Annotated in this window: 45 protein-coding genes, 1 rRNA gene and 1 other RNA gene (1 of these 47 running past the window's edge); 26 read left to right on the forward strand and 21 right to left on the reverse strand. The window is 71.5% G+C overall.

Going from position 1 to position 57,671, the window contains the following annotated elements:
- Positions 1-91, forward strand: a 5S ribosomal RNA gene (gene rrf / locus ACFUO4_RS10640); the annotation flags it as partial.
- A gap of 74 nt (positions 92-165) precedes the next feature.
- Here the strand turns inward: rrf and ACFUO4_RS10645 are convergent.
- From ACFUO4_RS10645 to ACFUO4_RS10665, 5 genes are read right to left on the reverse strand one after another with little or no spacing between them, the layout of a single operon-like run.
- On the reverse strand, positions 166-1,479 hold the full coding sequence (locus tag ACFUO4_RS10645; protein ID WP_383482441.1) for a DUF58 domain-containing protein: 1,314 nt from the start codon (positions 1,477-1,479) through the stop codon (positions 166-168).
- Positions 1,479-2,471, reverse strand: a complete 993-nt coding sequence (locus ACFUO4_RS10650; RefSeq protein WP_383482444.1) for an AAA family ATPase — start codon at positions 2,469-2,471, stop codon at positions 1,479-1,481. The genes ACFUO4_RS10645 and ACFUO4_RS10650 overlap by 1 nt, the downstream gene beginning before the upstream one ends.
- Positions 2,468-3,661, reverse strand: coding sequence for a DUF4350 domain-containing protein (locus ACFUO4_RS10655; RefSeq protein ID WP_383482446.1), 1,194 nt, complete (start codon positions 3,659-3,661; stop codon positions 2,468-2,470). Before ACFUO4_RS10655 ends, ACFUO4_RS10650 begins: the two co-directional genes overlap by 4 nt.
- Positions 3,658-4,419 (reverse strand): DUF4129 domain-containing protein, encoded by a 762-nt coding sequence (locus tag ACFUO4_RS10660; RefSeq protein ID WP_383482449.1) that lies wholly within the window; start codon positions 4,417-4,419, stop codon positions 3,658-3,660. The genes ACFUO4_RS10655 and ACFUO4_RS10660 overlap by 4 nt, the downstream gene beginning before the upstream one ends.
- Before the next feature lie 4 nt (positions 4,420-4,423).
- Complete coding sequence (locus ACFUO4_RS10665; protein ID WP_383482452.1) at positions 4,424-5,734, reverse strand: hypothetical protein; 1,311 nt, start codon at positions 5,732-5,734, stop codon at positions 4,424-4,426.
- 140 nt (positions 5,735-5,874) lie between these two features.
- On the opposite strand from ACFUO4_RS10665, the gene mtnA reads away from it, so the two are divergent.
- The 8 genes from mtnA (at position 5,875) to ACFUO4_RS10705 (ending at position 15,200) form a co-directional block, all read left to right on the forward strand.
- On the forward strand, positions 5,875-7,017 hold the full coding sequence (mtnA, locus tag ACFUO4_RS10670; RefSeq protein ID WP_383482455.1) for an S-methyl-5-thioribose-1-phosphate isomerase: 1,143 nt from the start codon (positions 5,875-5,877) through the stop codon (positions 7,015-7,017).
- Positions 7,018-7,060: 43 nt separating this feature from the next.
- Positions 7,061-7,246: a hypothetical protein gene (locus ACFUO4_RS10675; protein ID WP_128112403.1), complete on the forward strand. Its 186-nt coding sequence runs from the start codon at positions 7,061-7,063 to the stop codon at positions 7,244-7,246.
- Positions 7,247-7,354: 108 nt separating this feature from the next.
- Positions 7,355-8,044 carry a two-component system response regulator MtrA gene (gene mtrA / locus ACFUO4_RS10680; protein ID WP_187284748.1) on the forward strand — a complete coding sequence of 230 codons (690 nt, stop codon included), beginning with the start codon at positions 7,355-7,357 and terminating at the stop codon, positions 8,042-8,044.
- 1 nt (position 8,045) lies between these two features.
- Positions 8,046-10,136: an MtrAB system histidine kinase MtrB gene (mtrB, locus tag ACFUO4_RS10685; RefSeq protein ID WP_383482460.1), complete on the forward strand. Its 2,091-nt coding sequence runs from the start codon at positions 8,046-8,048 to the stop codon at positions 10,134-10,136.
- Positions 10,126-11,970, forward strand: a complete 1,845-nt coding sequence (locus ACFUO4_RS10690; protein ID WP_079309701.1) for an LpqB family beta-propeller domain-containing protein — start codon at positions 10,126-10,128, stop codon at positions 11,968-11,970. The genes mtrB and ACFUO4_RS10690 overlap by 11 nt, the downstream gene beginning before the upstream one ends.
- Before the next feature lie 278 nt (positions 11,971-12,248).
- Positions 12,249-13,247: a ComF family protein gene (locus ACFUO4_RS10695; RefSeq protein WP_383482463.1), complete on the forward strand. Its 999-nt coding sequence runs from the start codon at positions 12,249-12,251 to the stop codon at positions 13,245-13,247.
- 311 nt (positions 13,248-13,558) lie between these two features.
- Positions 13,559-14,251, forward strand: a complete 693-nt coding sequence (hpf, locus tag ACFUO4_RS10700) for a ribosome hibernation-promoting factor, HPF/YfiA family (protein WP_128112193.1) — start codon at positions 13,559-13,561, stop codon at positions 14,249-14,251.
- Positions 14,252-14,453: 202 nt separating this feature from the next.
- Complete coding sequence (locus ACFUO4_RS10705; RefSeq protein ID WP_079309703.1) at positions 14,454-15,200, forward strand: response regulator transcription factor; 747 nt, start codon at positions 14,454-14,456, stop codon at positions 15,198-15,200.
- Here the strand turns inward: ACFUO4_RS10705 and ACFUO4_RS10710 are convergent.
- Both ACFUO4_RS10710 and ACFUO4_RS10715 read right to left on the reverse strand, forming a co-directional pair.
- The gene (locus tag ACFUO4_RS10710) at positions 15,186-16,352 is read right to left on the reverse strand and encodes a winged helix-turn-helix domain-containing protein (protein ID WP_383482468.1); all 1,167 of its coding nucleotides are present in this window, start codon (positions 16,350-16,352) and stop codon (positions 15,186-15,188) included. The genes ACFUO4_RS10705 and ACFUO4_RS10710 overlap by 15 nt on opposite strands.
- A 52-nt stretch (positions 16,353-16,404) precedes the next feature.
- A complete protein-coding gene (locus ACFUO4_RS10715) occupies positions 16,405-16,986 on the reverse strand; it encodes a GNAT family N-acetyltransferase (protein WP_079309705.1) in 582 nt (193 codons plus the stop codon).
- Positions 16,987-17,255: 269 nt separating this feature from the next.
- Here ACFUO4_RS10715 and secA point away from each other — a divergent pair, with 269 nt between their 5' ends.
- On the forward strand, positions 17,256-20,096 hold the full coding sequence (gene secA / locus ACFUO4_RS10720) for a preprotein translocase subunit SecA (RefSeq protein ID WP_079309706.1): 2,841 nt from the start codon (positions 17,256-17,258) through the stop codon (positions 20,094-20,096).
- A gap of 175 nt (positions 20,097-20,271) precedes the next feature.
- Here the strand turns inward: secA and ACFUO4_RS10725 are convergent, their stop codons facing one another.
- Complete coding sequence (locus tag ACFUO4_RS10725; RefSeq protein ID WP_383482473.1) at positions 20,272-21,015, reverse strand: Rv3235 family protein; 744 nt, start codon at positions 21,013-21,015, stop codon at positions 20,272-20,274.
- A 368-nt stretch (positions 21,016-21,383) separates the two neighbouring features.
- Between ACFUO4_RS10725 and ACFUO4_RS10730 the strand changes: the two genes are divergently transcribed.
- Positions 21,384-21,899: a DUF6912 family protein gene (locus ACFUO4_RS10730; RefSeq protein ID WP_383482476.1), complete on the forward strand. Its 516-nt coding sequence runs from the start codon at positions 21,384-21,386 to the stop codon at positions 21,897-21,899.
- Between the two features lie 96 nt (positions 21,900-21,995).
- Complete coding sequence (locus ACFUO4_RS10735) at positions 21,996-22,661, forward strand: HAD family hydrolase (RefSeq protein WP_383482479.1); 666 nt, start codon at positions 21,996-21,998, stop codon at positions 22,659-22,661.
- Between the two features lie 364 nt (positions 22,662-23,025).
- Here ACFUO4_RS10735 and ACFUO4_RS10740 read toward each other — a convergent pair whose 3' ends face one another.
- Complete coding sequence (locus ACFUO4_RS10740; RefSeq protein WP_383482482.1) at positions 23,026-23,592, reverse strand: DJ-1/PfpI family protein; 567 nt, start codon at positions 23,590-23,592, stop codon at positions 23,026-23,028.
- 496 nt (positions 23,593-24,088) lie between these two features.
- Here ACFUO4_RS10740 and ACFUO4_RS10745 point away from each other — a divergent pair, with 496 nt between their 5' ends.
- Positions 24,089-29,029, forward strand: coding sequence for an NAD-glutamate dehydrogenase (locus ACFUO4_RS10745; RefSeq protein ID WP_383482484.1), 4,941 nt, complete (start codon positions 24,089-24,091; stop codon positions 29,027-29,029).
- Between the two features lie 134 nt (positions 29,030-29,163).
- Entirely contained in the window at positions 29,164-29,553 is a 390-nt protein-coding gene (locus ACFUO4_RS10750) for a GtrA family protein (protein WP_079311832.1), read from the forward strand.
- Here the strand turns inward: ACFUO4_RS10750 and ACFUO4_RS10755 are convergent.
- Together ACFUO4_RS10755 and ACFUO4_RS10760 are read right to left on the reverse strand one after the other, a co-directional pair.
- Positions 29,550-30,404: an ABC transporter ATP-binding protein gene (locus ACFUO4_RS10755; protein ID WP_383482487.1), complete on the reverse strand. Its 855-nt coding sequence runs from the start codon at positions 30,402-30,404 to the stop codon at positions 29,550-29,552. The two genes, ACFUO4_RS10750 and ACFUO4_RS10755, sit on opposite strands and share 4 nt — an antisense overlap.
- The gene (locus ACFUO4_RS10760; protein ID WP_059192157.1) at positions 30,397-31,317 is read right to left on the reverse strand and encodes an ABC transporter permease; all 921 of its coding nucleotides are present in this window, start codon (positions 31,315-31,317) and stop codon (positions 30,397-30,399) included. The genes ACFUO4_RS10755 and ACFUO4_RS10760 overlap by 8 nt, the downstream gene beginning before the upstream one ends.
- Positions 31,318-31,509: 192 nt before the next feature.
- On the opposite strand from ACFUO4_RS10760, the gene ACFUO4_RS10765 reads away from it, so the two are divergent.
- Positions 31,510-32,148 carry a TetR/AcrR family transcriptional regulator C-terminal ligand-binding domain-containing protein gene (locus ACFUO4_RS10765; protein ID WP_179143561.1) on the forward strand — a complete coding sequence of 213 codons (639 nt, stop codon included), beginning with the start codon at positions 31,510-31,512 and terminating at the stop codon, positions 32,146-32,148.
- On the opposite strand, the gene ACFUO4_RS10770 is transcribed toward ACFUO4_RS10765, so the two are convergent.
- The 4 genes from ACFUO4_RS10770 to ACFUO4_RS10785 form a co-directional block, all read right to left on the reverse strand.
- Positions 32,135-33,211: an ADP-ribosylglycohydrolase family protein gene (locus tag ACFUO4_RS10770; protein WP_383482492.1), complete on the reverse strand. Its 1,077-nt coding sequence runs from the start codon at positions 33,209-33,211 to the stop codon at positions 32,135-32,137. The genes ACFUO4_RS10765 and ACFUO4_RS10770 overlap by 14 nt on opposite strands.
- Before the next feature lie 285 nt (positions 33,212-33,496).
- Entirely contained in the window at positions 33,497-34,477 is a 981-nt protein-coding gene (gene galE / locus ACFUO4_RS10775; protein WP_079311835.1) for a UDP-glucose 4-epimerase GalE, read from the reverse strand.
- A gap of 43 nt (positions 34,478-34,520) precedes the next feature.
- Positions 34,521-35,780 (reverse strand): glycosyltransferase 87 family protein, encoded by a 1,260-nt coding sequence (locus ACFUO4_RS10780; RefSeq protein ID WP_383482495.1) that lies wholly within the window; start codon positions 35,778-35,780, stop codon positions 34,521-34,523.
- Between the two features lie 69 nt (positions 35,781-35,849).
- Positions 35,850-36,311, reverse strand: a complete 462-nt coding sequence (locus ACFUO4_RS10785; protein WP_079311837.1) for a MarR family winged helix-turn-helix transcriptional regulator — start codon at positions 36,309-36,311, stop codon at positions 35,850-35,852.
- 128 nt (positions 36,312-36,439) lie between these two features.
- Between ACFUO4_RS10785 and ACFUO4_RS10790 the strand changes: the two genes are divergently transcribed.
- Complete coding sequence (locus tag ACFUO4_RS10790; RefSeq protein WP_079311838.1) at positions 36,440-36,853, forward strand: organic hydroperoxide resistance protein; 414 nt, start codon at positions 36,440-36,442, stop codon at positions 36,851-36,853.
- Between the two features lie 165 nt (positions 36,854-37,018).
- Here the strand turns inward: ACFUO4_RS10790 and ACFUO4_RS10795 are convergent, their stop codons facing one another.
- From ACFUO4_RS10795 to ACFUO4_RS10815, 5 genes are all read right to left on the reverse strand, one after another.
- The gene (locus tag ACFUO4_RS10795) at positions 37,019-39,280 is read right to left on the reverse strand and encodes a CDP-glycerol glycerophosphotransferase family protein (protein WP_383482499.1); all 2,262 of its coding nucleotides are present in this window, start codon (positions 39,278-39,280) and stop codon (positions 37,019-37,021) included.
- A gap of 155 nt (positions 39,281-39,435) precedes the next feature.
- On the reverse strand, positions 39,436-40,317 hold the full coding sequence (locus ACFUO4_RS10800; protein WP_383482502.1) for a carbohydrate ABC transporter permease: 882 nt from the start codon (positions 40,315-40,317) through the stop codon (positions 39,436-39,438).
- Positions 40,314-41,666, reverse strand: coding sequence for a carbohydrate ABC transporter permease (locus ACFUO4_RS10805; protein WP_383482505.1), 1,353 nt, complete (start codon positions 41,664-41,666; stop codon positions 40,314-40,316). The genes ACFUO4_RS10800 and ACFUO4_RS10805 overlap by 4 nt, the downstream gene beginning before the upstream one ends.
- 5 nt (positions 41,667-41,671) lie before the next feature.
- Entirely contained in the window at positions 41,672-43,042 is a 1,371-nt protein-coding gene (locus tag ACFUO4_RS10810; protein WP_383482508.1) for an ABC transporter substrate-binding protein, read from the reverse strand.
- Between the two features lie 147 nt (positions 43,043-43,189).
- Entirely contained in the window at positions 43,190-46,960 is a 3,771-nt protein-coding gene (locus ACFUO4_RS10815; RefSeq protein ID WP_383485605.1) for an FHA domain-containing protein, read from the reverse strand.
- A 355-nt stretch (positions 46,961-47,315) separates the two neighbouring features.
- Here ACFUO4_RS10815 and ACFUO4_RS10820 point away from each other — a divergent pair, with 355 nt between their 5' ends.
- The 4 genes from ACFUO4_RS10820 (at position 47,316) to ACFUO4_RS10835 (ending at position 52,560) form a co-directional block, all read left to right on the forward strand.
- Entirely contained in the window at positions 47,316-48,959 is a 1,644-nt protein-coding gene (locus tag ACFUO4_RS10820) for a serine/threonine-protein kinase (protein ID WP_383482510.1), read from the forward strand.
- Positions 48,960-49,091: 132 nt separating this feature from the next.
- Positions 49,092-50,336, forward strand: a complete 1,245-nt coding sequence (locus ACFUO4_RS10825; protein WP_383482513.1) for a serine/threonine-protein kinase — start codon at positions 49,092-49,094, stop codon at positions 50,334-50,336.
- Positions 50,337-50,527: 191 nt separating this feature from the next.
- Positions 50,528-51,631 (forward strand): peptide chain release factor 2, encoded by a 1,104-nt coding sequence (prfB, locus tag ACFUO4_RS10830; RefSeq protein ID WP_079309949.1) that lies wholly within the window; start codon positions 50,528-50,530, stop codon positions 51,629-51,631.
- A 311-nt stretch (positions 51,632-51,942) separates the two neighbouring features.
- Entirely contained in the window at positions 51,943-52,560 is a 618-nt protein-coding gene (locus ACFUO4_RS10835) for a hypothetical protein (protein WP_383482516.1), read from the forward strand.
- Positions 52,561-52,668: 108 nt separating this feature from the next.
- Here ACFUO4_RS10835 and ACFUO4_RS10840 read toward each other — a convergent pair whose 3' ends face one another.
- The gene (locus ACFUO4_RS10840; protein ID WP_059192144.1) at positions 52,669-52,860 is read right to left on the reverse strand and encodes a hypothetical protein; all 192 of its coding nucleotides are present in this window, start codon (positions 52,858-52,860) and stop codon (positions 52,669-52,671) included.
- 220 nt (positions 52,861-53,080) lie between these two features.
- On the opposite strand from ACFUO4_RS10840, the gene ftsE reads away from it, so the two are divergent.
- From ftsE to ACFUO4_RS10870, 6 genes are all read left to right on the forward strand, one after another.
- A complete protein-coding gene (gene ftsE, locus ACFUO4_RS10845; protein ID WP_079309951.1) occupies positions 53,081-53,770 on the forward strand; it encodes a cell division ATP-binding protein FtsE in 690 nt (229 codons plus the stop codon).
- Between the two features lie 36 nt (positions 53,771-53,806).
- On the forward strand, positions 53,807-54,724 hold the full coding sequence (gene ftsX / locus ACFUO4_RS10850) for a permease-like cell division protein FtsX (protein WP_059192142.1): 918 nt from the start codon (positions 53,807-53,809) through the stop codon (positions 54,722-54,724).
- A gap of 67 nt (positions 54,725-54,791) precedes the next feature.
- Positions 54,792-55,958, forward strand: coding sequence for a S41 family peptidase (locus tag ACFUO4_RS10855; RefSeq protein ID WP_383482521.1), 1,167 nt, complete (start codon positions 54,792-54,794; stop codon positions 55,956-55,958).
- A 100-nt stretch (positions 55,959-56,058) separates the two neighbouring features.
- A complete protein-coding gene (gene smpB, locus ACFUO4_RS10860; RefSeq protein ID WP_079309953.1) occupies positions 56,059-56,601 on the forward strand; it encodes an SsrA-binding protein SmpB in 543 nt (180 codons plus the stop codon).
- A gap of 93 nt (positions 56,602-56,694) precedes the next feature.
- Positions 56,695-57,098: a transfer-messenger RNA gene (gene ssrA, locus ACFUO4_RS10865) on the forward strand.
- A 163-nt stretch (positions 57,099-57,261) separates the two neighbouring features.
- On the forward strand, positions 57,262-57,671 hold the 5' end (the start) of the coding sequence (locus ACFUO4_RS10870; protein ID WP_079309954.1) for a PHB depolymerase family esterase. Its footprint extends 556 nt past the window's final position; the window shows 410 of its 966 coding nt (coding positions 1-410); its start codon is at positions 57,262-57,264; its stop codon lies beyond the right edge, outside the window.

Consider the following 57,671-nt stretch of genomic DNA (forward strand, 5'->3'; position numbering starts at 1 on the left):
GCCCGGTTACATTCCGAACCCGGAAGCTAAGCCTTACAGCGCCGATGGTACTGCAGGGGGGACCCTGTGGGAGAGTAGGACGCCGCCGAACAAATTTTAGAAAAGGCCCACGCCACTAGGCGTGGGCCTTTTTGTGTTTCCGGGGACGGAAGCCCGCCCTCCCTATTACAGGCGTCCCGCCGTCTTGAGAGCCAGGTATGCGTCCGCGAGGGCCGGCGCCAGATCATCCGGTGTCGCGTCGACGACCGTCACACCGTGTCGGCGAAGTTGGTCCGCGGTGCGATGACGTTCGCCTTGCGCCTGTGCGGCGGCCGCGGCCTCGTAGACGGCGTCGGTGTTTCCGCGAGATGCCGCCATGCGGGAGACGTGAGGGTCGGCCACCGATGCCAGGAGAACCGTATGGCGTTGGGTGAGTTGGGAGAGGACGGGGAGCAGGCCCTCCTCGACAGGGGCTGCGTCGAGGGTCGTCAGTAGCACGATCAGGGAGCGGCGGGGGGCCGTCCTGAGTGCAGTGGCCGTAAGACCGCGTGCGTCTGTTTCGACCAGCTCCGGTTCGAGTGTGGCCATGGCGTTGACCAGGGACGGGAGGACGTCCTTCGCCGAGCGGCCCTGGACCAGGGCGCGGACGCGGCGGTCGTAGGCGAGGAGGTCGACGCGGTCGCCGGCTCGGGAGGCGAGTGCCGCCAGGAGCAGGGCCGCGTCCATGGAGGCGTCGAGGCGTGGGGCGTCGCCCACGCGGCCTGCGGAGGTGCGGCCGGTGTCGAGGACGACGAGGATGTGGCGGTCGCGTTCGGGACGCCAGGTGCGTACGGCGACTGTGGACTGGCGGGCTGTGGCGCGCCAGTCGATGGAGCGGGTGTCGTCGCCGGGGACGTACTCGCGCAGGCTGTCGAATTCCGTGCCTTCACCGCGGGTGAGGACGCTGGTGCGGCCGTCGAGTTCGCGGAGGCGGGCGAGTTTGGACGGGAGGTGCTTGCGGCTGGTGAAGGGGGGCAGGACGCGTACCGTCCAGGGGGCTTTGTGGGTGCCCTGGCGGGAGAAGAGGCCCAGTGGGCCGTAGGAGCGGATCGTCACTCGGTCTGCCTGGCGGTCGCCTCGGCGGGTGGGGCGCAGGCGGGTTGTGACGCGGCGGCGTTCGCCCGGGGGGACGGTGAGGCGGTGGCGGGAGGCTTCGACCTCGGTGCCGGGGAGCCAGCTGCTGGGGGGCCAGGCGTCGCGCAGGTGGGCGCGGAGGGGACGGCGGCCTGAGGGGTTGGTGACGGTGAGCGTCACGTCGGCCGTCTCGCCCAGCCTTACGGAGGTGTCGCCGGAGCGCGTCAGGCCCAGGCGTCGTACGGGGGCCGCCAGGGCGAAGTCGCAGGCGCAGGCCACCGCCAGGGGGGCGTTCACGGCGAGGAGGCCCGTGAGGCTGGGGTCCCAGATGCCTACGGGGATCGAGCCCAGGGCCGCGAGGAGTGCGGCGCGTCCGGTGAGTGCCATCAGCGGGGGACGGGGACGTGGGCGAGGATCGCGTGGATGACGGAGTCGGCTGTCACGCCTTCCATCTCGGCCTCCGGGCGCAGTTGTACGCGGTGGCGGAGGGTGGGGAGGGCGAGGGCCTTCACGTCGTCCGGGATGACGTAGTCGCGGCCGGTGAGCCAGGCCCACGCGCGTGAGGTCGCGAGGAGGGCGGTGGCGCCTCGGGGGGAGACGCCGAGGGTGAGGGAGGGGGATTCGCGGGTGGCTCGGCAGATGTCGACGACGTAGGCCGTGATCTCGGGGGAGATCGTTGTTTTGGCGACTGCTGCGCGGGCTGCTTCCAAATCTGCGGGGCCCGCTACCGGGCGTACGCCGGCGGCTTGGAGGTCGCGGGGGTTGAAGCCTTCGGCGTGGCGGGTGAGGACGTCGATCTCGTCCTGGCGGGAGGGGAGGGGGATCGTGAGCTTGAGGAGGAAACGGTCCAGCTGGGCTTCGGGGAGGGGGTACGTGCCCTCGTACTCGACCGGGTTCTGCGTCGCCGCCACCAGGAACGGGTCGGGGAGCGGGCGGGGGGTGCCGTCGACCGTGACCTGACGCTCCTCCATCGCTTCGAGGAGGGACGACTGGGTCTTGGGGGGCGTGCGGTTGATCTCGTCCGCGAGGAGGAGGTTGGTGAAGACCGGGCCGGGCTGGAACGAGAACTCGGCGCTGCGGGTGTCGTAGACGAGGGAGCCCGTCACGTCGCTCGGCATGAGGTCGGGGGTGAACTGGACGCGCTTGGTGTCGAGTTCGAGTGCGGATGCGAGGGCGCGGACGAGCAACGTTTTGGCGACTCCGGGGACTCCTTCAAGGAGAACGTGTCCGCGGCACAGGAGTGCGACGACGAGGCCCGTCACGGCGGGGTCCTGGCCGACCACGGCTTTGGCGATCTCGGCGCGCAGGGCTTCCAGGGAGGCCCGGGCGGCGCTCGGGTCCCCGGGGTACCCGGCGTTGTCAGTGGTCGGGGCCATCATGGACGGCGTACCTCTCTTTCGAGGGCGTCGAGTCGGTCGGCGAGCAAGACGAGGGCGGCGTCGTCGCTGGGCGGCGGGCCGAAGAGGAGGGCGTGCAGGGTCTGTCCGTCGCCGCGGAGGTGGGCGGACAGGGCGGGGAGCAGAGCCTCGGGCGCGTGCGCCTGGGTGACGGGGACGCCGACGAGGGGGGCGAGGCGGGTGCGGGTGGTGGAGCGAAGAGCGGTGGCCGCGCGGTCACGGGCGTTGGCCTTGCGGTAGAGGCGGGCGCGGCCTTCGACGGCTTCGGAGGCGCGGATCGCCACGGGGAGTCTTTCGGGCACCAGGGGGCCGAGTCGGCGTGCCCGCCAGAGGGCGGCCAGGGCTGCGGCGACGAAGAGTTGGAGCGTGCCCCATTTCCAGCCTGCGGGGAGCAGGTCGAGGAAGCTGCGTTCGTCGTCCGCGCCGGTGGCCGACGCGTCGGAGAGCGAGGGGAGGTACCAGACCAGATGGGGGCGGGAGCCGAGGAGTTGGAGGGCGAGGGAGGCGTTGCCCTGCTCGTCGAGGCGGTCGTTGTAGAGGATGTCGGGCGCGCCGAGGACGACGGTGTCGCCGCCTCCGGTCACCGGGAGGCGCAGCAGGGTGGCCAGGCGTTCGCTGGGGTAGCAGGCGTCGGCTTCGAGGTGGGTGGTGCTGTAGCGGATGCCGCCGGTGTCGGCGGCGCCGGCGCGCTGGGCGGCGGGCAGGTCGCAGTCCGGTCGGAGGGTCGAGCTGATGCTGGTGGCGGGGTCCGCGGTGACGTCGGGGGCGAGTCGGCCGACGGACCAGCTGCCGGGGGCGACGAGGACGGTGCGGCCGCCGGAGGTGACGGTCGACGCGTGCAGCAGGGTCTGTTGACGGTGCGTCAACAGGTCGGGGACCGCGATCAGGAGGGTGGTGTCCGGGCCGGCGGCGGCGCGTGCCTCGTCCAGGGTGGTGACCACGCGCGTGGACACCCCTCGGTCGGCGAGGAGTTCGGCGACGGCGCGGCTGCCGAGGTCGTCGACGGAGCGCGGGTCGAGGGTGCCGTGTCGGGCGTCGGAGCGGATCACGGCGATCGCGACGGCCGCGGCCACGAGGAGGACGGCGGCGAGTGCGATGCCGCGCGAGCGGGTCCAGACCTGGCGTGCGGTGGGCGAGACCGAGGTGGGCGGGAGCGTGGCCTCGGTGGTCATTCGGCGGCTCCCTGGCGGGTGTTGTGGGCCGCGCTGGGGATGCTGCTCGTGAGCTGGGGCTTGGTGCGGTCGAGGTCAGCGTCGAGTTCGGTGATGCGGCGGTACGACTGCTCGCCGGCCCTGCGGCCGCCGTACGTGACGTCGTCGAAGTCCCCGGCGGCGGCGCGGAGCCGGTCGGTGTGGGACGGGAGGACGCGGCCCGCTTCCGCGGCGGCCTCGTCGGCGGTGCGGCCGGGGCGGACGTCGAGAAGGGCGCGTTCCTCCAGGGCGCGGACGATGGCCCGCATGCGTTCCTGGACGGCCTGGTTCCAGTGGCCCTGGGCGGCGTGTGCCTCGGCGGCCGCGCGGTGTTCGGCGGCGCTGCGGGGGCGGTCGTCGAACAGGGCGGCGGAGGGGGTGGGTTCGCGGCGCGGGGTGCCCAAGCGCCACCACAGTGCGCCCAGGACGGCGAGGACGGCCAGGACGATGACGACCAGGCCGAGCGTTCCTCCGGGCGTCGCGGTCGCGGCCGTGTCGAACAGTTCGCCGACCCACTTCCAGAAGGCGTTGAGGGCGCGCTGGAACCAACTGGGGTCGTTCTCGTGGTACATGCGCTTGGACAGCTCACGTCGAGCCGCCTCCCGCGCGGGGTCACGCGGGACGGTCACCGGCGGTTCGTCGCCGGAGCGCGCCGACGAGAGCAGGACGGTGTCGCCGACGCGCACCACCACGCGGGACGGCAGCGGTACCGATGTGAGAACTCCCCCCGTCAGGCTCACCGCATCAGCCTCCGGCGGTGGAGCCGGGCGTGCCGGAGCCGTAGTCCTGGAGGCCGGCCGCGCGGGCCAGTTCGAGGTCGAGGGCCTCGCGGCGGATGCGCTGGTCGATGTAGAGGAGCACCGTGACGCCGGCCGTGATCGGGAAGGTGATCATGGCGCCGATCACCGAGCCGATCCCGCTGACGACGAGGAACGTCCAGCCGAGGTCGCCGCCGCTGTTGAGGAACCCGGTGAAACCGTCGCCGCTGAGGGCGGCGGCGAGGAAGGTGAAGGGGATGACGACGATCGACGCGACGACGTTGGCGATGATCGTGGCGAGCAGCTGAATGCCGAAGACGCGCCACCAGGAGCCGCGGACCAGCTTCGCGGACCGGCCCAGCGACTTGACGATGCCCTGCTTCTCCAGCATCAGCGCGGGGGAGGCGAGGGAGAAGCGGATCATCAGCCACAGGGCGACGAAGCCGGCGCCGAGGCCGCCGAGGACCGCGAGGGCGGCTCCTCCGTCACCCGATCCGGCGATGGCCACGAGGATGCCGGGCAGGATCCCGACCGCGACGACGCCGAAGGCGATGAGCACCAGCAGGAAGATCAGGCCGAACAGCTTGGCCACCTGCGGGCGGGCGTCGCGCCAGGCTTCGCCGGTGGTCACCGACTTGCCGAGGACCGCGCGGCTGGTGACGGTCGTGAGCAGGGCGGTCGCGGCGACCGTGCCGATCAGCGAGATCAGGAAGACGACACCGGAGCTGAGCATGGCGTCGCCCATGGCCCGGGTGAGTTCGTCGAGGGTGGCGCTGGGGTCGTCGAGGGCTTCGGTGCTGGTGTCGTTGAAGACCAGGCCCTCGAGGAGGATGACGAGGATCTGCGTGACGACCGCGACGGTCAGGGAGATGCCCAGGACCGTGCGCCAGTAGGTGCGCATGGTGGAGACCGCGCCGTCGAGGATCTCGCCGACGCCGAGGGGGCGCAGCGGGATCACGCCGGGCTTGGCCGCGGGCGGCGGTCCGCCCCAGCCGCTGCCCCAGCCGCCGTAACCGCCGTATCCGCCGGGGGCGTTGGGGCCCGACGGGGGGCGGTTGCCCCAGCCCGGGCCGGGCGGTGGGGGTGGCGGGGTCTGGCCGGGGGCCGGGGGGCCGGTCGGGGCGGACCACTGCGCGGCGGGCGGTTGCTCCTTGGACCACTTCGAGCCCTGCGGGTCCTGGCCCGGCTGCTGCGCGGGGTCGGGGCGGTCCGTCTGGTCGGCAGGGCCGGAGGCACCGGGCTCCTGCCCGTCGGACGGGGCAGATCCGGGCGAGGCCCAGCCCGGAGTGTCTTTCATCGTCGCTCCTTCACGGTGCCCGTCCGCGGTCGCGGCGGCAGGTTGGCAGCCATCGTGCCATGGGGTGGTCACCGGGGGACCGGCCGCGGTATCGGCTGCACACCTTCAATTGTCCGCCGGATACGGGGCAGACTGATCGCATGGCTGATCAGTACGCGCAATCCGGCGAGGACAACCGGCCGACCGAGATACCGGCGATCCGCTGGGAGGAGCCACCAGAGGGGCCTGTGCTGGTCCTGCTGGACCAGACGAGGCTGCCGGCAGAGGAGGTCGAACTGGTCTGTACGGATGCGCCGGCACTGGTGGAGGCGATCCGGTCGCTCGCCGTGCGCGGGGCGCCGCTGCTCGGGATCGCGGGTGCGTACGGGGTCGCGCTCGCCGCCGCGCGCGGCTTCGACGTGGACGACGCCGCGAACGCGCTCGCGGGTGCCCGGCCCACCGCGGTGAATCTGGCCCTCGGCGTGCGCCGGGCGCAGGCCGCGTACCAGGCCGGGCTGGCCAGGAGCGGGGATGCCGGGGAGGCCGCGGTGGCGGCGCTGGTCGCGGCGCGGGCGCTGCACCGGGAGGACGCCGAGGCCAGTGCGCGGATGGCGGAGCGTGGGCTGGCGCTGCTGGACGAGCTGTTGCCCGGTGGCGGGCACCGGATTCTCACGCACTGCAACACCGGTTCGCTGGTGTCGGGTGGTGAGGGGACGGCGTTCGCGGTGGCGCTGGCCGCGCAGCGGGCGGGGCGGCTCAGGCGGCTGTGGGTGGACGAGACACGGCCGTTGCTGCAGGGCGCCCGGCTGACGGCGTACGAGGCGGCGCGCACCGGGATGGCGTACACGCTGCTCACCGACAACGCGGCGGGCTCGCTGTTCGCGGCGGGGGAGGTGGACGCGGTGCTGATCGGGGCGGACCGGATCGCGGCCGACGGGTCGGTGGCGAACAAGGTGGGGAGCTATCCGCTGGCGGTGCTGGCGCGGTACCACCATGTGCCGTTCATCGTGGTGGCGCCGCTGACTACGGTGGATCCGGACACGCCGGACGGGGCGGCCATCGAGGTGGAGCAGCGACCTGGGTTCGAGGTGACCGAGGTCGCGGTGCCGCAGGCCCCGGTGACGGGTGCCGGTGGCGGGGTGCCGGTGGCGCCGCTGGGGACGCAGGCGTACAACCCGGCGTTCGATGTGACGCCGCCCGAGCTGGTGACGGCGATCGTCACGGAGGAGGGCACGGTGTCGCCGGTGACGGCCGAGGCGCTGGCGGAGCTGTGCGGCAGGGCGCGGCGGGTGACGATCGGCTGAGAGGGGCCGGGATCCCGTTTCAGTGGGGGGCGGGGTTGTCGGCGTGAGGGGGAGGCGCGTGGTGGAGCGGGGCTGGGACGACGACAGTGACTATCGGCGGGCGGTGCGCCGGGCCTGGGGCATGGTGGCGCTCGCCTCGTGCTGCTCGCTGCTGGTGGTGGTGCTTGTCGTCCTCGCCGTGCTCGGTGCGGGTGTGTTCGTTTTCCTCGTGGAGGCTCTCGGCGGGTAGCCGGACGATCACCTCGCAGCGTGGGCAGACAGTGACCGCCCGGTACGACTAAGGTCACTGGCCGGTGAGCTATCTCACCACTGCCTTCGCCACTGTTATGAGAATGGGATGATGTCGTTTATGAAGGGACGAGTCCTTGTCGTCGACGACGACACCGCACTGGCCGAGATGCTCGGCATTGTGCTGCGTGGTGAAGGTTTTGAGCCGTCTTTCGTAGCCGACGGCGACAAGGCGCTGGCCGCGTTCCGGGAGAGCAAACCCGATCTGGTGCTGCTGGACCTGATGCTGCCCGGGCGGGACGGCATCGAGGTGTGCCGGCTGATCAGGGCCGAGTCGGGCGTGCCGATCGTGATGCTGACGGCGAAGAGCGACACCGTCGACGTGGTGGTCGGGCTGGAGTCCGGCGCCGACGACTACATCGTGAAGCCGTTCAAGCCGAAGGAGCTGGTCGCCCGCATCCGGGCGCGGCTGCGGAGGTCGGAGGAGCCGGCGCCGGAGCAGCTCGCCATCGGTGACCTGGTCATCGACGTGGCCGGGCACTCGGTGAAGCGGGACGGGCAGTCGATCGCGCTGACGCCGCTGGAGTTCGATCTGCTGGTCGCGCTCGCGCGCAAGCCGTGGCAGGTGTTCACACGCGAGGTGCTGCTCGAGCAGGTGTGGGGATACCGACACGCCGCCGACACCCGACTCGTGAACGTGCATGTGCAGCGGCTTCGCTCCAAGGTCGAGAAGGACCCGGAGCGGCCCGAGATCGTGGTGACCGTCCGTGGTGTGGGATACAAGGCAGGACCCAGCTGACATGTCCGGAGACAGTGCCGCTTCGTCGCCCGGACGGACCGGGGCGAGTACGGGGCGGCCTGTCGGGCGCACGGCGGGCGGCTCCCGCTGGGAGCGCTTCTTCGAGGGCGGCCTGCTCCAGGGCGGCGTCCAGGGCAGCCCGGTCCTGCGGTTGTTCATGCGCTGGGTACGGCGGCCGCTGCTGCCCGTCATGCGGCTGTGGCGGCGCAACATCCAGCTCAGGGTCGTCGCCACGACCCTGCTGATGTCGCTCGGTGTCGTCCTGCTGCTCGGATTCGTTGTCATTGGCCAGGTGCGCAACGGCCTGCTGGACGCCAAGGTGAAGGCCTCGCAGAGCCAGGCCACTGGTGGTTTCGCGTCGGCCAAGCAGAAGGCCGACACGGCGTTCACCGCGAACGGGGACGACGGCGCGGACGACCGCTCCAACCAGAACGTCAGCTCATGGATGGGCGACCTGGTGGAGTCGCTCTCCAGCGGCGGCCAGGGTGCCTTCGACGTCGTCACGCTGCCCGCGGCCGGTGACGACAGCGGCGGCCGCGGGCCGCGTGCCTCCGGCGGGGTCGACCCCACCGCCAGCGTCCCCGACGACCTGCGGGAACGCGTCGACAGCGACAGCAGCCTGGCGGCCCAGAAGTACACCCGCATCCAGTACACCAACGGTGACGAGTCGCAGCCGGCGCTGATCATCGGCAAGCAGGTCGACGACCCGAACGACGACCCGTACCAGCTCTACTACCTCTTCCCGCTCACGCAGGAGGAGAAGTCGCTGAGCCTGGTCAAGGGGACGCTGGCGACCGCCGGGCTCTTCGTCGTCGTCCTGCTCGGGGCCGTCGCCTGGCTCGTGGTGCGCCAGGTCGTCACGCCGGTGCGGATGGCGGCCGGGATCGCCGAGCGGCTCTCCGCGGGCCGTCTGCAGGAACGTATGAAGGTCACCGGTGAGGACGACATCGCCCGCCTCGGTGAGGCCTTCAACAAGATGGCGCAGAACCTTCAGCTGAAGATCCAGCAGCTGGAGGACCTGTCGCGGATGCAGCGGCGGTTCGTCTCCGACGTGTCGCACGAGCTGCGGACGCCGCTGACCACCGTACGGATGGCCGCGGACGTCATCCATGACGCGCGCGAGGACTTCGATCCGGTGACCGCGCGGTCGGCGGAGCTGCTCGCCGACCAGCTGGACCGGTTCGAGTCGCTGCTCGCCGACCTGCTGGAGATCAGCCGGTTCGACGCGGGCGCGGCGGCGCTGGAGGCGGAGCCGATCGATCTGCGGGAGGTCGTGCAGCGGGTCGTCAGCGGTGCGGCGCCGCTCGCCGAGCGCAAGGGCACGCGGATACAGGTGCGGGGCGACCAGCAGCCCGTCGTCGCCGAGGCGGACGCACGCCGGGTGGAGCGGGTGCTGCGCAACCTGGTCGTCAACGCCGTCGAGCACGGCGAGGGCAAGGACGTCGTCGTCAAGCTCGCCGCGGCGGGCGGGGCGGTCGCGGTCGCGGTGCGCGACTACGGCGTCGGGCTCAAGCCCGGCGAGGCCACGCGCGTGTTCAGCCGCTTCTGGCGGGCCGACCCGGCACGCGCGCGTACCACCGGCGGTACGGGTCTGGGGCTGTCCATCGCCCTGGAGGACGCGCGGCTGCACGGCGGCTGGCTGCAGGCCTGGGGTGAGCCGGGCGGCGGCTCGCAGTTCCGGCTGACGCTGCCGCGGACCGCGGACGAGCCGCTCAGGGGCTCGCCGATACCGCTGGAACCGAAGGACTCACGTCGTAACCGTGGACTTAATGACGCCGGACTGCCGCGCGGGGCGGGCGGCGGGGAGAAGCGCGCCACCGTACCGGTGCAGCCGGCGGGCGAACAGGCGCCCGCGCGGGCGCCGCTCGCGCCCCGGCTGAACGCCGCGCCCCCCACTGCCGACCCCACCGCGCTGCCGGGCAACGGCGCGCGCGTGGTGCCGCGGCCCACCGGGGGCGCACGCCCGGCGGACGACAGCGTGGCGGACGCGCCGTCGCAGGACGCGCCGGCGCCCGAGGCCCCGGCTCCCGATGCCCGGAACGCCGGGTCGGAGGACCGCAGCAAGCAAGGGGAGGCCAGCCGTGGGCGCTGACCGTGTGGGGGACGGCCGGCGGCGGAAACCGGTGCGCACGGTGGCGTACGCCGTCTGTGGCGCCGTACTGCTGGCGGGGTGCGCCTCGATGCCCGACAGCGGGGATCTGCGCGACGTGGAGTCCACGCCCCGGCAGGACACACAGGTGCGGGTCTTCGCGCTGCCGCCCCGCGAGAACGCCGGGGCCAGGGAGATCGTGGACGGCTTCCTCGAGGCGCTGACCAGCGACGATCCCCATTTCGAGACGGCGAAGAAGTATCTGACCGGGGACGCCGCGAAGGCCTGGAAGCCCGAGGCGTCGCTGACGGTGCTGGAAGAGGGGCCGGGGGCGACTCCGGAGGGGGTGAACGGGCGGGACACGCAGTCCGAGTCCTCGTTCCGGCTGTACGGCGACAAGGTCGCCACCGTGAACGGGCAGCAGACGTACGCGCCCGCCGCGGGCAGCTACGACAAGCCGCTGCACCTCATCCGTGAGAAGAAGAGCCATCAGTGGCGCATCGACGCGCCGCCGCCGGGTGTCGTGATGGGCAAGTCGGACTTCCTGCGCAACTACACGTCGGTCAACAAGTACTACTTCGCCTCGAACACGCCGTCCGCCACGGGCGGGCAGCCGGTGGCCGTCGCCGACCCCGTGTACATCCGCAAGAAGGTCGACCCGATGACGCAGACGGTACGGCTGCTGCTCGCGGGTCCCTCGCGCTGGCTCGACCAGGTCGTCAGATCGAGCTTCCCCACGGGGACGCAGCTGAAGCTGGGCAAGGGAGTCACCTCGTTGACGCCCGACGAGCAGAACAAGTTGACGGTGCCGCTGAACGCCCGGGCGAACCGGGTCGGTGCGGGCCGGTGCCAGGAGATGGCCGCCCAACTGCTCTTCACGCTGCAGGACCTGACGCCCACGGGCGTGGACGACGTAGCCCTCCAGGGCTCCGACGGCACGCAGCTGTGCACGGTCAACGCGAGCGACGCCGAGAACGCCGTGGTGCACGGGGTGGGCAAGAACGAGTACCAGTACTTCCTCGACGGCAAGCACCGGCTCGTGCGGCTGCCGAGCGAGAGCAGCAGTCCGGACGTGACGCCGGTGCCCGGTGCGCTGGGTGAGGGCGCCAAGGAACTGCGGTCGGCCGCGGTGTCGCGGGACGAGCGGATGGCGGCCGGGGTCACGTCCGACGGCAGTGAGCTGTACGTCGGGTCGCTGGTGTCGGGTGCCTCGCTCGGCGATCCGGTGCTGCACAGCGACGGCAAGACGCCGAAGGACCGTCTCACCACGCCCAGTTGGGACGGCGACGGCAACCTGTGGGTGGCGGACCGTGATCCCGACCGGCCCCGGCTGCTGTTCCTGAAGGACGGCGCGGGGGAGCCGATCGAGGTCTCGACTCCGGGGCTGGACGGGCGTGTCGACGCGGTGCGGCTGGCCGCCGACGGTGTGCGGATCGCGCTCATCGTGGAGAAGGACGGCAAGAAGTCCCTCTGCATCGGGCGCGTCGAACGGGACGACAAGACGGACGAGGGTGCCGTCTCCGTGGTCGAACCGCGTTCGGTCACACCGCAGTTGGAGGAGGTCACCGCGATGTCCTGGGCGGGTGACAGCCGCCTGGTGCTGGTCGGGCGCGAGCGCGGTGGCGTGCAGCAGATGGCGTACGTCCAGGTCGATGGCTCCACTCCGGTGGGGTCGCCGCCCGCCGCGCTGACGGGGGTGAAGGCCCTCGCCGCGTCCGAGGAGGAGCAGCTGCCGCTGGTGGCGTACTCCGAGGAGGACGGCATCGTCCGGCTGTCGGCGGGGTCGAAGTGGCAGCAGGTGGTCAAGGACGGGACGGCGCCGGTTTATCCCGGGTAGCGGTTCTTCCTGGGGAGCGGGTCATCCCGTGGTGGCGGGTCACCCGGGGCGGCGGGTCGCCCCGGGGTAGCGGGTCGCCCCGGGGATTGCGGCTCATCCCGGGGATTGCGGCTCATCCCGAGCAGTGGTTCACCCCGGGGACAGCGGTCCATCCCGAGCAGTGGTTCACCCCGGGGACAGCGGTCCATCCCGAGCAGTGGTTCACCCCGGGTAGTGGGGGAGGAGCCGGTTATCCACAGGGGTGGTCGGGGGGCTCGCGCGTCGGCACAGTGGTGGGCATGCGGGGGTGGTGGCGGGATCTCAAGGATCTGGTGCTGCCGGCCGAGTGCGGGGGCTGCGGGATGCCTCGCGCGGTGCTCTGCCCGGAGTGCCGCGCCGTCCTGAGCGGGAACGCACCGCGCCGGGTGCGACCGGTGCCGGAGCCGGTGGGGTTGCCGCCGGTGCATGCGGCGGCGCCGTATGCCGACGAGGTGCGGGCCGTTCTGCTGGCCCACAAGGAACGCGGCGTGCTGGCGCTCGCGGGGCCGTTGGGGACGGCTCTGGCGGGATCGGTCCGGGCGGGGCTGCGGGCGGCGCAGACGCGGGGGCAGGGGGCTTGGGGGAGGCCTGGAGAGGGTTCGGTCGGGTGGGAGTCCCGGGGCCCGCTGCTGGTGCCCGTTCCGTCCTCGCGTACGGCCGTGGCGGCGCGCGGGCATGACCCGGCGCGGCGGATCACGCTGGCGGCGGCTGCGGAGCTGCGGCGGTCCGGGGTGCCGGCGCGGGTCCTCTCGGTGTTGCGGCAGCGGCGCGGCGTTGCCGACCAAGCGGGGCTCAACTCCCGGGAGCGGCTGGACAATCTCGCCGGCGCGCTGTCGGTGGTCCCCGGCGGTGGGCGGCTGTTGCTCGCAGGCCCGGTCGTGCTGGTCGACGACGTCATGACGACGGGGGCATCTCTTGCGGAGGCCGCGCGGGCCGTGCGGGCCGTGCGGGCGGCGGTGGCCGAGGAGGCCGGCGGGGCGGTTGAGGGGTTCAGGGGGAGGCGCGCGTATGGGGGAGAGGCGGTGGTGCGGGCGCGGGGCAGGGGAACGGGCGGATGTGGAAATGGTGTGACTGCCGTGTACGGGGCTGTGGGTCGGGAAGGCAGAGGGGGAGATGGCGGATGGACGGGGGCGAGAGCGGGTGAGCAGGGCGGACGGGCGGGAACGCGGGGTGCGGGGCTCGGCGTGGGCCGTGGTGACGTCATCTGCGCCGCTGTGGTCGCTGCGTCGCCGGATGCATTCGAAATAAACCGGAACTGACCATCAACTTGCATCGTTGCAGGTAATGAGAGAACCAATTCACCTGAACGGAGGTACGCGGCGGTAGAGGGTGACGACATCCGTCCGGGCGAGATATGTTCGGTTGTGAGGAAAGGCCCAGGCCACGCCTCTCATATCCGATTGCCGTGCTGCGGGTTTTTCACTATCACCCGCGCTGGTGGAGTGGAGATCTTGCCCGCGGGGGAGGAGGTGGAAGTCACCGAGTCCGAGGTTCCGGGACTCACCGGAGCCTGGTGCAAAAGGGAGATGCTCCGCCGTCGCAGCGGAGCGATCCGGGAACGGAGTTCTGCGTGGACATCGTCGTCAAGGGCCGCAAGACCGAGGTGCCCGAGCGGTTCCGCAAGCACGTGGCCGAGAAGCTGAAGCTGGAGAAGATCCAGAAGCTCGACGGCAAGGTGATCAGCCTCGACGTCGAGGTGTCCAAGGAGCCCAACCCCCGACAAGCCGACCGCTGTGACCGAGTGGAGATCACGCTCCGCTCCCGCGGTCCGGTGATCCGGGCGGAGGCGGCGGCAAGCGATCCGTACGCGGCGCTCGACCTGGCGGCGGAAAAGCTGGACGCCCGCCTGCGCAAGCAGCACGACAAGCGTTTCTCGCGCCGCGGTGCGCGCCGGATCTCGGCAGCCGAGGTCGCCGACCACGTCCCGGGCGCGGCCACCCTCAACGGCAACGGCCTCCCCGTCCATGACGAAGAGCCGGACGGCGTCCCCACCAAGAAGATCGGCTCGCTGGAAGTGAAGGGCGAAGGCCCCCTCATCGTCCGCGAGAAGACCCACGTCGCCTCCCCGATGACCCTCGACCAGGCTCTGTACGAGATGGAGCTGGTCGGGCACGACTTCTATCTGTTCGTCGACTCCGAGACGAAGGAACCGAGTGTCGTCTACCGACGGCACGCCTACGACTACGGCGTCATCCACCTCAGCACGGACCCCATGGTCGCCCAGGCGCAGCCCCCCGCGGCCGGTGGCACGCTGGGTGGCTGACCGCCCGGCCTGACGGCTGAGCCGGTGCCCCTGGAGCGCGTGTGCGCCCCCAGGGGCACCGGTGTGCGACCACTTCGCGCCCCGCTCGGTCACCGCGGTGTCGTCCGGGCATGAAATCATGGCCGCACCGGCCCAACCGCTGGGCCGTTGCCTTGGGTTGGCGATGGCACAGGACCAGCCACAGCCTTCAGGGGGAGGAACGATGGCGGACAGCTTCGGACCGATGCAGGACGGAGATGCCGGCGACGGCGTCACCGGCTTGGGCCCGGACACGGGCTCACCACGCAAGGAGCCGATCCGTGTCCTGGTCGTGGACGACCATGCCCTCTTTCGGCGGGGACTGGAGATCGTGCTCGCGGCCGAGGAGGACATCCAGGTCGTGGGCGAGGCGGGCGACGGCGCCGAGGCCGTCGACAAGGCCGCCGACCTGCTGCCCGACATCGTCCTGATGGACGTACGGATGCCCAAGCGGGGCGGTATCGAGGCCTGCACCTCCATCAAGGAGGTCGCCCCCAGCGCGAAGATCATCATGCTGACGATCAGCGACGAGGAGGCCGACCTCTACGAGGCGATCAAGGCGGGCGCGACCGGTTATCTCCTCAAGGAGATCTCCACCGACGAGGTGGCCACCGCCATTCGCGCGGTCGCCGACGGACAGTCGCAGATCAGTCCGTCCATGGCGTCGAAGCTGCTCACCGAGTTCAAGTCGATGATCCAGCGGACGGACGAGCGGCGGCTCGTGCCCGCGCCGCGGCTCACCGACCGTGAGCTGGAAGTGCTCAAACTCGTCGCAACCGGAATGAACAACCGGGATATCGCCAAGGAGTTGTTCATCTCCGAGAACACCGTGAAGAACCACGTGCGCAACATCCTGGAGAAGCTTCAGCTGCACTCCAGGATGGAGGCCGTCGTCTACGCGATGCGGGAGAAGATCCTAGAGATCCGCTAGCGCCTTGGTCAGGGGCGCGCGCAGTTCGGGCGCGTCCACCCGCTCCACGCGCACGTCCGTGCAGTCCACCCAGCTCGCCGCCTCGGCCAGTGCCTGCGCGACCGCCGGGACCGCCTTCGGGCCGTCCAGCGTGACCTGCCGGGCCACCAGGGTGCGGCCCTCCCGCGCGGGGTCCACGCGGCCGACGAGACGGCCGCCGGCCAGGACCGGCATCGCGAAGTAGCCGTAGACCCGCTTCGGCTTGGGGACGTAGGCCTCCAGGCGGTGGGTGAAGCCGAAGATCCGCTCCGTGCGCGCGCGTTCCCAGATCAGGGAGTCGAACGGCGACAGCAGCGTCGTACGGTGGCGGCCCCGCGGCGGAGTCGCCAGGGCCTCCGGGTCGGCCCAGGCGGGCTTGCCCCAGCCCTCGACCGCGACCGGGACCAGAACCGAGTCGGCGATCACCGCGTCGACCTGCTCGGCCTTGAGGCGGTGGTAGTCGGCGATGTCCGCGCGCGTGCCGACCCCCAGCGACCGCCCGGCCAGCCGGACCAGGCGGCGCAGGCACTCGGCGTCGTCCAGCTCGTCATGGAGCAGCGCCTGCGGGACGGCGCGCTCCGCGAGGTCGTACACCCGCTTCCAGCCGCGGCGCTCCACACAGACGACCTCGCCGTACATGAGCGCGCGCTCCACGGCGACCTTGGTGCCCGACCAGTCCCACCACTCGCTGGTCTTCTTCGCGCCGCCCAGCTCCGTGGCCGTGAGGGGGCCCTCGGCGCGGAGCTGCTTGATGACCTGTTCGTAGGTGCCCTCGGGCAGGTCGTGGCTCCAGTGCGGGCGGTCGCGGTAGGCACGGCGGCGGAACGCGAAGTGCGGCCACTCCTCGATCGGGAGGATGCAGGCCGCGTGGGACCAGTACTCGAAGGCGTGGGTCTCGGTCCAGTAGGCGTTCTCGACGGTCTTGCGGCCGACCGCTCCCAGGCGGGCGTACGGGATGAGCTCATGGGAGCGGGCGAGGACCGAGATGGTGTCGAGCTGGACCGCGCCGAGGTGGCGCAGGACGCCGCGGACACCGGCCCGGCGGTCGGGGGTGCCGAGGAAGCCCTGGGCGCGCAGGGCGATGCGGCGGGCTTCGTCGGCGGTCAGTTCGGTCGAGGGACGCGGGCTCGTCATGAGGGGGACGATAGGCGGTGGCACTGACAACGGGGCGTGAGCTGCGCGATCACTACGAGAGCTCCACGCGCGCCGGCAGATACGGTGCCGTCGACGGCAGCCCCAGGTCCGAAGGGAGCAGGGAACCCACCCAGCAGTCCCGGCGTACGCCCTGGTTGACGATGCCGGAGCGCAGCACGCCCTCGACCGTGAAACCGCAGCGCTCCGCCACCGCGCGCGAGGGGTGGTTGCCGACCTCAGCGCGCCACTCCACGCGGTCGATGGACAGCTGGGTGAAGGCCCAGCGGGACGCGGCGAGGACGGCCTCGGTGACGTAGCCGTTGCCGCGGTGTTCCCTCGTGCCCCAGAAGCCGACCTCGGCCGCGCTCATGGAACGCATCGACAGCCCGAGCATGCCCACCAGTTCCTCCCCTTCGGGGAGGAAGAGACCCCACGTGAACATGGAGCCGTTCGTCCAGCCGTCGGGGACGAGCTGGTCCGTGAAACTCTCCGCGTGCTCGCGCAGATACGGCGAGGGGATGGTCGTCCAGCGCTGGATGTCGGGGTCCTGGGCGGCCGCGTACACGGTGTCGGTGTCCGGCGGGCCGACCGTGCGCATCAGCAGGCGGCCGGTGGTGAGCGTGACGGGGTCCATCGGCCGATTCTGCTCGGGGATTCACGACAAGGCCATCTTTTTGCGGTGCGTGAGCGCGTGGTCACCTTTCGCGCAATTCGTCGGCGGAACGCGGCACCATCCGCTACCCCCGGCCGTTGTCCCCTTTGACGGAGATTTGAAGCAGCGGACGGTCGCCGTCCCCGGCAGGCTCCCGGCGTGGCCATGTCCTCGCATACGATGGCCGTTGCTCAGTCAAGTCAAATGGAAACCGACCGTCCCAGGCCCGACCGGCAAGGAGACCAACCCCCGTGTCCGTCCTCTCGAAGATCATGCGTGCAGGCGAAGGCAAGATCCTGCGCAAGCTGCACCGCATCGCGGACCAGGTCAACTCCATCGAAGAGGACTTCGTCGACCTCTCCGACGCCGAGCTGCGTGCCCTGACCGATGAGTACAAGCAGCGGTACGCCGACGGCGAGAGCCTGGACGACCTGCTCCCCGAGGCGTTCGCCACCGTGCGCGAGGCCGCCAAGCGCGTCCTCGGCCAGCGCCACTACGACGTGCAGATCATGGGCGGCGCCGCCCTCCACCTCGGCTACGTCGCCGAGATGAAGACCGGTGAGGGCAAGACCCTCGTCGGCACCCTGCCCGCTTATCTCAACGCGCTGTCCGGCAAGGGCGTTCACCTGATCACGGTGAACGACTACCTGGCCGAGCGCGACTCCGAGATGATGGGCCGCGTCCACAAGTTCCTGGGCCTGGAAGTCGGCTGCATCCTCGCCAACATGACGCCCGCCCAGCGTCGCGAGCAGTACGCCTGCGACATCACGTACGGCACGAACAACGAGTTCGGCTTCGACTACCTGCGCGACAACATGGCGTGGTCCAAGGACGAGCTCGTCCAGCGCGGCCACAACTTCGCCATCGTCGACGAGGTCGACTCCATCCTGGTCGACGAGGCCCGTACGCCGCTGATCATCTCCGGCCCGGCCGACCAGGCCACCAAGTGGTACGGCGACTTCGCCAAGCTGGTCACCCGCCTGAAGAAGGGCGAGGCCGGCAACCCCCTCAAGGGCATCGAGGAGACCGGCGACTACGAGGTCGACGAGAAGAAGCGCACCGTCGCCATCCACGAGGCCGGTGTCGCCAAGGTCGAGGACTGGCTGGGCATCGACAACCTCTACGAGTCGGTGAACACGCCTCTGGTGGGCTACCTGAACAACGCCATCAAGGCCAAGGAGCTCTTCAAGAAGGACAAGGACTACGTCGTCATGGACGGCGAAGTCATGATCGTCGACGAGCACACCGGCCGTATCCTCGCCGGCCGCCGCTACAACGAGGGCATGCACCAGGCGATCGAGGCGAAGGAGGGGGTGGACATCAAGGACGAGAACCAGACGCTCGCCACGATCACCCTGCAGAACTTCTTCCGCCTCTACAAGCGCCACGACCACGACGGCAAGGAACAGCCCGGTCTGTGCGGCATGACCGGTACGGCGATGACCGAGGCCGCCGAGTTCCACCAGATCTACAAGCTCGGCGTCGTCCCGATCCCGACCAACAAGCCGATGATCCGCAAGGACCAGTCGGACCTGATCTACCGCACCGAGGTCGCGAAGTTCGAGGCGGTCGTCGACGACATCGTCGAGAAGCACGAGAAGGGCCAGCCGATCCTCGTCGGCACCACCTCGGTCGAGAAGTCCGAGTACCTCTCGCAGCAGCTCAGCAAGCGCGGCGTCCAGCACGAAGTGCTGAACGCCAAGCAGCATGACCGAGAGGCGATCATCGTCGCCCAGGCCGGCCGCAAGGGCGCCGTGACCGTGGCCACCAACATGGCCGGCCGTGGTACCGACATCAAGCTCGGCGGCAACCCCGAGGACCTCGCCGAGGCGGAGCTGCGCCAGCGCGGCCTCGACCCCGAGGAGCACATCGAGGAGTGGGCGCAGGCCCTGCCGGCCGCCCTGGAGCGTGCCGAGCTCGCCGTGAAGGCCGAGAAGGAAGAGGTCGAGGACCTCGGCGGCCTCTACGTGCTGGGCACCGAGCGGCACGAGTCGCGTCGTATCGACAACCAGCTGCGCGGTCGTTCCGGCCGCCAGGGCGACCCGGGCGAGTCCCGCTTCTACCTGTCCCTCGGCGACGACCTGATGCGCCTGTTCAAGGCCCAGATGGTCGAGCGCGTGATGTCCATGGCCAACGTGCCGGACGACGTGCCGATCGAGAACAAGATGGTCACGCGCGCGATCGCGTCCGCCCAGTCGCAGGTCGAGCAGCAGAACTTCGAGACCCGTAAGAACGTCCTGAAGTACGACGAGGTCCTCAACCGCCAGCGCGAGGTCATCTACGGCGAGCGTCGCCGCGTCCTGGAGGGCGAGGACCTGCACGAGCAGATCCAGCACTTCATGGACGACACCATCGACGCGTACATCGCCGCCGAGACCGCCGAGGGCTTCGCGGAGGACTGGGACCTCGACCGGCTGTGGGGCGCCTTCAAGCAGCTCTACCCGGTGAAGATCACCGTCGAGGAGCTGGAGGACGCGGCCGGCGACCGCGCGGGGCTGACCGCCGACTTCATCTCCGAGTCCATCAAGGACGACATCCACGAGCAGTACGAGGCCCGTGAGGCCCAGCTCGGCTCCGAGATCATGCGTGAGCTGGAGCGCCGGGTCGTGCTGTCGGTCCTGGACCGCAAGTGGCGCGAGCACCTCTACGAGATGGACTACCTCCAGGAGGGCATCGGCCTGCGCGCGATGGCGCAGAAGGACCCGCTGGTCGAGTACCAGCGCGAGGGCTTCGACATGTTCACCGCCATGATGGAGGGCATCAAGGAGGAGTCCGTCGGCTACCTGTTCAACCTGGAGGTCCAGGTCGAACAGCAGGTCGAGGAGGTCCCGGTCGAGGACGAGAAGCCGTCCCTGGACAAGCAGGACGCGGTGCCGGCGCAGGCGGGCGCCCGCCCGGAGATCCGCGCCAAGGGCCTCGACGCCCCGCAGCGCCGGGATCTGCACTTCTCCGCGCCGACCGTGGACGGCGAGGGCGGTGTCGTCGAGGGCGAGTTCGCCGACGACGACGAGCCGGTGCGCTCCGAGGCGGACGGCCTCACGCGCGCGGAGCGGCGCAAGCAGTCGCGTGGTGGGCGCCGTCGTAAGAAGTGACGGTGTCCGCGACGCTGTAGCCGGTTGAAGGGCCGGGTCACCTGGGGTGGCCCGGCCCTTCGGCGTGTGGGTGCGGTCGGCTCGGTCGTTCGGCGTGGGGGTGGGAGCCGGCTCGGTCGTTCGGGCTGCTTCGGGCTGCTTCGGGCCGCGCTCGGCGCTTGTGCGCGCCGTGGTGTCAGTGGTCGGCCGTGCGGCGGTCGCGGGGGCCGCCCAGTTCCACCGCGGTGCAGCGCCAGCGGCGGTCCCGGCCGAGTTCCACGCGGAAGGCCATGGCGCGCAGCTGGTCGCCGGCGCCGATGCGGGCGAAGGCCTCGTAGGCGCCGGGGCGCGGGACGTAGTAGCCGATGTCGCGGACCACGGGGCGGGTGCCGCGGGCGCGGAGGGGGCCGCGTTCGGCGAGCTCGGCCAGCTCGTCGTAGGCCTGGCCGACGGTGTGCCGGAGCATCGAGTGGACGGGGCGCTGGCCACTGAGGACCAGCACGAGGAGCTCGGCGATGTGGTCGGTGGGGTGGAGCTGGGGGACGGGGGTGCGGGGCGTGGGGGCCGGGGGCGCTGAGGTGATGGTGCCGGTCCGGGCCGGGGCCGGGGCTGCCGAGGTGTGGGTGCCGGTCCGGGGGCGAGCGGCCGCGGCGGCTGCGCGGGGCTCCGGGGCGGTGTGGACCGATGTGCCTGGCTGGGTGCCGGTAAGGGGGGTCGCGACGGCCGTGGGGGATCCTGTGGCCGCCGGTGGGCGGTTGTCCGTGGGACGGGTTCGGGTGGTGGCGTTCGGGGAGCCCGGCGGGCGGCCGTCGTCGGGGGTGGCGCGGGGCGTTCCGCCTACCGGGGTGCGGGGCGGGGTGCCGCCGGGGCGGCGCGAGTCGCGGCGGCTCGGCGGGCGGGTGCCGGGGCGGAGCTGCGACCTGGTCATGACCTTGTTCATGGAGATCCCCGTTCGTGGGGCCCGGAGCGGTGCGGTGCGGTGTCATGCCCTGCTGCGTACCGGGCGGTAACTTCGGCGGTTGGGGATCTTGTACGGGGTCGAGGGCGACGGCGGCAAGGAAGAGCGGGGGTGCGGCGAGGGTGCGCAATGTTCGCTTATCCGGGTGATCCGCGGTGCCGGAAGGCCGTGGCCACGGGGGTGCGCCGGGTGAGTTTCCGGACGCGGGTGGACGCCTCCGAGGGGCCGGGCAGGGACTCGAAAGGGGACGCCCGCACGTATCCTGAAGGCTCTTCGGGAGGTCGTCACCGCTCTGCCGGGAGCCTCCGCGGAGCCCTCGTCCACGCTCTTTGACCACGAAAGCGGCAACCATGCGCGTCTACGTCCCCCTGACCCTCTCCGGTCTCGCCGAGGCGTACAAGACGGGCGAGCTGGGGCCCGACCCGCTCGTCGCCTACGCCGTGACGCCCGCGTTGCGCGAGTGGTATCTCTCCGACGACATCGAGGAACTCGAGTACGCGGCGCTGAACCGGGCCGCGCTCGCCTCGCTGCGGCTGCTGGCGGCCGACCCCGATGCGGTGCGGCGCCGGGTCGTGGTCGCGGTCGACGTGCCCGACGGTGCGGCGGTCGCCGACCCCGACCGGGGGCTCGATCCGGCGGCGCTCGGTGAGGTGCGGGTCGCCGGGGGCGTGGCGCTGGCCAAGGCGGCCGCGGTGCATGTCGACGCGGATGACGCGGAGGCGGACGTGACCGCGGGGGCGGAGGCGCTGGCGGCGGCGGACGCCGGGGACGACGACGCGCAGTTCGTCGTGGACGGGACCGAGGACCACGAACTGCTCTGGTACGCCACGCAGGAGATCCCCCACCTGGTGGGGCTGGGCGGCTGAGGCCCAGGCTGGGACCGAGGCTGCCGGCGCGTGCTGGTGGTGCCCTCTGAGCTGCGGGTCTCTTGATTGTCAGTGGGGGCGGGTACGTTTTTGGGCATGGGGATGCACATGGGCGCGCACATCGTCTGGGACTGGAACGGGACGCTGTTCCACGACAACGACGCGATCATCGGGGCGACGAACGCGGCGTTCGCGGAGCTGGGGCTCGCGCCGATCACGATGGAGCAGTACCGGGCGCTGTACTGCGTGCCGGTGCCGAAGTTCTACGAGCGGCTGATGGGGCGGTTGCCCACCGAGGCCGAGTGGCTGGTCATGGACGAGACCTTCCACCGGTACTACAGCGAGCACCGGGTGGGGTGCGGGCTCGCGGTGGGGGCGGCGGAACTGCTCGCGGGGTGGCGGTCGGCCGGGCGCAGCCAGTCGATTCTGAGCATGTACGGGCACGAGGAGCTGGTGCCCCTGGTGCGTGGGTTCGGGATCGAGGCGCACTTCGTTCGGGTGGACGGGCGGGTCGGGCCGTCCGGGGGGAGCAAGGCGGAGCACATGGAGCGGCATGTCGCGGCGCTGGCCGGGGTGGATCCGGCTCGCACGGTGGTGATCGGGGACGCGGCCGATGACGCGGTGGCGGCGTTGCATGTGGGGGCGCGAGCCGTTCTGTACACCGGGGGGTCGCACGGTCGGGCCAGCCTGGAGGCGGTTGGTGTTCCGGTTGTGGACACCTTGGCCGAGGCCGTTGCGGAGGCGGAGCGCATAGCGGCGTGACGTGATGCCGTGACGCGGGGCGCGGGCTGACCGGCGTGGGGGTGCCGTCGCGGGGTTTCGCTTGCCTGCGCAGGCGGGGTGCTGTCGCGGGGTCTTCGCTCGCCCGCGCTGGCGGGGTGCCGCTGCGCCCACCCGTGCCGCCCTGCGGCACGACTGCCCGCAGCGGCGGCGGCAGAGGGGGCGGTGGCGTTGCGGTGGGTGGCGGGTCGGCTGGAGTGGCGGCAGAGGAGGCGGTGCGTCTGCCTGGAGCGGTGGCAGGCAGACGGCAGTCGCTGTCCGGTGGGCGCCGCTCCAGCGGTACGGCTGCTCGCAGCGGCGGGCAGGGACGGTGCCCCAGCGGTACCCCACCTCTGCCTGAGCAGATCTACGTCACCGGCGCCTTCGCCCGCAGTACCGTCAAGAATTCCCGCATCCACGCCGAGTGGTCCGGCCAGGCCCTCGAGGACACCAGGGTGCCGTCGACGACCGCCTCCGTGTCCTGGAAGGTGGCGCCCGCCGCCTGCATGTCGGGTTCCAGGGCCGGGTACGCCGTGACGCGGCGGCCGCGGAGGCCGTCGATCGCGGCCGTGAGCAGGGGGCCGTGGCAGATCTGGGCGACCGGCTTGTCGGCGTCGAAGAAGGACTTCAGGATCTTGCGGAGTTGCGGGTCGTTGCGGAGGTACTCCGGGGCCCGGCCGCCGGGGATGACGACCGCGGCGTACTCGCCGGGGTCGACGTCGGCGAAGGCGAGGTCGGCCGGCCAGGTGTAGCCGGGCTTCTCGGTGTAGGTGTCGAAGCCGGGTTCGAAGTCATGGATGACGAACTGCAGCTTCTTGCGGGTCGGGGCCGCGATGTGGACGTCGTAGCCTTCCTCGCGGAGCCGCTGGTAGGGGTACAGGACCTCCAGGGACTCCGCCGCGTCACCGGTGACGATCAGGATTTTGGCTGTCATGTCGGCAACGTGCATGTGAAACAGGGACTTGGCAAGGGGGCGGGGACTGTTCGGGGGCGGTTCGGGGACTGTGCAGAACGTCAAAATTCGACCCCTGGTTTTGTACACATACGGCTCATGACGGAGCCCCTGTAAGGAGCGATAGCCTTGGTGGCGTGATCAGCGCGATAGTTCGCGGGGGCACTGTCGCCCCTGCCCTGCGCCCGGTGAGCACGGACGACATCCGTGTCCGGGCGTCAGTCGCTGGTCCGCGCGGGCGGGACGGAGGTGCGGAACCCTCCAGGGCGCCGCGCACACCTCGTGACAGGGCCTCCCGGAGATCAGCGTCACACCTTTCGAAGGCGTCGACATTGGCTGATATCACTCCGCCCATCTCACCTCGCGGCATAGCGTCGGAGCGGACCGGACACCCCGGGCCGTGGCGTAGAGCCGCAGAGGGAAGAGACCGTACTTCCTTCTACGTCACGCAACGGCGCGCGACAGGAGCCAGAGGACAATGCAGACCAAGCTGGACGAAGCCAAGGCCGAGCTGCTCGAGAGGGCTGCCCGGGTAGCTGAGAACAGCCCGGTCGGGGGGCACCTACCGACCGGGACGACGGACAAGGGCACCCCTGACCGGGAATCGGTGCTCGCGTTCCTCCAGCGCTACTACCTGCACACCGCCCCGGAGGACCTCACCGACCGCGACCCGGTCGACGTCTTCGGAGCCGCCCTTTCGCATTACCGGCTGGCCGAGAACCGGCCACAGGGCACGGCCAATGTGCGGGTCCTCACGCCCACGGTGGAGGAGAACGGCTGGGCGTGCAGCCATTCGATCGTCGAGGTCGTCACCGACGACATGCCCTTCCTCGTCGACTCGGTCACCAACGAGCTGACCCGGCAGGGACGCGGCATCCATGTCGTCATCCACCCGCAGGTCGTGGTCCGGCGTGATGTGACCGGACAGCTCATCGAGGTGCTCCCGAAGCGCCCCGCCGGCGACCGCGGCGAGCTTCCGCACGACGCGCACACCGAGTCCTGGATCCACGTCGAGATCGACCGCGAGACCGACCGCGCCGACCTCAAGCAGATCACCGCCGACCTGCTGCGGGTCCTCTCGGACGTCCGGGAGGCCGTCGAGGACTGGGAGAAGATGCGCGACGCGGCGCTGCGCATCGCCGAGGACCTGCCCGCCGAGCCCACCGCCGGCGACCTGCCCGAGCAGGAGGTCGAGGAGGCCCGCGAGCTGCTGCGCTGGCTGGCCGCCGACCACTTCACCTTCCTCGGCTACCGCGAGTACCAGCTCCGCGAGGACGACTCCCTCGCCGCCGTGCCCGGCACCGGCCTCGGCATCCTGCGTTCCGACCCGCATCACGCGGGCGACGACAGCCACCCCGTCAGCCCCTCCTTCGAGCGGCTGCCCGCCGACGCCCGGGCCAAGGCCCGTGAGCACCGGCTGCTGGTGCTGACCAAGGCCAACAGCCGCGCGACCGTGCACCGGCCGTCGTACCTCGACTACATCGGGGTGAAGAAGTTCGACGCCCAGGGCAATGTCGTCGGGGAGCGGCGCTTCCTCGGACTGTTCTCGTCCGCCGCCTACACCGAGTCCGTGCGCCGGGTTCCCGTCATCCGCCGCAAGGTGGACGAGGTGCTCCAGCGCGCCGGGTTCTCGCCCAACAGCCACGACGGCCGCGACCTGCTCCAGATCCTGGAGACCTACCCGCGCGACGAGCTCTTCCAGACCCCGGCCGACGAGCTCCAGTCCATCGTCACCAGCGTCCTCTACCTCCAGGAGCGGCGCCGGCTGCGGCTGTACCTGCGCCAGGACGAGTACGGCCGCTACTACTCCGCCCTCGTCTACCTGCCCCGCGACCGGTACACCACCGGCGTCCGGCTGCGGATCATCGACATCCTGAAGGAGGAGCTCGGCGGCACCAGCGTCGACTTCACCGCCTGGAACACCGAGTCGATCCTGTCCCGGCTGCACTTCGTGGTCCGCGTCCCGCAGGGCACCGAACTGCCCGAGCTCAGCGACAGCGACAAGGAGCGCATCGAGGCCCGCCTCGTCGAGGCCGCCCGCTCCTGGGCCGACGGTTTCGCCGAGGCGCTCACCGACGAGCTGGGCGAGGAGCGCGCCGCCGAACTGCTGCGCCGCTACGGCAGCGCCTTCCCCGAGGGCTACAAGGCCGACCACACCCCGCGCGCGGCCGTCGCCGACCTGTGCCACCTGGAGCAGCTCAGCGAGGAGAACAACTTCGCCCTGAGCCTGTACGAGCCGGTCGGCTCGGCCCCCGAGGAGCGCCGTTTCAAGATCTACCGCAAGGGCGAGGCGGTCTCCCTGTCCGCCGTCCTGCCGGTGCTCAGCCGCCTCGGCGTCGAGGTCACCGACGAGCGGCCGTACGAACTGCGCTGCTCGGACCGTACGACCGCCTGGATCTACGACTTCGGTCTGCGCATGCCCAAGTCGCAGAACGGCGCCGGGGACTACCTCGGCGACGACGGCCGTGAGCGGTTCCAGGAGGCCTTCGCCGCGACCTGGACCGGCAAGGCGGAGAACGACGGCTTCAACGCCCTCGTGCTCAGGGCGGGCCTCGGCTGGCGGCAGGCGATGGTGCTGCGGGCGTACGCCAAGTACCTGCGCCAGGCGGGTTCGACGTTCTCGCAGGACTACATGGAGGACACCCTCCGCAACAACGTCCACACCACCCGGCTGCTCGTCTCCCTGTTCGAGGCGCGGATGTCGCCGGACCGGCAGCGCGCGGGCCACGAGATCGTGGACGCCCTCCTCGAAGAGGTCGACGCGGCGCTCGACCAGGTGGCCAGCCTCGACGAGGACCGCATCCTGCGGTCCTTCCTGACCGTCATCAAGGCGACGCTCCGTACGAACTTCTTCCAGGAGGCGGCCGGCGGCAAGCCGCACGAGTACGTGTCCATGAAGTTCGACCCGCAGGCCATCCCCGACCTGCCCGCGCCGCGCCCGGCGTTCGAGATCTGGGTCTACTCCCCGCGCGTCGAGGGCGTGCACCTGCGCTTCGGGAAGGTCGCGCGCGGAGGCCTGCGCTGGTCCGACCGGCGTGAGGACTTCCGCACCGAGATCCTCGGCCTGGTCAAGGCGCAGATGGTGAAGAACACCGTCATCGTGCCGGTCGGCGCCAAGGGCGGCTTCGTCGCCAAGCAGCTGCCCGACCCGAGCGTGGACCGGGAGGCGTGGCTGGCCGAGGGCATCGCCAGCTACAAGGTGTTCATCTCGGCGCTGCTCGACATCACCGACAACATGGTCGCCGGTGAGGTCGTCCCGCCCGCCGACGTCGTACGGCACGACGAGGACGACACCTACCTGGTCGTCGCCGCCGACAAGGGCACCGCCACCTTCTCCGACATCGCCAACGGGGTCGCGGAGTCGTACAACTTCTGGCTCGGCGACGCCTTCGCCTCCGGTGGCTCGGCCGGTTACGACCACAAGGGCATGGGCATCACCGCGCGCGGCGCCTGGGAGTCCGTCAAGCGGCACTTCCGTGAGCTGGGCGTGGACACCCAGGCCGAGGACTTCACGGTCGTCGGCATCGGTGACATGTCCGGTGACGTGTTCGGCAACGGCATGCTGCTCAGCGAGCACATCCGCCTGGTCGCCGCCTTCGACCACCGGCACATCTTCATCGACCCGAACCCGGACTCGGCGACCTCCTACGCCGAGCGGCGCCGCGTCTTCGAGCTGCCGCGCTCCAGCTGGGCCGACTACAACGCCGAGCTCATCTCGGCCGGTGGCGGCGTGTTCCCGCGCAGTGCCAAGGCCATCCCGCTCAACGCGCACATCCGCGAGGCCCTCGGCATCGAGGGCAAGGTCTCCAAGATGACGCCGGCCGACCTGATGAAGGCGATCCTCAAGGCGCCGGTCGACCTGCTGTGGAACGGCGGCATCGGCACGTACGTGAAGTCGAGCGCGGAGTCGCACGCGGACGTCGGTGACAAGGCCAACGACCCGATCCGTGTCGACGGCGCCGACCTGCGCGTCAAGGTCGTCGGCGAGGGCGGCAACCTGGGTCTGACCCAGCTCGGCCGGATCGAGTTCGCCCTGCACGGCGGCAAGATCAACACCGATGCCATCGACAACAGCGCGGGCGTGGACACCTCCGACCACGAGGTGAACATCAAGATCCTGCTCAACGGCCTGGTCGCCGAGGGCGACATGACGGTCAAGCAGCGCAACAAGCTGCTCGCCGAGATGACCGACGAGGTCGGCCGCCTGGTCCTGCGCAACAACTACGCGCAGAACACCGCGATCGCCAACGCCTTGGCCCAGTCCAAGGACATGCTCCACGCCCAGCAGCGCTTCATGAAGCACCTGGTGCGCGAGGGGCACCTCGACCGGGCCCTGGAGTTCCTGCCCACCGACCGCCAGATCCGCGAGCGCCTCTCCAACGGCCAGGGCCTGACCGGCCCGGAGACGGCCGTGCTGATGGCGTACACGAAGATCACGGTCTCCGACGAGCTGCTGCACACCTCGCTGCCCGACGACCCGTATCTGCGCACCCTGCTCGACGCGTACTTCCCGACCGCGCTGCACGAGCAGTTCGCCGACCAGATGCACAGCCACCCGCTGGCCCGCGAGATCATCACGACCGTCCTCGTCAACGACACGGTCAACACGGGCGGTACGACGTACCTGCACCGCCTGCGCGAGGAGACCGGGGCGTCCCTGGAGGAGATCGTCCGGGCGCAGACCGCGGCCCGCGCGATCTTCCGCTCGGCCGCCGTGTGGGACGGGGTGGAGGCCCTCGACAACCGGGTCGAGGCCGCCGTGCAGACCCGTATCCGTCTGCACTCGCGCCGGCTCGTCGAGCGCGGCACGCGCTGGCTGCTCAACAACCGGCCGCAGCCGCTCCAGCTCGCCGAGACCGTCGAGTTCTTCGGCGAGCGGGTCGAGCAGGTGTGGTCGCAGCTGCCGAAGCTGCTGCGGGGCGCGGACCTGGAGTGGTACCAGCAGATCTACGACGAGCTGTCGGGCGCCGGCGTCCCGGACGAACTCGCCACGCGCGTGGCCGGGTTCTCCTCCGCCTTCCCCACGCTCGACATCGTCTCGGTGGCCGACCGCATGGGCAAGGAGCCGCTGGACGTCGCCGAGGTCTACTACGACCTCGCCGACCGGCTGCACATCACGCAGCTCATGGACCGCATCATCGAGCTGCCCCGCGCGGACCGCTGGCAGTCCATGGCCCGCGCCTCCATCCGCGAGGACCTCTACGCGGCCCACGCGGCCGTGACCGCGGACGTCCTCGCGGTCGGCAACGGCACCTCCACTCCCGAGCAGCGCTTCAAGGCCTGGGAGGAGAAGAACGCGGCGATCCTCGGCCGGGCGCGCACCACCCTGGAGGAGATCCAGAGTTCGGAGACGTTCGACCTCGCCAACCTGTCGGTGGCCATGCGGACGATGCGCACGCTGCTGCGGACGCACTCGTAGGCCGTACGAGCTCGTAGTGCGGTACGAGCAACAGGGCGCCCCGGGCCGGGAATCGGCTCGGGGCGCCCTTTTCTTGGCTTGCTTTAGGCAAAGGGAAGGGCCACGAATTACCGTTTCCCGCTAAGAGTTGAGCCGTGAACGCGTGGGTTGTCGGCGGCGGCGGTGCCGTGGTGAATTTCGCCGTCTTCAATGTGCTGCTGCACGGGCTCGACCGGCAGGCACTGGTGGCGACGGTACTCGCGAGCATCATCGCCGTGTTCACGAACTATCTGGGCCTGCGCCTCCTCGCCCACCGCGACCGCGCGGCGGGCATCGGTGAGCGGCCCACCCTGTTCTTCGCCTTCCGCGGGATCGGCGTGGTGATGGAGAGCGGCCTGTTCTACGTCGGCTATCACGGCCTCGGCCTTCACGGACCGCTCGGGTCGAACGCCGTGAAGGCCGTGTCCCTCGTGCTGGCGTCGGCTTTCCGGTTCCTGGTCCGGCGCACGTGGGCGGTGCCGCAGGAGGCGCTCAGCCGGTCCTAGACGGCGGCCTTCGGCTTCGGCTTGGCCTTGGGCTTCGTGGTCGTCTTGTCGCCGGTGAAGGCCTCGTACTCCTTCAGGACGTCCTCGGTGGGTCCGTCCATGCGCAGCTCGCCGCGCTCCAGCCACAGCACCCGGTCGCAGGTGTCGCGGATCGACTTGTTGTTGTGGCTGACCAGGAACACCGTGCCGGCGTGCTTGCGCAGCTCGCGGATGCGCTGCTCGGAGCGCTTCTGGAAGGAGCGGTCGCCGGTGGCGAGGGCCTCGTCGATGAGGAGGACGTCGTGGTCCTTGGCGGCGGCGATGGAGAAGCGCAGCCGGGCGCCCATGCCGGAGGAGTACGTGCGCATGGGCAGGGTGATGAAGTCGCCCTTCTCGTTGATGCCGGAGAAGTCGACGATCTCCTGGTAGCGCTCCTTGATCTGCTCGCGGGACATGCCCATCGCGAGGCCGCCGAGGTAGACGTTGCGCTCGCCGGTGAGGTCGCCCATCAGGGCCGCGTTCACGCCGAGGAGGGAGGGCTGGCCGTCGGTGTAGATGGCACCGCTCTCCACGGGGAGCAGGCCCGCGACCGCCTTCAGCAGGGTCGACTTGCCGGAGCCGTTGGTGCCGATGAGCCCGATGGCCTCGCCCTTGTAGGCGACGAACGACACCTTCTTCACCGCGTGCACCTTGCGGACGCCGGACGCCTTCTCGGTCTGCTTGCGGCGCATGATCCGGTTCAGGGCGGCGGTCGCGGAGCCCTTGCCGGCGCCGGTGCCGTTGACGCGGTAGACGATGTCGACGTTGTCGGCGATGACGGTGGGGGCGTTCTCGTCGACGCTCGGGGCGTTCTCGTAGGTCTGCTCAGCCACGGCCGTACGTCTCCTCAGCCTTCCAGAAGTAGATGAAGCCGCCGACTCCGGCGAGCAGGGCCCAGCCCGTCGCGATCAGCCACACGTGGGCGGGCAGCTGGCTGGAGTGGAAGCTGTCGATCAGCGCGAAGCGCATCAGGTCGATGTAGATGGCGGCCGGGTTGGCCTGGAGGACGGGAACGACCCAGGACGGCCAGTCGCTGTGCTTGCTGGCCAGGTGCTCGATGCTCCACATGACGCCCGAGACGTACATCCAGGTGCGCAGGACGAACGGCATCAGCTGCGCGATGTCCGGGGTCTTGGCGCCGAGCCGGGCCATGACCATCGAGACACCGGCGTTGAACACGAACTGCAGGGCCAGCGCCGGGACCGCCAGCACCCAGGACACCGCCACCGGCACCCCGAAGCAGAGCAGGATCACGACCAGGGCGCACATCGAGAACAGCAGCTGCTGGAGCTGCTGGAGGCAGAACGAGATCGGCAGCGCGGCCCGCGGGAAGTGCAGGGCGCGCACCAGGCCGAGGTTGCCGGAGATCGCGCGGGTGCCCGCCAGGATCGAGCTCTGCGTGAACGTCCAGATGAACACGCCCGTCACCAGGAACGGGACGTAGTCCGGCACGCCCTTCTTGGTGCCGAGCAGCACACCGAAGATGAGGAAGTAGACCGCCGCGTTGAGCAGCGGGTTCATCACCTGCCAGACCTGGCCGAGCTTGGCCTGGCTGTACTGGGCGGTGAGCTTGGCGGTGGAGAAGGCGGTGATGAAGTGGCGCCGGGCCCACAGCTGCCGGATGTACTCGGGCAGGGTCGGGCGGGCACCGCTGACCGAGAGGCCGTGGCGGGCGGCGAGGGCCGCGAGGTCGGCCTCGACCGGGGGCGCCGGTGCCGAGGGCGGTGTGTGGAGGACCTGGCTCACATCCGCTGCTTTCACTTGGGGGGTACGGAAGGGGTCGGCGCCCGGCGTTTCCTTACGCTTCTCTTTGCGTTCTCTTACGTCGGGACGGGACCGTATCGTCGCAACGTGAGCGTAGGCCGAGTGGGCGTCGGAACGCAACCGTTTCGTCGTGACGCGTTGCGTGGGGACGGGACCGTATCGTCGTAACGCCCTATGCTGGTCCGCATGACGACGAACGCCGACGAGCCTCAGACGCGTCCGCGCCGCCGGGCCCCCGCCGGGGCGGCCGTCCTGCGGGAGGACGTGACGGAAGCCATCCGGGCGGCCGTCTTCGAGGAGCTCGCGGCGGTCGGCTACGCGCGGATGTCCATCGAGGGCATCGCGCGGCGGGCGGGCGTGGGCAAGACGGCGGTGTACCGCCGCTGGCGTTCCAAGCTGCACCTGGTGCTGGACGTGGTCTCGGCGCTCGCCGTGCAAGGGTTGCCGGCGCCGGACACGGGCGCGCTGGAGAGCGATCTGCGGCTGCTGTACGAGCTGACGTCCCGGGCGCTGCGGCACCCCGTGGCCTCGCAGATCCTGCCGGACCTCCAGGCGGAGGCGGCGCGCAATCCCGAGATCGCGGAAGCCGTGCAGAAGGCGCTGCGGGACGGGCAGGAGGGCGTCGCCAGCAAGATCATCGTGGCGGCGGAGCAGCGCGGTGAGATCCGGGTGGGCCCCGACGACGAACTGGCCCTCGACCTGATCTCCGGGCCGCTGTACTGGCGCTCGGTCGTGATCCGCAGCCCGAAACTGCCGAAGGGCTACCTGGACGCGCTGGCGCGGTCCACCGCGGCGGCGATCAAGGCGTTGTAGGCGCTATCGGCGCTGTAGGTCGCGGCGCCGGGGGTGCTCCGCCGCTCCAGAGCCGCCGGGTGAGTTCCGTCAGGTCCGGTGTGCGCAAGGTCCGGCCGCCGAAGCCGGGCAGCGGGACGTGGAGCGCCTCGGTCCAGCGTGCCGGGACGGCGCCCAGTCCGTGCACGGCTCCCGCCAGGGCCCCCGTCACCGCGGCGACGGTGTCCGTGTCGCCGCCGAGGTCGATTGCGGCGCGTACGGCGTCCTCGTAGGAGGCGGTGGTGCGCAGGGCCCAGACGGCCGAGCCGAGGCAGGGCCAGACGGCGCCGTTGAACTCCGTCGCCAGGTCGGGGTGCCAGTCGGGGGCCAGGACGGTGGCGTAGCGGGCGCGGTGGTCGGGGTGGACGGCGGCGAGGGTGGCCGGGAGCGCGGCCAGCGGGTCGGCGCCGGAAAGGGCGACGCGGATCGACTCGTGCAGGACGGCCGTGCCTTCCCAGGCGGCGCGGTCGCCGTGGGTGAGGGCGGAGAGCCGGCGGGCGGCGGCCATGGTGGCCTCCCGTCCCTGGCGCGCGAAGTGGACGGCGGAGGGGGCCGCGCGCATCAACGCCCCGTTTCCGGCGGCCCGTTGATTGGTTTGGAAGTGCAGGGCGGCGGCCAGGTCCCAGGGGTCGCCGCTCGTCAGCACGGCCTCGGTCTGCAGGCCGATGTCCTTCGGTTCCGCGGCCGCCCAGCGCCGGAAGCGGTGGAACACGTCCGGCAGTTCGAGGCCGCCGCACTCCAGCAGCGACTCCGCCGTCAGTACGGCCATCTGCGTGTCGTCCGTGGCCTCGCCGGGGTCCCAGCCGCCGCCCCCGCACATCTCGCCGCCGTGCCCCGGCCGCGGGAACCGTGCGGAGAAGGCACCCTCGGGGCCGAACTCGAAGGGCGCGCCCAGCGCGTCACCGACGGCGGAGCCGATGACGCAGCCGAGGGCGCGGTCGAGGGCGGGATCGAGAGGGCGGTCGGAGGCGCGATCGAGGGGGCCGTCGGGGGTGTGGTCGGGAGTGCGGTCCGGGGTGTGGTCGGTGTCGCCGGGGGTGGTCATCCGGGCAGGTTAGGCCGAGAAAGCACCCCTTCGGGGCCGAACCCGAAGGGTGCGGTCAGGGGCCCGACGGCGGCCGGGCCGATGACGGGGCCGAGGGCACGGCCGGGGGCGGCCTCGCCGGGGCGGTCATCCGGCGGGCCTGCCGGGAGCCGGGAGGCGGACCGCCGCGCTCGATCACGGGACGTCTCCGGATGTAGCCGACGCCGTCCTCGTCCCGGGCCGGCTCAGGACGCAATCGACGCCGTCCTCGTCCCGGGCCGGCTCCGGATGCAGCCGACCCCGTCCTCAGGCGCGGGCCGCCTCCGGATGTAGTCGTACCCAGCCCTCCCAGGCCGACGTGATCATGTCCTGGACGTCGAGTTTGGCCTTCCAGCCGAGTTCTGTCGTGATGCGGTCGGCGGAGGCGACCACGCGGGCCGGGTCGCCGGGGCGGCGGGGATGAATGCTCGGGGCGCGGTGGTGGCCCGTCACGGCGTTGATGTGGTCGATCATCTCGCGGACGGAGACGCCCTCGCCGCGGCCGATGTTGAGGGTGAGCTCGCGGCCGGGGGCGGAGCGCAGCGCGCGGGCGGCCGCCACATGGGCCTCGGCCAGGTCGACCACGTGGATGTAGTCGCGGACGCAGGTGCCGTCCGGCGTCGGGTAGTCGTCGCCGAAGATGCGCGGGGGCGCGTGCTCCGTGAGCTTCTCGAAGACCATCGGGACGAGGTTGTAGACGCCCGTGTCGGCGAGGGCGGGAGTCGCCGCGCCCGCCACGTTGAAGTAGCGCAGGGAGGCGGTGGCGAGGCCCGTCGCCCGGCCCGTCGCGCGGACCAGCCATTCGCCCGCCAGCTTCGTCTCGCCGTACGGCGACATCGGCACGCACGGCGTCTCCTCCGTCACCAGCTCCACGTCCGGCATGCCGTACACCGCCGCCGAGGAGGAGAACACGAACGACGGCACCCCGGCCGCGGTGACCTGCTCCAGCAGGACGCGCAGGCCCTCCACGTTCTCCCGGTAGTAGTGCAGCGGCAGGTCGACCGACTCGCCGACCTGCTTCTTCGCCGCCAGATGCACCACCCCGGTGATCGCGTGGTCGGTCAGCGCGCGCGCCACGCGCTCGGCGTCCAGCGTGGAGCCGACCACCAGCGGCACCCCGTCGGGCACCCGCTCGGCGATCCCCGTCGACAGGTCGTCGTACACCACCGTGTGCTCGCCCGCCTCGGTCATCGCGCGCACGACGTGCGCCCCGATGTATCCGGCGCCGCCGGTGATCAGCCAGGTCATGTACGGCCGTCCCCTCGTCAGGTGAAGCATGGTGGAGCTGCTGTCAGTCAACCAGGCGCGGCACCCCGCCGCGGACGCCTGTGGACCCGCCCTGTGAACGAGCGGGCGCGGGCAGCGGTGCCCGTCCGGCGGTCGTGGTGCGCCACAGGCGGCTGTACGACAGTGCCGCCGCCCACACCAGCAGGCCGTTGCGGACGACCATCAGCGCGCAGCCCGTCCAGGTGGCCGCCTCCACCTCGGCGTACAGCACCGGATACACCACCGCGCTGACCGCCGTCGCCGCCACGATCAGCGCGGCGACCGGCCGCTGGGCGGTGTGCCGCGAGGTCAGGCACACGGCGGCCAGGCCCAGCAGCCAGATCATGTACTGCGGGCTGATCACCCGGCTGGTGACCGTGAACAGGAGTACGGCCGTGAGGGCCGCGTCGTAGGGGGTCCCCGGGCCCCGGTGCCGGGCCCGCCACCGCCACCGGAGGAGGAGTCCGAAGGCCACCGCCGTGGCGGCCAGCGAGGCGTGGGCGACGAGGGACACGTACGGGCCCGTGTACTCCAGTGCCCCGTACTGGTAGCGCACCGTGCCCGGCCAGCCCATGTGGGTCGCGAGGCCGAGGGCCGTGCCGCCCAGCGACTCGATCTGTACGCCCCGGCCACCCTGCTGGCGCAGGAACGCGAAGGGGTTGTCGAAGCGGGCCAGCAGAACGGCCAGGGCCGCCGCTCCCGTCAGCGCCGCCCACCGCCCCACCGACCGCGTCGCACGGCCCCGCTCCACGCCGAGCAGCACCAGCACCGGCCACACCTTCACCAGCGCGCCCAGCGCCGCGAACGCGCCGCACGCGCGCATGGAGCGCGGCAACGTCAGCAGCGCGAGGACGGCCAGGGCGGTGACCTGCACGTCGTAGCGGGCGAGCGGGACGTGGAGGAGGAGCGGGAGGCCGCCGGTCCACAGGGCCGCGCCGCGCAGGCTGCGCCCCGGACGCGTGCCCGCGCGGGACAGCGCGTACATGATCACCGCGTCGGCGAGGAGCGTCACGGCCACGAACGACCGGAAGTACGTCAGGCCGGGCAGGAGGGCCGGCGCCAGCAGGACCGGGGCCGCGCCCGGCGGGTACTGCCACAGCGGGTCGTGCGCGGGGAAGGCACCGGCGGACAGGACGCCGTACCAGTGGCCGTACAGCCGCCACACCTCACGGGCGACGCCACCGCCGCCCAGCAGCGGCAGCGAGTCGTGGGCGAGCAGCCACAGCATCAGGGCGCGGGTGGTGAGCCAGGTGGCGCCCAGCAGGAGGAGGGGGTGGCGGTTCATCACGGCGGATCGTAAGCCGTGCGAATGCCGTATCAGCGCCCATACATGCCGATAGCGGCCTGCTGAGGCTCAGGCCTTCTCCTCCACCGCCGCCGCGTCCAGCGCCGTCGTCAGTTCGTCCAGCCGGGACCGCAGGGCCCGGATCTCGTCGACGTCGAAGCCGGTCGCGGCGGCGATGCGGCGGGGCACCTGGAGGGCGGACTCGCGCAGGGCCGTGCCCTCCTCGGTGAGCCGGACCTCCACCGACCGCTCGTCGCGCGCGCTGCGCTCCCGGCGGACCAGGCCGGCCGCCTCCAGCCGCTTGAGCAGCGGCGAGAGCGTGCCGGAGTCGAGGCGCAGATGCTCGCCCAGCTTCTTGACCGGCAGGTCGCCCCGCTCCCACAGGACCAGCATCACCAGGTACTGGGGGTACGTGAGCCCCAGGTCCTTGAGGATCACGCGGTAGACGCCGTTGAAGGCGCGGGACGCGGCGTGCAGGGAGAAGCAGATCTGCTGGTCGAGGCGGAGCCAGTCGCTCGTGGGCGTGGTCATGCCTCCAGGATAGCTCTCGGAGGCAATTTAGTTGTGCACAACTGAATTGTGTGCTCTACTTGTGGTCATCGGTTCACGGCCCCGGGTCGCGAACGCCGAGTCACGACCTCCGAGAGGACTGGTTTTCCATGGACGCGCTCTACACCGCTGTCGCCACCGCCACCCACGGCCGCGAGGGTCGCGCCGTCTCCAACGACGGCAAGATCGACCTCCCGCTGAGCATCCCGGTGGAGATGGGCGGCAACGGTCAGGGCACCAACCCCGAGCAGCTCTTCGCCGCCGGTTACGCCGCCTGCTTCGGCAGCGCCCTCGGTCTCGTCGGCCGCCAGGCCAAGGTCGACGTCAGCGACGCCGCGGTGACCGCCGAGGTCGGCATAGGCAAGCAGGGCGAGGGCTTCGCCCTCCAGGTGACGCTCCGCGTCGAGCTGCCCGACAGCGTCGACGAGGCCACCGGCCGCAAGCTCGTCGAGACCGCCCACCAGGTCTGCCCGTACTCCAACGCCACCCGTGGCAACATCGAGGTCGAGCTCGTCATCGAGTAGTCGTCGGGCAGCCGTAGGACATGCGTGAGGGCCGGTGCCTGTCGCACCGGCCCTTCGCGTTTCTCTCAGCGGCCGGGGCGCCCGGCCGGACGCCAGGTGGACGGCCGGGTCGGGGTGGGCCGGGACGGACTGGACGGCATACGGACTCCGGGTGACAGGGGTGGGTCAGAGGTTCTCGGTGAGCGCGGCGGCGGGCGACGCCGGCCGCGGCAGCGTCGTCAGCGGGGAGTGCCCCAGCTCCGCCGCCGCGGACGGCACCGGGAACCGCTCGGCGAGCGGCACGACCGGCGGCAGCTCGGTCTCGCCCAGCACGACACGGCGTACGACCCGCTCGGCGGCGCGGCCGTCGTCGTACGGGCAGAAACGCTCGCGGAACGCCGAGCGCAGCTGGGTGGAGCGGGAGCCGCGCCAGTGGCCGGTGGCGAAGATGTCGATCAGCTCGTCCTCGCTGCGCGCGACCGCGCCCGGCGGGAAGGAGCGCAGGTCGAAGTAGGTGCCGCGGGCCGCCTCGAACGCCGCGTGCTCGTCGTCGGCGGCGTGGATCACGATCGGCCGGTCGAGATGGGCGTAGTCGAACATCAGGGACGAGTAGTCGGTGACCAGGGCGTCCGAGGCCAGGCAGAGGGACTCCACGCTCGGATGACCGGTGACGTCGAGCACCCGGGCCGAGTCGGCGGCGAGCGGTCCCCCGTACCGGGGGTGGGCGCGGGCCAGCACGACGAAGCGGGGGCCCAGGCGGCGCAGGACGCGGTCGAGGTCGAGACCGGGGCGCTGGGTGCGGCGGTAGTCGCGGTGGGTCGGCGCGTACAGGATCGCGACCGTCCCCTCCGGGATGCCGAGCTGCTCGCGCAGCCGTCGCACGTCCTGCGAAGTGGCCCGCTGGAACACGTCGTTGCGGGGACTGCCGTACGGGAGTGCGGTGTAGCCGCCGGGGAAGACGCGCTCCCAGGTCAGGGTGGAGTGGCGGTTGGCGGACAGGACGTAGTCCCACTTGTCGACGTCGTCGAGGAGCGCCGAGACGTCCAAGTCCCGTGCGGCGGCGGGGTGTTCGAGGAGGTCCAGGCCCATGTGCTTGAGGGGCGTGCCGCGTCGGGTCTGGACGACGACCTGGCCGGGGCGCTTGCGCAGACGGGGGTCGAACTCGCCGTTGCCGACGAGGTACTTGGAGCGGGCCAGCGCCGTCCAGTAGGCGGCGGTGCCGGGGCGCAGCCGACGGGTGGCGGTCGGGATCGTGTGGTGGTGCTCGGGCGCGGCGATCCACGCGGTGCGGATGTGCGGGGCGAGCTCGCGGAACGCCGACTCCAGGGCGCCCGGGTCGCCACCGTGGCCGCGGCCGCCGTACGCCGAGAAGACCGCGCGGTCCGCGTGCAGCGGGAGGCGGAGCTGGGCGCGGTAGTGGAGCCGGAGAGACGCGGTGCGCAGGGCGCCGGCCAGGCGGACGGCGCGGGCCGCGGTCCGGTGGCTGAGCCTCTTCGCCAACTCCAGCGCGCGGTAGACGCGGTGCAGGTTCAGGCGGACCAGGGTGTGGCGCAGGCGTGCGCGCACCGGAACCCGGTGGCCCGGGGCGCGGTAGCGGCGGTAGTGGTCGCGGGCCCTGCCCAGGAACTCGGCGCGGGCAGCCCGCGGCAGCCGGTGCCGGTCGGTGAACACCGCCGTCAGCCGGTCGACCATGCGGCGGAACAACACCGGCCGCCAGCCGCCGAGTTCGGGGTGCTGGTCGAGGAACGCGAAGAGACGGTCGTACTGGTCGAAGAGGTCGAAGCAGCCCAGGGCGGTGTGCCGTTGCCGCCTGCGCTGCCGGCGGTGCACACACACCCGGTCCAGCGTCGCGATCGTCTCCGCCGTCATCAGGACCGGATACGTCCAAGGCGTGTCCTCGTAGCGGCCCGGCGGGAAGCGGAAGCCCCCGCGCTCCACGAACTCCCGGCGGTACGCCTTGTCCCACGCGACCGTCGTCGCCCCCAGCAGCCCGGGGCGGTCCTCCAGGCGGAACGGCGCCGGGCCCTGCTCGGTGAGGTGGAGCGCCGACGCCGGGCGGGCGGTCCCGCTCCGCCAGTCGGTGACCGCGTGGTCGCAGACCAGCACGTCCGGCTCGCCCGTCTCCTTCAGCCGGTCGGCGATCGCCCGGAGCGCGTCCGGCGCGAGAGTGTCGTCGCCGTCCAGGAACACCACGTAGTCACCCGTCGCCGCCGCGAGACCGGCGTTGCGCGCCGGGCCGGGCCCCCGGTTCTCGGCGAGGTGCACCGGCCGCACCCGGGGGTCGCGGGCCGCGAACTCGTCGACGATCTCCCCGCAGGCGTCCGGCGAGCGGTCGTCGACGGAGATCAGCTCCAGATCGGGGTACGACTGGGAGAGCACCGACTCCAGACACTCGTGCAGATACGCCTGAACCTGGTACGCGGGGACGATGACACTGAACCTGGGCAAGGCACATCCATGGGGGAGGGGTCGGCGCGGGCGTTCGGCCCGGGAACGGCCGCTGGAGTGACTTGGTTACGAGGCTTGCGGCATACGGGGGACGCGAAGGGGCGGACCGCTGCCGGCCCGCCCCTCGGAAAACGTCAACCTGACTGCCGTACGCGCTACTTGACCGCGCCCGCCATGACGCCGGACACGAACTGCCGCTGGAACGCGAAGAACACGATCAGCGGGATGACCATCGAGATGAAGGCGCCGGTCGCCAGGATCTCGATGTTGCTGCCGAACTGCCGTACCTGCTGCTGCAGGGCGACCGTCAGCGGCTGCGAGTCGGCGTTGGTGAACACCAGCGCCACCAGCATGTCGTTCCACACCCACAGGAACTGGAAGATGCCCAGCGAGGCGAGTGCGGGGGCGGCGAGCGGGAGGACGACGGTGGCGAACAGCCGCGCCTCGCCGGCCCCGTCCAGGCGCGCCGCCTCCAGGAGCTCCCTCGGGATCTCCGCGAAGAAGTTGCGCAGCAGGAAGATCGCGAACGGCAGTCCGAAGCCGACGTGGAACAGGACCGCGGCGATGATGTCGCCGAAGATCCCGAGCTCCCGGAACAGCACCGTCAGCGGGATCAGCGCCACCTGCACCGGCACCACCAGCAGCCCCACCACGACCATGAACCAGGTGTCGCGGCCCTTGAAGTCCAGCCACGCGAAGGCGTAGCCCGCCATCGCGCCGATGAGCACCACCAGCAGGGTCGCCGGGACCGTGATCCACACGGTGTTGAACAGGGAGTCGGTGATCGTCTCGTTCTTCAGGAGGGTCTCGTAGCTGTGCGCGGTCAGCTGGCCCGGTGCGCTGAACACCTTCCACCAGCCGGAGGCGGCGATGTCGGTCGGGTCGCGGAACGACGAGACCAGCAGGCCGAAGGTCGGCACCAGCCAGACCAGCGCGACGCAGATCAGGAAGATCCGCAGGGCGCCGCCCGCCGCCCCGCTCGCCACCCGGGCGGCGAGGGAACGCTTGGCGCGCACGGTCGTGTCGAGAGTGGTCACCGCTCACGCTCCTTCCGCAGCCGGCGCAGATTGACCCACATCACCGGCAGCACGAGCACCAGCAGGATGACGCCGATCGCGCTGCCGATGCCGTAGCTCGCGCCGCCGCCGAACGACGACTGGAACAGCTGGAGCGCCAGCACGTTGGCGTCGTCCATGGTGGGCTGCGGGGCGATGATGTAGACCAGGTCGAAGATCTTCATCACGTTGATCATCAGGGTGACGAGGACGACGACCAGGACCGGCGCCAGCATCGGCACCGTGACCTTTCTGAACACCTGCCACTCGTTGGCGCCGTCCACCCGGGCCGCCTCCAGCAGATTGCGGTCCACGCCCGCGAGACCGGCCGCGATCAGGATCATCGCGAAGCCCGCCCACATCCACACGTACGCCCCGATGATCGCCGGGGTGACCAGGGTCGGGCCGAGCCAGTCGATGCCGTTGTAGGGAGCCGCGAAGTTCGAGCCCGGGAGCCTCAGTTGAGCCCCGTCCGCCTCGCCGGGCAGATGGAAGGTGCCGTCGGCGCCGCTCGACGTCGAGGCGACGACCTCGCCGTCCTTCACGGCCTCGATCTTCACGCCCTTCAGCGCCTTCTCACCGGCGTCGATCTGGCCCTTCGTGCCGCCGCCGCCCAGCTTGAAGTCCAGCCACACCGTGCCGTCGATGCCCTCGCCGGTGGCCGGCTTGGCGTTCTCGGGGCTGCCGGGGAGCCGGTTCGGGGCGATACCGACGAGCGGCAGCAGGGCCGGGGTGCCCGCGTGCACGGTGCCGGTCGACGTGAACGAACCCCCGCCCGAGGGCTTCAGATCGCTCACCGCCGCGTTCGGCCGGGCCTTCGGATAGACCGAGGAGTCCACGAACGCGTCGTGCACGCTCGTCACCACCGCGTTCGCGACGCCCTGGTCCGGGTCCGCCGCGTACACCAGCCGGAAGATGATGCCCGCCGCGAGCATCGAGATCGCCATCGGCATGAAGACGATCAGCTTGAACGCCGTGCCCCAGCGCACCCGTTCGGTGAGCACCGCGAAGATCAGGCCGAGCGCGGTGACCACCGCCGGGGCGACCGCGACCCAGATCGCCGTGTTGCGTACGGCGGTCAGGGTCGCGTCGTTGCTGAAGATGTCGCCGTAGTTGCCCAGCCCCACGAACTTCGAGCCGTCGGCGTCGTAGAGACTGCGCCAGATCGAGTACCCGATCGGGTAGACCACGAGCGCGCCGAGCAGGATCAGCGCGGGCAGCAGGAACAGCACCGCCACCCACAGTCTGGTCCGCGTCACGCTCTTGCGCGGAGACGCGGAGGGTGTCGGCAGTGCGCCGGCGCCCTCCGCGGAGTTCGCCACCGAGGCCATCGGCGTCAGCTCGACCCGTAGGCCTTGGCCGCGTCGGCCTCCAGCTTCCGCTGGGCGCCCGCGACATCGCCCGGGTTGCTCAGGAAGTCCTGGAGGTCCTTCCACTCGCCGGTGCCCTGCGTGCCGCCGAAGGCCGCCGGGGCCTGGTCGGACATGTCGAACCGGAAGTTGTCACCGGCGTCGATCAGCGCCTTGGCGATCTGCCGGGTCACGTCGTCCTTGTACTTGCCCTGGTCCATCTCCTTGTTGGGGGAGAGGATGCCGCCCTGCGCCGCCCAGATCTCCGCCGCGTCGGTCGAGGCGAGGAACGTCAGCAGCGCCTGCGCGCCCTTGCCGTCCTTCAGCGCCACGGCCACGTCACCGCCGCTGACCACGGGGGAGTCGGTGCCCACCGCCGGGAACGGGAAGACCTTGGCGTCCGTGCCCACCTTCGCCTTGGTGTCGGCGTTGATGTTCGCGGTCACGAAGTCGCCCTCGTAGACCATCGCGGCCGGGGTGTCACCGGTGAAGGCCTGGGTGACCGACTTCGGGAAGTCCGTGTCCAGCGCGCCCTTGCGGCCGCCCGCGATCAGCTCGTCCTTGCCCCACAGCTCGGCGAGCGTGGTGAGGGCCTGCTTGACGGACGGGTCCGTCCACTTGATCTTGTGCTGGGCCAGCTGGTCGTACTTCTCCGGTCCTGCCTGGGACAGATAGACGTTCTCGAACCAGTCCGTCAGCGTCCAGCCGTCCGCGCCGCCGATCGACACGGCCGGTGAGCCGGCGTCGGACAGGGTCTGCGCGGTGGTGAGGAACTCCTTCCACGTCTTCGGGGTCTCCGTGATCCCGGCCGCGTCGAAGGCCGCGGTGTTGTACCAGATCAGGGACTTGTTGGCGGCCTTCGCGTACACGCCGTACTGCTGGCCGTCGACCGCCCCGAGATCCCGCCACCCCTGCGAGAAGTTCTTGTCCAACTGGGCCTTGGCCTCCGCCCCGAGGGGCTTGAGCCATTTCTTCTGCGCGAACTGTTTCAACACACCGACCTGCGGCAGGAACGCCACGTCCGGCGGCTGACCGCCCTCGATCTTGGCGCCGAGGAAGGTGGAGGTGTTGTTGCCGGTCGGTACGAACTTCACCTTCGCGCCGGTGCGTTCGGTGAACTCGTTCAGGACCTTGGTGAAGTTCTCCTGTTCGGCTCCGGTCCAGACGGCGGCGACCTCCAGGGTCTGGCCGTCGAGCTTGGGGAGGGTGACGGAGGTACCGGTCCCCGTGCCCTTGCTTTCGTCGTCGCTTGCCTTGTCGTCGTCTCCGCCGCACGCGGTGAGCACGAGTGCTCCCGCGAGGAGGGCGGCGGTTGCCGCGGCGGCCCTGCGTGTCCGGTATGTGCTCGTGCTGCGCATCACTGCCCCGTTCTTCGTCCTCGTCGAACGTCGAGCGCTGTCCCGTGGCCCTCTGGTCTACGCCGGGGGCATGGGGTCGGCAAGACCGCGTGCGGTGTCAAGTGGGAGATCGTTGCGCCGTCGTAACGCGGCGTTCCGGGAAGGGCGCTAAAGGAGGGACGGCACCTCCGTGGCCGCGACCTCCCGGGCTGCCCGCTCCAACGCGCTGGCCAGCAGGGCCAGATCCGTCGGGCCGTTCCCCAGTTCGCGCACCGGGCGGCGGGCCGGCGGGTCGCCCATCCGCTGCCAGTCCAGGGGGACCACGGTCGGCCGCAGCGTCGCCGTGCGCGGGATGCGGCCGGTGACCCGCCCGCCCTGGAACGCGGTCGTACGACCGTCCGCCCAGGTCAACCGCCCACGCCCGGGCGCCGGTTCGTCCGGTCCCGCTGTCACCGCGTCCAGCACGACCCGCAGGGACGCCCGCCGCGCCGGCTCCGACTCCGCCGTACGGCCGCCGGAGACCGCCGCCGCGACCAGGTGGACGCCGAGCCGCTCGCCCTCCCGCGCGACGGCTTCCAGGGCCCGCATCACCGAACCCGCCGACGGTCTGCCGGGGGAGCCCAGCGGGGGCGAGACCAGCGCGTCCAGGTCGTCGACGACGACCACTAGGCGGGGCAGCGGGGGCGCCGGCTCGGTGTGCCGGCGGGCCGCGCCCGGGCGCAGCCGCATGGTGGAGCTGGGCGGGCTGTCCAGGTCGCCGTTCCCGGCGGCGCCGCGCTGGGCGACCATACGGCCCGACAGCTCACGGCCGGTGTGCCACTCGGCGAAGTCGGACCGGCCCAGCAGCTCCGCCCGCCGCTTCAGCTCGGCGCTCAGGGACTGCGCGAACTCCCGCATCCGGACCGGGTCGTTGGCGGCGAGGTGGGTGGTCACATGCGGTACGTCGGTACAGACCCGCAGACCTTCCCCGTGCCCCGCACCCGCGCTCACACTGTCCCGGCCGTCCATCAGGACGATGCTCAGCCGGTCGGGACGCTCCGCCGCCGCCAGCGAGGCGACGACCGCCCGCAGCAGTTCCGTACGGCCGCTGCCCGCCGGTCCCTCGATCAGCAGGTGCGGCCCGTCCGCCACGAGGTCGGCGGCGACCGGCCCACGCGGTCCGGCGCCGAGGACGGCAAAGGCCCGTCCGCCGAGTGCCTCGGGGTCGTCCGCCGCGGCCGCCCAGCGGGCCATCAGCGACGCCGGGGTGGCCCTGGCCAGCCCCAGTTCGTCCAGCAGCCGCGCCATCTGGGGCAGCGGCGCGGACACGCGCGCGTGCCGCTCCGGTCCGACGCCGTCCGTGCGCAGCGGGGCGAGCGCCCGCGCGAACCGCTCCGCCCAGGCGGGGGAGACCGCGTCGACGGCGGCGACGGTGCCATGGCCGACCGGGCCGGCCGGAGGCTCGCCCGGGGCGGAGGTGTGGTCGCCGGTGGCCCGCGCGACCCGCAGCAGCCGCAGGGCCGTCGCCACGTCACCGCTGAGCAGCGCGACCGCGCCGCACGCGCGGAACGTCGGCGCCGCCGCGCACGCCGCCTCGTACGTCTCCGTCACCGGCGACGCGGGTGAGGCCGGTGACGTCTCGGCGAGGCACAGCACATGGATCCCGGCCCGCGGCCCCTCCAGCGCCAGCCGCGCCACGGCCTCGCGCACATCGGCGCCGCCGGGGTCGCCGTCCACGACGAGGACGGTGTACGGCCCGGCGAAGGCGCTCGCGTCGGCGGTGTCGTCGGCCTGCGCCCAGGAGGGGCGCCGGGGCGCCACCGGCGCGGGCTGTGGCGGCGCGTCCTCCAGCCTTCTGAGCAGTTCCTCCGTGCGCGCCGTCGCCTGTTCGCGGTCGTAGGCGAGCAGGAGGCGGCAGTCCTGGCCGTGGCCCGGGCGCAGATGCGGGAGCCAGCCGAGCCAGGACCACTCGGCGGCGCGCTCCGCGGCGGGGCGGGAGCGGTCCGCGCTGAGCAGCACGATCTCCAGGGTGTCGGGGGAGTGCAGCGCGGCGAGCTGGGCCAGCACCGCGCGGGCCAGTCCGGCGAGCCGCGCGCGGGGGCCGGCCAGCCCCAGCGAGCCGACCTCGCGCAGATCGGCGGTCACCGGGACCGCGGGCAGCAGGCCCGAGCCGTCGGGCGCCGCCCGGTCGGCCGTGCCCAGCCGCACCGTCAGCGCCTCCGGGTGCCCCGCTCCGCGCTCCCACAGCCGGGGCCCGGGGCCCAGCGCCGTCAGCAGCAGGGCCGCCGGGTCCGGCCAGGTCTCCGGCAGCTGGGACGCCCCGGGCACCGCTTCCGTCGCCGGATCGGCCATCTCCTCGTCGTACGCCTCGCTCCGGTCCGCGGCGGCGTCCTGCTCACCGCGCCCGCCGGCCAGCCGCCGCGCCCACGCACCGAGCCCGCCCCGCTTGCGCAGACCCTGCGGTACGTCGGTGCCGCGCAGGGGGGTGCCTTTGCGGCGGCCGGTGCCGGGGGTGTCCGTGGCGTCGAGTCCGTCAGCGGTGCGCGTGTGCTCGGTGGAGCCGACGTCGCGGCGGGCGGCGCCGTCGGCAGGGGTGCCCTGGGCGGGGCTGCCGAAGGGGCCGTCCGAGGGGGTGCCGTGCGCGGGTCCGCTGCCCGGGCGGTGGCCGGTGGCCCCGCGGTAGGCCGAGGTGTTGTCGGCGGGGGCGCCCTGTGCGGGCCCGCCGTGTGAACGGTGGCCGGAAGTCCCGTCATGGGCCGAGGTGTTGTCAGCCGGGCCGGTCGAAGGCCCGCCGGACGCCGGGGTGTTGCCGGAGGGGCCATGGCTCCCCCGCGTACCGCCGATGTCTCCGCCGCGTGCGGGCTCGCCGGGCGCGTACGCCTCTCCCGCGCCGGGCCGTCCGCCGCGCGTCTGTGCGTTGTCTCCCGCGCCGGGCCGTCCGCCGTGCGTCTGTGCGTTGTCTTCCGCGTCCGGCCGTCCGCCGTGCGTCTGTGCGTTGTCTCCCGCGCCGGGCCGTCCGCCGTGCGTCCGCCCGCTGTCTGTCGCACTCGACCAGGCGGCACCCGCGCCGTCGCGCGCCGCCCCCGCGACGCCGGACACCCGGCGCCGGGAGCCGGTGCCGCGCGCCCCGGGGGCCTGGCTCTCGATCCGGGGCGCCCCGCCCTGGCCCGGTACTACGGGAGCTTCGGTGCCGGTGCGGCCCTGGCCCTGGGTGGCCCAGGGGGCCGTGCCGGCGGTGTGCCGGGTCGGGGCGGAGGGGCCCGCGTCGCTCCCGGCCGTGTCCTCGTCCGGCGACGCCGGCACGCGCACGTGGCCCTCGCCGTCCGGGGCGGTCCGCAGTCTCGCGCCGGGGCCGCCGGGCGGGGCCAGGCGGAGGGCCGACTCGCCGATGCGCAGGAGGGCGCCCGGGGGGAAGCGGACCGGGCGGGTGCCCACGCGGGTGCCGTCCAGGACCGTGCCGTTCGTGGAGTCGAGGTCGGCGACCGAGACGCGGCCGTCGCCGGCGACCGTGACCGCGCAGTGCAGCCGGGAGACGTCCGGGTCGTCCAGCGGGACGTCGGCGTCGGCGGAGCGGCCGATCTCGACCCGGCCGCCGTGCAGGAGATGGACCCCGCCCGCGTCCGGTCCGGCGACCACGTCGAGGCGGGCCGGGGCGTCGTCGACCTCGGGGTGCGGCTCGGGGTCGGTGGGGGCGCCGAGGGACAGCACCGCGCCGTCGGTCAGCGGGGGCTCGCCGAGGGTGCAGCGCTGGGCGTCGAGCCGCTCGGCACCGGCGTAGAGCACGGGCTGGCCGGAGCCGGGGGCGGCGTCGCCGGAGACCGCGGAGGCGAGCGCGGAGGTTATCGCCGCCAGGGCCGTCCCCGCAGGGGCCGTGATCAGCACGTCGCGGCTCGGGGTGCGGCCCCTGGCCGCCTCGGCGGGCGGGGCCAGCGGGTCTACGACGGTCAGCCGGATCTGCATCGCCGTCAGCGGTCCCTTCTGCCCGGGCGCGGACAGTCCCCCACCCCACACGAGCACATCGGCCAGTACTGCAGGCATCCTCGCACCTGCCACTGACAGTCTGCCCGCCCCCCGGCGGCAAGTGATCTTGATTGGTCAGCTCTGCCCCCAAAAGTGCCTGACCAAGGCCGCGCCGGTGATCACTTGAGATCGGTCACGTACGACTGTGGCAACCGGTCGACCGGGTCGAGCGTCTTTCCTTCGAACAACCACGGGAACCGGTACGTAAGACGCACAGAAAGACGACAGGCTGCTCCTACGGGAGGCGGCACTACAGTGGGTCGGAACATACGCAAGCAAGCAGGGAGCGCATGACGTGCGGCCGGTAGGCAGCAAGTACCTCCTCGAGGAGCCGCTCGGACGCGGCGCCACGGGCACCGTGTGGCGCGCCCGGCAGCGCGAGGCCGCGGGCGCCGAGGCGGCCGTCCAGGGGCAGCCCGGTGAGACCGTCGCGATCAAGGTCCTCAAGGAGGAGCTCGCGAGCGACCCGGACATCGTGATGCGGTTCCTGCGGGAGCGCTCCGTGCTGCTCCGGCTCACCCACCCCAACATCGTCCGGGTCCGCGACCTGGTCGTCGAGGGCGATCTGCTGGCCTTGGTCATGGACCTCGTCGAGGGCCCCGACCTGCACCGCTACCTGCGCGAGAACGGCCCCTTCAGCCCCGTCGGCGCCGCGCTGCTCACCGCGCAGATCGCCGACGCGCTCGCCGCCAGCCACGCGGACGGCGTCGTCCACCGCGACCTGAAGCCCGCCAACGTCCTGCTCCAGCAGCGCGGCGGCCAGATGCACCCGCTGCTGACCGACTTCGGCATCGCCCGTCTGGCCGATTCACCCGGCCTGACCCGGACCCACGAGTTCGTCGGCACGCCCGCCTACGTCGCCCCCGAGTCCGCCGAGGGCCGCCCGCAGACCTCCGCCGTCGACATCTACGGCGCCGGCATCCTGCTGTACGAGCTGGTCACCGGCCGTCCCCCGTTCTCCGGCGGCTCGGCCCTGGAAGTCCTCCACCAGCACCTCAGCTCGGAGCCGCGCCGCCCGTCCACGGTCCCCGATCCGCTCTGGACGGTCATCGAGCGCTGCCTGCGCAAGAACCCCGACGACCGGCCCAGCGCCGAGAACCTCGCGCGCGGCCTGCGCGTCGTCGCCGAGGGCATCGGCGTGCACGCGAACTCCGCGCAGATCGCCGCCGCCGAGAACGTCGCCGCGCTCCTCGCGCCCGACCCGGCCCCGGCCGCCGTCCCGGGCTCCGGCGACCCCACCCAGGTGCTGCCGCACGGCGCGGGGGCGTACGACCCCAACGCCGCGACCAACGTGCTGCCGCACGTGGGCGCCGCCGACCCCACCGCCGTCCTGCCCAACCGCGGCGCGGCCGACCCGACGGCCGTCATGCCGCCGGTGCCGCAGGGCCAGCCCGGCGGCCCCGGCCCCGAGGACCCGCACCCCTGGCAGAACCAGCTGCGCGCCGCCCGGGACCGCAACGAACAGACGCAGGTCCAGTACCTCGACCCGAACCAGGACCCGCTGCGCCGCCGCCCCCAGCGGCAGGTCGCCCGCCCGCAACAGCAGCCGCGCCCCCAGCAGCGCCCGCAGCCCCAGCAGCCCCCGCAGGGCTACGGCTATCCGCAGCAACAGCAGCCGCAGCGGTACGCCCCGCAACCGCAGCCCCAGCAGCCTCCGCAGCGGTACGCGCCGCCGCAGCAGCCTCAGCAGCCCCAGCGCGAGCCCAGGCAGCCGCGCCAGCGCGGCGCCAACCCGATGAAGATCCCCGGACTCGGCTGCCTCAAGGGCTGCCTGTTCACGATCGTCATCCTGTTCGTCGCGGGCTGGCTGATCTGGGAACTGAGCCCGCTGCAGGACTGGATCGGCACCGGCAAGAGCTACTGGGACCAGATCGGGGACTGGATCGGGACGGTCTCCGGCTGGATCGGTGACCTGGGCGGCGGTTCTTCCGGGCAGTAGGCCTCGGGTCGCCCCTGGTACGGGCGAGTCTGTTGATTTGTCGACACCCGGCGGGTGATTTCGGCCTCCGCGGTGAAGGTCGGCTCTTCGGACGCGTATTTTTGTCGCCAAGTCGCGTCGGTAGGAGCAGCCTTGGCACGGAAGATCGGCAGCCGGTACACCGCCCACCAGATCCTGGGGCGGGGCAGCGCCGGCACGGTGTGGCTGGGTGAGGGGCCCGAGGGGCCCGTCGCCATCAAGCTGCTGCGCGAGGACCTCGCGTCCGACGAGGAGCTCGTCGGACGGTTCGTCCAGGAGCGCACGGCGCTGCTCGGCCTGGAGCATCCCAATGTCGTCTCGGTCCGTGACCTGGTCGTCGACGGCAACGACCTCGCGCTCGTCATGGACCTCGTCCGCGGCACCGACCTGCGCACCCGCCTCGACCGTGACCGCCGGCTCGCCCCCGAGGCCGCGGTGGCGATCGTCGCCGACGTCGCCGACGGGCTCGCGGCCGCGCACGCGGCGGGCGTCGTGCACCGGGACGTCAAGCCGGAGAACGTCCTCCTCGACATGCAGGGCCCGCTCGGCCCCGGCGGCTCGCACCGCGCGCTGCTCACCGACTTCGGCGTCGCGAAGCTGATCGACACCCCGCGCCGGACCCGGGCCACGAAGATCATCGGTACACCGGACTATCTGGCGCCGGAGATCGTCGAGGGGCTGCCCCCGCGCGCGGCCGTGGACATCTACGCGCTGGCGACGGTGCTGTACGAGCTGCTGGCGGGCTTCACGCCGTTCGGGGGCGGCCACCCGGGCGCGGTGCTGCGCCGCCACGTGACGGAGACGGTCGCCCCGCTCCCCGGCATCCCCGACGAACTGTGGCAGCTGATCGTGCAGTGCCTCGCCAAGGCGCCGGCCTCCCGGCTGCGCGCCTCCGAGCTGGCGGCGCGGCTGCGGGAGCTGCTGCCGATGCTGGCCGGGATGCCGCCGCTGGACGTGGACGAGCCGGACGCGGAGGACGACGAGGCCGAGGACGCCGCGCTGCCGGCGGAACCGGCGCCGCACTCGGCGTCGCCGGTGCGGCGGGGGGCGGTGCCGCTGGTGCCGGGGGCGAAGCCGGCCGACTCCAACCGGGACACGCACACGTCGATGCGGGTGCCGGCGCCGGATGAGCTGGCGGGTGGCGCGCACGGGACGGCGCGGGTACCGCGGGCGGCCGGGGCGCCGCGGCCGGGATCGGCGCGGAACCGGGCGACCACGCGGCGGCGGCGGGTGGTGGTGAGTGTGGCGGCGGTGGTGCTGGCGGCCGCGGCCGGGGTCGGCACCTGGGCGGCCGTGTCGGGCGACGACGCGGGGGCGGCGCCGCAGGACACGAAGAACTCGGCGCCGGGTTCGCCGTGAGGCGTGGGTGGGGGTGCGCGCCGGGATTTTCTCGCCCCCGCCGCCCCTACCCGTCTTATCCCGGGGGCTGCCGCCCCCGGACCCCCGCTTCGGCCCCGAAAGGGCCTCGTCCTCAAACGCCGGACGGGCCGGATCGGGCACAGCCCCGCCACCCGGCCGAGGTCGGTTGCCACAGCCGTTAGGCTGGAGGCGTGGCAGTCGTCGATGTATCCGAAGAGCTCAAGTCCCTCTCCTCGACCATGGAGTCGATCGAGGCCGTTCTGGACCTCGACAAGCTGAGGGCAGACATCGCCGTGCTCGAGGAGCAGGCGGCCGCGCCGTCCCTGTGGGACAACCCGGACGAGGCGCAGAAGATCACCAGCAAGCTGTCCCACCTCCAGGCGGAGGTGCGGAAGGCCGAAGCCCTGCGCGGTCGGATCGACGATCTCGCCGTGCTCTTCGAGATGGCCGAGGAGGAGGACGACCCGGACACCCGCGCCGAGGCCGAGTCCGAGCTCGCGTCCGTCAAGAAGGCGCTGGACGAGATGGAGGTCCGCACGCTTCTCAGCGGTGAGTACGACGCCCGTGAGGCGCTCGTCAACATCCGCGCCGAGGCCGGTGGCGTCGACGCCGCCGACTTCGCCGAGCAGCTCCAGCGCATGTACCTGCGCTGGGCGGAGCGGCACGGCTACAAGACCGAGGTCTACGAGACGTCGTACGCGGAAGAGGCCGGCATCAAGTCGACCACCTTCGCCGTGCAGGTGCCGTACGCCTACGGGACGCTCTCCGTGGAGCAGGGCACCCACCGGCTGGTCCGGATCTCGCCCTTCGACAACCAGGGCCGCCGCCAGACCTCCTTCGCCGGTGTCGAGGTGCTGCCCGTCGTCGAGCAGACCGACCACATCGACATCGACGAGTCCGATCTGCGGATCGACGTGTACCGGTCCTCCGGCCCCGGCGGCCAGGGCGTCAACACCACCGACTCGGCGGTGCGCATCACGCACCTCCCGACCGGCATCGTCGTCTCCTGCCAGAACGAGCGCTCGCAGATCCAGAACAAGGCCACGGCCATGAACGTCCTTCAGGCGAAGCTGCTGGAGCGGCAGCGCCAGGAGGAGCGGGCCAAGATGGACGCCCTGAAGGACGGCGGCAGCTCCTGGGGCAACCAGATGCGGTCGTACGTCCTCCACCCGTACCAGATGGTCAAGGACCTGCGGACGGAGTTCGAGGTCGGCAACCCGCAGGCCGTGCTCGACGGTGAGATCGACGGTTTCCTCGAAGCCGGAATTCGCTGGCGCAAGCAGCAGGAGAAGTAACCCGCAGAGAACCGACAGAGATTTGTCGACAAGGCAACTGCCGCCTCCGAGGCGGCAGTTGCCTTTTCTATGACCGGATGTCTGGGTTTTACATCACACTCACAGGCTCCAACCCCCGGCAAAGAGCCCGTAGTCGGACATCGCGTACGCAACGGCCTTGACGTTGCTTTGAAAAATGGGAAGGGTAAAGCGTGGCATGCGTATCTCTGGGGCGCATGTGAACCGGGGGAGAGTTGAGCACCGCCACCCCCCGTTGATCACGGCCCCGGGCGCCGCCTCACTGACGATGAGCTACTGGGGGTAGCAACCTTATGACCAAGAAGACGCGGATCCGGATCGCGCGGATAGCCGCCGGTGCCGTGATCGCGGCCGGCGCCTCGCTGACTGCCGCCGGCGCCGCTTCCGCGCTGGACATCGGCGTGAACGTGGACGACAGCGGCGTCGGCGTCAACGTCGACGTCGACGACCCCACGGACCCGCCGACCGAGCTGCCGACCGACCCGCCCACCGAGGAGCCGACGGAACTCCCGACGGAGCCCACCGAGGAGCCGACGGAGCCGACCGAGGAGCCCACCGAGCCGACCGAGGAGCCCACCCAGGACCCGACCGGGGACCCGACGGACGAGCCCTCCGAGGACCCGACGGACGACGGCGGCAACGGCGGCGGCAACGGGAACGGGAACGGCGGCGGCGGCAACAACGCCGACCCCGACGGCGGCTCCGGCACCTCCGCGCAGGAGGAGGGCACCTCCGCCCTCACCGACACCGGCTCCGACACCACCGCCCAGGGCGGCGGCGACGAGCTCGCCGAGACCGGCGCCGGCCAGACCGCCTTCCTGCTGGTGGGCGCCGCCACGATGATCGCCGGCGGTATCGGCTTCCGCGTCCTGCCGCGCCTCATGGGCGGCCGCGGCGGCGCTGTCGCCTGACGGTAGCCGTACGCACGCGCGGCGTGTGCCGGTCGTACGCCTGTTCGTACGACGAGAGGCCCGGAGCGAAGGACTCGCTCCGGGCCTCTCGGGTGTCTCGTACCGGCGCTACGCGGTCTGGTGCGCCAGCAGGGCCACCGCCGCGATCAGCACCGCGAGCAGGGCGATCAGCGTCATGGGGTTGAGCTGCGCGAACGGGTTCTCCTGCGAGAGCCGCTCGCGGTTGGCGCGGCACACGGGGCAGCGGCCCTCATTGACGGGCGCCGCGCAGTTCGCGCACACCAGCCGGTCGTACGTCATGCGCTCGCCCTCCTCATACCGGTTCTCTCCACAGAACGCTCCCGGGGCGGAGAACGTTCCCCCTCCACTGTGCCAGGTTCCCTCGGAATCGGCTCGGGCGCTGCCGGATGGGCGGGCACAAAAGGCACAACAGGCGCGCAACCGCAACCTGTGCCTGCGCTCACACACCCGGTTCGCGTATGGTCACGCTCATCTACCCCCGGCCAACCGTGGTGCATCCGTGATCCGATTCGACAACGTCTCCAAGGTCTACCCCAAGCAGACCCGCCCCGCACTCAGGGATGTCTCCCTGGAAGTGGAGAAGGGTGAGTTCGTCTTCCTCGTCGGCTCCTCCGGCTCCGGAAAGTCCACCTTCCTGCGGCTGATCCTCCGCGAGGAGCGGTGCAGCCACGGGCAGGTGCACGTCCTGGGCAAGGATCTCGCGCGCATCTCCAACTGGAAGGTGCCGCAGATCCGCCGCCAGCTGGGGACGGTGTTCCAGGACTTCCGGCTGCTGCCCAACAAGACGGTCGCGGAGAACGTGGCCTTCGCGCAGGAGGTCATCGGCAAGTCCAAGGGCGAGATCCGCAAGTCCGTGCCGCAGGTGCTCGACCTCGTCGGGCTCGGCGGCAAGGAGGAGCGGATGCCGGGCGAGCTGTCCGGCGGTGAGCAGCAGCGCGTGGCCATCGCACGGGCCTTCGTCAACCGGCCCAAGCTGCTGATCTGCGACGAGCCCACCGGCAACCTCGACCCGCAGACCTCCGTCGGCATCATGAAGCTGCTCGACCGGATCAACCGGACGGGCACCACCGTGGTGATGGCGACGCACGACCAGAACATCGTGGACCAGATGCGCAAGCGCGTCATCGAGCTGGAGCAGGGCCGCCTCGTCCGTGACCAGGCGCGCGGCGTCTACGGCTACCAGCACTGACCGCGACCGTCCACGGAAAGGCCTGATCCTCCCGCCATGCGCGCCCAGTTCGTACTCTCCGAGATCGGCGTCGGTCTCCGCCGCAACCTGACGATGACGTTCGCCGTCATCGTCTCCGTCGCCCTGTCGCTGGCCCTGTTCGGCGCCTCGCTCCTGATGAGCGACCAGGTCAGCACCATGAAGGGCTACTGGTACGACAAGGTCAACGTCTCGGTCTTCCTCTGCAACAAGAGCGACGCCGAGTCCGACCCCAACTGCGCCAAGGGCGCGGTGACCGACGACCAGAAGAAGCAGATCCTCGCCGACCTGGACAAGATGTCGGTCGTCGAGAAGGTCACGTACGAGTCCCAGGACCAGGCGTACAAGCACTACAAGGAGCAGTTCGGCGACTCCCCGCTGGCCGCCTCCCTCACGCCGGACCAGATGCAGGAGTCGTACCGGATCAAGCTGAAGGACCCGGAGAAGTACCAGGTCGTCGCGACCGCGTTCGACGGCCGGGACGGCGTGCAGTCGGTGCAGGACCAGAAGGGCATCCTCGACAACCTCTTCGGTCTCCTCAACGGCATGAACTGGGCGGCGCGCGCGGTCATGGCGCTGATGCTGGTCGTCGCGCTGATGCTGATCGTCAACACCGTGCGCGTCTCGGCGTTCAGCCGACGGCGTGAGACCGGCATCATGCGCCTGGTCGGCGCCTCGGGCTTCTACATCCAGGCCCCGTTCATCATGGAGGCCGCGGTGGCCGGCCTGATCGGCGGCGGCGTCGCCTGCGCGTTCCTGGTGGTCTCCCGGTACTTCATCATCGACCACGGCCTGGCCCTGTCCGAGAAGCTGAACCTGATCAACTTCATCGGCTGGGACGCCGTCCTGACCAAGCTCCCCCTGATCCTCGCGACCAGCCTGCTGATGCCGGCCCTGGCGGCGTTCTTCGCGCTGCGCAAGTACCTCAAGGTGTGACGCATGCCAAGAGGGCCGTGCGGTCAACCGACCGTGCGGCCCTTCGCGTTGTCCTAGACTCACCCGCATGTCAGGCCGTGAGCTGTTCTGTCAGCCCCGCCGTATCGGCCGCGGGGCGGCTCTGACGTTGGTGTTCGCGAGTGTGCTGGTCGCGGGGGCGGCGACGGGGTCGTTGCCGGGGCCCGACCGGAAATCCACGCCCGACGCGGCCCGTTCGGCCGCGCCCGCCGGACATCACCAGGACGTGGCGAAGGCCGCCGAGGAGGCCATGGCCGACGGCAAGTCGCCCATGGAGGCCGCCGAGCGGGCCGTCAGCCGCAGCGGGGACCGGTGGGGGGCGGTGTACTCCCGCGGGGAGTACGAGGAGTTCGAGGAGGCCCTCGACGGTGAGTACACCGGCGTCGGTCTGTGGGCGCGCCGGGAGCGGGACGGCCGGATCGAGGTGACCAAGGTGCGGGCGGGATCGCCCGCCGCCGGGGCCGGGATCCGCGCCGGGGATCTGCTGCGCGGTGTCGACGGGGCCGACGTCGACGGACGGCCCGTCACCGAGGTCGTCTCCTTACTGCGCGGTGACGCCCAGGACGCGGCCGCCGGGACCGCGGTGACGCTGCGGCTGGAGCGCGGCCCGCGCGTGTGGACCGAGACCCTGCGGCGTGCGCGGCTGTCCACCGACTCCGTCACCGTGCGAAGGCTCACCGACCGGATCACCCTCATCAAGATCGACTCCTTCACGAAGGGCTCAGGCGACGCGGTGCGGACCGCCGTGCGGCAGGCACCCGCCGACGCCGGCATCGTCCTCGACCTGCGCGGCAACTCCGGCGGACTCGTCACCGAGGCCGTCACCGCCGCCTCCGCCTTCCTCGACGGCGGTCTCGTCGCCACCTACGACGTCGACGGTGAGCAGCAGGTCCTGCACGCCGACTCCGGCGGCGACACCACCAGACCCCTCGTCGCGCTCGTCGACGGCGGCACGATGAGCGCGGCCGAACTGCTCACGGGCGCGTTGCAGGACCGGGGCCGGGCCGTGGTCGTGGGCTCCCGGACCTTCGGCAAGGGCTCGGTGCAGATGCCGAGCCGGCTGCCCGACGGGTCGGTCGCCGAGCTGACCGTCGGCCACTACCGCACGCCCTCCGGCCGGGCCGTCGACGGCAAGGGCATCACCCCGGACCTGGAGGCCGACTCGCAGGTCCTCGAGCGGGCGGAGACGGTCCTCAGCGGCCTGGGCCCCGAGTAGCGGCCGACCGGCGTACCGGCGCACCGGCGTCCGGGGCCGTAAACGACTTCCCCCGCACCCCCTCCGTAGTGCGAAAATGGACGGCACTATGAGCAAGGGAATGTACGTACCGAAGGAGTCCCAGCCCAAGCAGGGCGGGGCGGCCGCCAAGGGCCGGGACGGCGAGAAGGGCGGCAAGAAGAAGATCGTCGCCCAGAACAAGAAGGCCCGGCACGACTACGCGATCATCGACACCTACGAGGCCGGCATCGTGCTGACCGGCACCGAGGTGAAGTCGCTGCGCCAGGGGCGGACGTCGCTGACCGACGGCTTCGTCCAGATCGACGGGGGCGAGGCATGGCTGCACAACGCCCACATCCCGGAGTACGCCCAGGGCACCTGGACCAACCACTCCGCGCGCCGCAAGCGCAAGCTGCTGCTGCACCGCGAGGAGATCGACAAGCTGGAGTCCAAGTCCCAGGAGACGGGTCACACGATCGTGCCCCTCGCCGTGTACTTCAAGGACGGCCGGGCGAAGGCCGAGATCGCGCTCGCGCGAGGCAAGAAGGAGTACGACAAGCGCCAGACCCTGCGGGAGAAGCAGGACCGGCGGGAGTCGGACCGGGCGATCGCGGCGGCCAAGCGGAAGCAGCGCGGCGTCTGACCGGCGGGGAATACGGTGGCATCGGCGTGCGTTGGTCACGTACGATGGCATCAGCACCGGCCACGGCCGGCGCGCACATTGAAAACACAACATGGGGATGATCGGTTTCGACAGCGGCTGTCGAAGCAGGGGAAGCGTGTCGAGGAAGCGGCCATGATCTCGTAAACCACAGGCCGAAAAAAATAATCGCCACTATCAAGAGCGATTCTCCCAAGGCGACGCAGTTCGCCCTCGCTGCCTGATCAGGTAGCTAGGCAACTGCCCCTTACTTAAGGGAGTGTCAGCCCGGGGCTGTTCCCGACCCGGTTCCTGGCATCAGCTAGGGGACTAAACCTTGATCCCGGTCACGGGGTGAAGAGGGAAATCAAACAGTGACTGGGCCCGTTCCGGACTTGTCTGGGTGATCCGGAGGGCCGAGAAACTCGTACCAGACTGCACACGGAGAAGTCCTGATTCCGCACCGTTGGACGCGGGTTCGATTCCCGCCATCTCCACTCGCCCAGACCGATGGGCACCCCATGTGGGCTCAGCCCCGCTGCTCCTGAGCAGCGGGGCTTTGTCATGCGCGTCCGCCGAGCCGCGAACCACCATGGCGCACCGGCCCGTTGTGGTGTGCGGCCCCATATCGAGGGGTCGTTCACGCTTCTACGGTCCCTGGCCATGACACACACCAGAGCCGCAAGCCTTCTCGCCGTCCTCACGGCGCTCCTCGCCGTCCTGCTCACTCCCGTGCCGGCGTCCGCCGCGTCCCTCCAGGAGGTCACCGGGTTCGGGACCAACCCGGGGGCGCTGCGGATGTTCCGGTACGTGCCCGACGGGCTGCCCGCCGGGCGGCCGGTCGTCGTCGCGCTGCACGGGTGCACACAGAACGCCTCCGGGTACGGCACCGGCAGCGGATGGACGCAGCTCGCCGACCGGTGGGGGTTCTCCGTCGTGCTGCCGCAGCAGCAGAGCGCCAACAACTCCTCGCTGTGCTTCGACTGGTTCCAGAGCGGTGACATCACGCGCGGCCAGGGCGAGGCCGCGTCCCTCGCGCAGATGGTGGACCGGCAGGTCGCGGACGTCTCCGG

This window comes from Streptomyces sp. NPDC057280, assembly GCF_042668605.1.
Classification (GTDB): domain Bacteria; phylum Actinomycetota; class Actinomycetes; order Streptomycetales; family Streptomycetaceae; genus Streptomyces.

Coding starts and splice junctions, on each gene's coding strand:
- ACFUO4_RS10790 (WP_079311838.1), top strand. CDS start 36,440: ATGGACGCGCTCTACACCGCTGTCGCCACCGCCACCCACGGCCGCGAG.
- ACFUO4_RS10855 (WP_383482521.1), top strand. CDS start 54,792: ATGTCAGGCCGTGAGCTGTTCTGTCAGCCCCGCCGTATCGGCCGCGGG.
- ACFUO4_RS10665 (WP_383482452.1), bottom strand. CDS start 5,734: ATGAAAGACACTCCGGGCTGGGCCTCGCCCGGATCTGCCCCGTCCGAC.
- ACFUO4_RS10765 (WP_179143561.1), top strand. CDS start 31,510: ATGCTGGTCCGCATGACGACGAACGCCGACGAGCCTCAGACGCGTCCG.
- mtnA (WP_383482455.1), top strand. CDS start 5,875: ATGGCTGATCAGTACGCGCAATCCGGCGAGGACAACCGGCCGACCGAG.
- ACFUO4_RS10745 (WP_383482484.1), top strand. CDS start 24,089: ATGCAGACCAAGCTGGACGAAGCCAAGGCCGAGCTGCTCGAGAGGGCT.
- ACFUO4_RS10645 (WP_383482441.1), bottom strand. CDS start 1,479: ATGGCACTCACCGGACGCGCCGCACTCCTCGCGGCCCTGGGCTCGATC.
- ACFUO4_RS10780 (WP_383482495.1), bottom strand. CDS start 35,780: ATGAACCGCCACCCCCTCCTCCTGCTGGGCGCCACCTGGCTCACCACC.
- ACFUO4_RS10805 (WP_383482505.1), bottom strand. CDS start 41,666: ATGGCCTCGGTGGCGAACTCCGCGGAGGGCGCCGGCGCACTGCCGACA.
- ACFUO4_RS10815 (WP_383485605.1), bottom strand. CDS start 46,960: ATGCAGATCCGGCTGACCGTCGTAGACCCGCTGGCCCCGCCCGCCGAG.
- ACFUO4_RS10715 (WP_079309705.1), bottom strand. CDS start 16,986: ATGGACCCCGTCACGCTCACCACCGGCCGCCTGCTGATGCGCACGGTC.
- ACFUO4_RS10835 (WP_383482516.1), top strand. CDS start 51,943: ATGACCAAGAAGACGCGGATCCGGATCGCGCGGATAGCCGCCGGTGCC.
- ACFUO4_RS10655 (WP_383482446.1), bottom strand. CDS start 3,661: ATGACCACCGAGGCCACGCTCCCGCCCACCTCGGTCTCGCCCACCGCA.
- smpB (WP_079309953.1), top strand. CDS start 56,059: ATGTACGTACCGAAGGAGTCCCAGCCCAAGCAGGGCGGGGCGGCCGCC.
- ACFUO4_RS10740 (WP_383482482.1), bottom strand. CDS start 23,592: ATGACAGCCAAAATCCTGATCGTCACCGGTGACGCGGCGGAGTCCCTG.
- ACFUO4_RS10770 (WP_383482492.1), bottom strand. CDS start 33,211: ATGACCACCCCCGGCGACACCGACCACACCCCGGACCGCACTCCCGAC.
- ACFUO4_RS10810 (WP_383482508.1), bottom strand. CDS start 43,042: ATGCGCAGCACGAGCACATACCGGACACGCAGGGCCGCCGCGGCAACC.
- mtrB (WP_383482460.1), top strand. CDS start 8,046: ATGTCCGGAGACAGTGCCGCTTCGTCGCCCGGACGGACCGGGGCGAGT.
- ACFUO4_RS10785 (WP_079311837.1), bottom strand. CDS start 36,311: ATGACCACGCCCACGAGCGACTGGCTCCGCCTCGACCAGCAGATCTGC.
- ACFUO4_RS10710 (WP_383482468.1), bottom strand. CDS start 16,352: ATGACGAGCCCGCGTCCCTCGACCGAACTGACCGCCGACGAAGCCCGC.
- ftsX (WP_059192142.1), top strand. CDS start 53,807: ATGCGCGCCCAGTTCGTACTCTCCGAGATCGGCGTCGGTCTCCGCCGC.
- ACFUO4_RS10840 (WP_059192144.1), bottom strand. CDS start 52,860: ATGACGTACGACCGGCTGGTGTGCGCGAACTGCGCGGCGCCCGTCAAT.
- ACFUO4_RS10735 (WP_383482479.1), top strand. CDS start 21,996: ATGGGGATGCACATGGGCGCGCACATCGTCTGGGACTGGAACGGGACG.
- ACFUO4_RS10730 (WP_383482476.1), top strand. CDS start 21,384: ATGCGCGTCTACGTCCCCCTGACCCTCTCCGGTCTCGCCGAGGCGTAC.
- ACFUO4_RS10650 (WP_383482444.1), bottom strand. CDS start 2,471: ATGATGGCCCCGACCACTGACAACGCCGGGTACCCCGGGGACCCGAGC.
- ACFUO4_RS10705 (WP_079309703.1), top strand. CDS start 14,454: ATGGCGGACAGCTTCGGACCGATGCAGGACGGAGATGCCGGCGACGGC.
- ACFUO4_RS10725 (WP_383482473.1), bottom strand. CDS start 21,015: ATGAACAAGGTCATGACCAGGTCGCAGCTCCGCCCCGGCACCCGCCCG.
- mtrA (WP_187284748.1), top strand. CDS start 7,355: ATGATGTCGTTTATGAAGGGACGAGTCCTTGTCGTCGACGACGACACC.
- galE (WP_079311835.1), bottom strand. CDS start 34,477: ATGACCTGGCTGATCACCGGCGGCGCCGGATACATCGGGGCGCACGTC.
- ACFUO4_RS10695 (WP_383482463.1), top strand. CDS start 12,249: ATGCGGGGGTGGTGGCGGGATCTCAAGGATCTGGTGCTGCCGGCCGAG.